The 56,650-nt window shown below is 66.9% G+C and carries 50 protein-coding genes, 4 tRNA genes, 1 other RNA gene and 1 riboswitch (2 of these 56 running past the window's edge); of the genes, 35 read left to right on the forward strand and 20 right to left on the reverse strand.

The annotated features are described in order from the left end of the window. On the forward strand, window positions 1-546 hold the 3' portion of the coding sequence (locus AC1DES_RS10665) for a zinc ribbon domain-containing protein (protein ID WP_476895674.1). The gene continues 192 nt to the left of window position 1, outside the view; 546 of the gene's 738 nt are visible here — the last part of the coding sequence; its start codon lies off the left edge, out of view; its stop codon occupies window positions 544-546. 7 nt (window positions 547-553) lie between these two features. Here the strand turns inward: AC1DES_RS10665 and AC1DES_RS10670 are convergent, their stop codons facing one another. Together AC1DES_RS10670 and AC1DES_RS10675 are read right to left on the reverse strand one after the other, a co-directional pair. After that, the gene (locus AC1DES_RS10670) at window positions 554-1,318 is read right to left on the reverse strand and encodes a YaaA family protein (protein WP_476895675.1); all 765 of its coding nucleotides are present in this window, start codon (window positions 1,316-1,318) and stop codon (window positions 554-556) included. A 191-nt stretch (window positions 1,319-1,509) separates the two neighbouring features. Beyond that, entirely contained in the window at window positions 1,510-2,355 is an 846-nt protein-coding gene (locus AC1DES_RS10675) for a slipin family protein (protein ID WP_476895676.1), read from the reverse strand. Between the two features lie 133 nt (window positions 2,356-2,488). Between AC1DES_RS10675 and rnpB the strand changes: the two genes are divergently transcribed. The 5 genes from rnpB to AC1DES_RS10700 all read left to right on the forward strand — a co-directional run bounded on the left by rnpB (window position 2,489) and on the right by AC1DES_RS10700 (window position 6,271). After that, window positions 2,489-2,882: RNase P RNA component class A (rnpB, locus tag AC1DES_RS10680), an RNA gene on the forward strand. A gap of 265 nt (window positions 2,883-3,147) precedes the next feature. After that, window positions 3,148-4,638 (forward strand): glyceraldehyde-3-phosphate dehydrogenase, encoded by a 1,491-nt coding sequence (locus tag AC1DES_RS10685; protein ID WP_476895677.1) that lies wholly within the window; start codon window positions 3,148-3,150, stop codon window positions 4,636-4,638. Between the two features lie 75 nt (window positions 4,639-4,713). Further along, the gene (locus tag AC1DES_RS10690) at window positions 4,714-4,923 is read left to right on the forward strand and encodes a hypothetical protein (protein ID WP_476895678.1); all 210 of its coding nucleotides are present in this window, start codon (window positions 4,714-4,716) and stop codon (window positions 4,921-4,923) included. A gap of 159 nt (window positions 4,924-5,082) precedes the next feature. Next, the gene (locus AC1DES_RS10695; protein WP_476895679.1) at window positions 5,083-5,910 is read left to right on the forward strand and encodes an HNH endonuclease family protein; all 828 of its coding nucleotides are present in this window, start codon (window positions 5,083-5,085) and stop codon (window positions 5,908-5,910) included. 64 nt (window positions 5,911-5,974) lie between these two features. Then, window positions 5,975-6,271 (forward strand): hypothetical protein, encoded by a 297-nt coding sequence (locus AC1DES_RS10700; RefSeq protein ID WP_476895680.1) that lies wholly within the window; start codon window positions 5,975-5,977, stop codon window positions 6,269-6,271. A gap of 39 nt (window positions 6,272-6,310) precedes the next feature. On the opposite strand, the gene AC1DES_RS10705 is transcribed toward AC1DES_RS10700, so the two are convergent. After that, complete coding sequence (locus tag AC1DES_RS10705) at window positions 6,311-7,285, reverse strand: 1-phosphofructokinase family hexose kinase (RefSeq protein ID WP_476895681.1); 975 nt, start codon at window positions 7,283-7,285, stop codon at window positions 6,311-6,313. 158 nt (window positions 7,286-7,443) lie between these two features. On the opposite strand from AC1DES_RS10705, the gene ppk2 reads away from it, so the two are divergent. Both ppk2 and AC1DES_RS10715 read left to right on the forward strand, forming a co-directional pair. After that, window positions 7,444-8,325: a polyphosphate kinase 2 gene (gene ppk2 / locus AC1DES_RS10710; protein WP_476895682.1), complete on the forward strand. Its 882-nt coding sequence runs from the start codon at window positions 7,444-7,446 to the stop codon at window positions 8,323-8,325. Between the two features lie 78 nt (window positions 8,326-8,403). Then, complete coding sequence (locus AC1DES_RS10715; RefSeq protein WP_476895683.1) at window positions 8,404-9,108, forward strand: alpha/beta fold hydrolase; 705 nt, start codon at window positions 8,404-8,406, stop codon at window positions 9,106-9,108. Window positions 9,109-9,118: 10 nt separating this feature from the next. On the opposite strand, the gene def is transcribed toward AC1DES_RS10715, so the two are convergent. The 4 genes from def to orn form a co-directional block, all read right to left on the reverse strand. Beyond that, a complete protein-coding gene (gene def, locus AC1DES_RS10720) occupies window positions 9,119-9,691 on the reverse strand; it encodes a peptide deformylase (RefSeq protein ID WP_476895684.1) in 573 nt (190 codons plus the stop codon). A 35-nt stretch (window positions 9,692-9,726) separates the two neighbouring features. Beyond that, the gene (locus AC1DES_RS10725; protein ID WP_476895685.1) at window positions 9,727-10,881 is read right to left on the reverse strand and encodes an acyl-CoA dehydrogenase family protein; all 1,155 of its coding nucleotides are present in this window, start codon (window positions 10,879-10,881) and stop codon (window positions 9,727-9,729) included. A 120-nt stretch (window positions 10,882-11,001) separates the two neighbouring features. Beyond that, window positions 11,002-11,074, reverse strand: a tRNA-His gene (locus AC1DES_RS10730). A gap of 165 nt (window positions 11,075-11,239) precedes the next feature. After that, entirely contained in the window at window positions 11,240-11,899 is a 660-nt protein-coding gene (gene orn, locus AC1DES_RS10735; protein ID WP_476895686.1) for an oligoribonuclease, read from the reverse strand. Window positions 11,900-12,057: 158 nt separating this feature from the next. Between orn and mptB the strand changes: the two genes are divergently transcribed. Then, the gene (gene mptB, locus AC1DES_RS10740) at window positions 12,058-13,623 is read left to right on the forward strand and encodes a polyprenol phosphomannose-dependent alpha 1,6 mannosyltransferase MptB (RefSeq protein WP_476895687.1); all 1,566 of its coding nucleotides are present in this window, start codon (window positions 12,058-12,060) and stop codon (window positions 13,621-13,623) included. Window positions 13,624-13,727: 104 nt separating this feature from the next. Here mptB and AC1DES_RS10745 read toward each other — a convergent pair whose 3' ends face one another. Next, window positions 13,728-14,411, reverse strand: a complete 684-nt coding sequence (locus tag AC1DES_RS10745) for a DNA alkylation repair protein (protein ID WP_476895688.1) — start codon at window positions 14,409-14,411, stop codon at window positions 13,728-13,730. A 161-nt stretch (window positions 14,412-14,572) separates the two neighbouring features. Here AC1DES_RS10745 and map point away from each other — a divergent pair, with 161 nt between their 5' ends. Next, window positions 14,573-15,340, forward strand: a complete 768-nt coding sequence (map, locus tag AC1DES_RS10750; RefSeq protein WP_476895689.1) for a type I methionyl aminopeptidase — start codon at window positions 14,573-14,575, stop codon at window positions 15,338-15,340. A 61-nt stretch (window positions 15,341-15,401) separates the two neighbouring features. Here map and AC1DES_RS10755 read toward each other — a convergent pair whose 3' ends face one another. Then, window positions 15,402-15,893, reverse strand: a complete 492-nt coding sequence (locus AC1DES_RS10755; protein WP_476895690.1) for a LapA family protein — start codon at window positions 15,891-15,893, stop codon at window positions 15,402-15,404. Between the two features lie 347 nt (window positions 15,894-16,240). Between AC1DES_RS10755 and AC1DES_RS10760 the strand changes: the two genes are divergently transcribed. Further along, a complete protein-coding gene (locus AC1DES_RS10760) occupies window positions 16,241-17,257 on the forward strand; it encodes a magnesium and cobalt transport protein CorA (protein WP_476895691.1) in 1,017 nt (338 codons plus the stop codon). A gap of 152 nt (window positions 17,258-17,409) precedes the next feature. Here the strand turns inward: AC1DES_RS10760 and AC1DES_RS10765 are convergent. Further along, window positions 17,410-17,482, reverse strand: a tRNA-Arg gene (locus AC1DES_RS10765). Between the two features lie 236 nt (window positions 17,483-17,718). On the opposite strand from AC1DES_RS10765, the gene AC1DES_RS10770 reads away from it, so the two are divergent. The 3 genes from AC1DES_RS10770 to ettA all read left to right on the forward strand — a co-directional run bounded on the left by AC1DES_RS10770 (window position 17,719) and on the right by ettA (window position 20,477). Beyond that, window positions 17,719-18,306, forward strand: coding sequence for a single-stranded DNA-binding protein (locus tag AC1DES_RS10770; protein WP_476895692.1), 588 nt, complete (start codon window positions 17,719-17,721; stop codon window positions 18,304-18,306). Window positions 18,307-18,495: 189 nt separating this feature from the next. Continuing rightward, window positions 18,496-18,762: a hypothetical protein gene (locus AC1DES_RS10775; protein ID WP_476895693.1), complete on the forward strand. Its 267-nt coding sequence runs from the start codon at window positions 18,496-18,498 to the stop codon at window positions 18,760-18,762. Window positions 18,763-18,794: 32 nt separating this feature from the next. Then, window positions 18,795-20,477 carry an energy-dependent translational throttle protein EttA gene (gene ettA, locus AC1DES_RS10780; protein ID WP_476895694.1) on the forward strand — a complete coding sequence of 561 codons (1,683 nt, stop codon included), beginning with the start codon at window positions 18,795-18,797 and terminating at the stop codon, window positions 20,475-20,477. A 76-nt stretch (window positions 20,478-20,553) separates the two neighbouring features. On the opposite strand, the gene AC1DES_RS10785 is transcribed toward ettA, so the two are convergent. After that, a complete protein-coding gene (locus AC1DES_RS10785; RefSeq protein ID WP_476895695.1) occupies window positions 20,554-21,534 on the reverse strand; it encodes an acyl-CoA thioesterase in 981 nt (326 codons plus the stop codon). A gap of 63 nt (window positions 21,535-21,597) precedes the next feature. Between AC1DES_RS10785 and AC1DES_RS10790 the strand changes: the two genes are divergently transcribed. After that, a complete protein-coding gene (locus AC1DES_RS10790) occupies window positions 21,598-22,257 on the forward strand; it encodes a DUF8185 domain-containing protein (RefSeq protein WP_476895696.1) in 660 nt (219 codons plus the stop codon). Window positions 22,258-22,352: 95 nt separating this feature from the next. On the opposite strand, the gene AC1DES_RS10795 is transcribed toward AC1DES_RS10790, so the two are convergent. Beyond that, window positions 22,353-22,796 (reverse strand): GNAT family N-acetyltransferase, encoded by a 444-nt coding sequence (locus AC1DES_RS10795; RefSeq protein WP_476895697.1) that lies wholly within the window; start codon window positions 22,794-22,796, stop codon window positions 22,353-22,355. Between the two features lie 304 nt (window positions 22,797-23,100). On the opposite strand from AC1DES_RS10795, the gene AC1DES_RS10800 reads away from it, so the two are divergent. After that, window positions 23,101-23,808 carry a Pr6Pr family membrane protein gene (locus tag AC1DES_RS10800; protein WP_476895698.1) on the forward strand — a complete coding sequence of 236 codons (708 nt, stop codon included), beginning with the start codon at window positions 23,101-23,103 and terminating at the stop codon, window positions 23,806-23,808. A 94-nt stretch (window positions 23,809-23,902) separates the two neighbouring features. On the opposite strand, the gene AC1DES_RS10805 is transcribed toward AC1DES_RS10800, so the two are convergent. The 4 genes from AC1DES_RS10805 to pepN form a co-directional block, all read right to left on the reverse strand. Then, the gene (locus tag AC1DES_RS10805; protein ID WP_476895699.1) at window positions 23,903-24,361 is read right to left on the reverse strand and encodes a globin; all 459 of its coding nucleotides are present in this window, start codon (window positions 24,359-24,361) and stop codon (window positions 23,903-23,905) included. 2 nt (window positions 24,362-24,363) lie between these two features. Continuing rightward, entirely contained in the window at window positions 24,364-25,029 is a 666-nt protein-coding gene (locus tag AC1DES_RS10810) for a mechanosensitive ion channel family protein (RefSeq protein ID WP_476895700.1), read from the reverse strand. Between the two features lie 149 nt (window positions 25,030-25,178). Then, entirely contained in the window at window positions 25,179-25,664 is a 486-nt protein-coding gene (locus AC1DES_RS10815) for an OsmC family protein (RefSeq protein WP_476895701.1), read from the reverse strand. Between the two features lie 111 nt (window positions 25,665-25,775). Continuing rightward, window positions 25,776-28,331, reverse strand: coding sequence for an aminopeptidase N (gene pepN / locus AC1DES_RS10820; protein ID WP_476895702.1), 2,556 nt, complete (start codon window positions 28,329-28,331; stop codon window positions 25,776-25,778). 161 nt (window positions 28,332-28,492) lie between these two features. Between pepN and AC1DES_RS10825 the strand changes: the two genes are divergently transcribed. The 3 genes from AC1DES_RS10825 (at window position 28,493) to AC1DES_RS10835 (ending at window position 31,058) form a co-directional block, all read left to right on the forward strand. Continuing rightward, window positions 28,493-29,494: a hypothetical protein gene (locus tag AC1DES_RS10825; RefSeq protein ID WP_476895703.1), complete on the forward strand. Its 1,002-nt coding sequence runs from the start codon at window positions 28,493-28,495 to the stop codon at window positions 29,492-29,494. A gap of 125 nt (window positions 29,495-29,619) precedes the next feature. Then, window positions 29,620-30,111 (forward strand): ribose-5-phosphate isomerase, encoded by a 492-nt coding sequence (locus AC1DES_RS10830; protein WP_476895704.1) that lies wholly within the window; start codon window positions 29,620-29,622, stop codon window positions 30,109-30,111. Next, window positions 30,111-31,058: an Fpg/Nei family DNA glycosylase gene (locus AC1DES_RS10835; RefSeq protein WP_476895705.1), complete on the forward strand. Its 948-nt coding sequence runs from the start codon at window positions 30,111-30,113 to the stop codon at window positions 31,056-31,058. The genes AC1DES_RS10830 and AC1DES_RS10835 overlap by 1 nt, the downstream gene beginning before the upstream one ends. Before the next feature lie 170 nt (window positions 31,059-31,228). On the opposite strand, the gene AC1DES_RS10840 is transcribed toward AC1DES_RS10835, so the two are convergent. Next, a tRNA-Gly gene (locus tag AC1DES_RS10840) sits at window positions 31,229-31,302 on the reverse strand. Between the two features lie 131 nt (window positions 31,303-31,433). On the opposite strand from AC1DES_RS10840, the gene AC1DES_RS10845 reads away from it, so the two are divergent. From AC1DES_RS10845 to AC1DES_RS10880, 8 genes are all read left to right on the forward strand, one after another. Then, window positions 31,434-31,508 (forward strand) — tRNA-Pro (locus tag AC1DES_RS10845). Between the two features lie 67 nt (window positions 31,509-31,575). Next, window positions 31,576-32,964, forward strand: a complete 1,389-nt coding sequence (gene tig, locus AC1DES_RS10850; RefSeq protein WP_476895706.1) for a trigger factor — start codon at window positions 31,576-31,578, stop codon at window positions 32,962-32,964. A gap of 265 nt (window positions 32,965-33,229) precedes the next feature. After that, complete coding sequence (locus tag AC1DES_RS10855; protein ID WP_476895756.1) at window positions 33,230-33,868, forward strand: ATP-dependent Clp protease proteolytic subunit; 639 nt, start codon at window positions 33,230-33,232, stop codon at window positions 33,866-33,868. A 38-nt stretch (window positions 33,869-33,906) separates the two neighbouring features. Then, window positions 33,907-34,566, forward strand: a complete 660-nt coding sequence (locus AC1DES_RS10860; protein WP_476895707.1) for an ATP-dependent Clp protease proteolytic subunit — start codon at window positions 33,907-33,909, stop codon at window positions 34,564-34,566. 200 nt (window positions 34,567-34,766) lie between these two features. Next, on the forward strand, window positions 34,767-36,047 hold the full coding sequence (gene clpX, locus AC1DES_RS10865) for an ATP-dependent Clp protease ATP-binding subunit ClpX (protein WP_476895708.1): 1,281 nt from the start codon (window positions 34,767-34,769) through the stop codon (window positions 36,045-36,047). 103 nt (window positions 36,048-36,150) lie between these two features. Further along, complete coding sequence (locus tag AC1DES_RS10870; RefSeq protein ID WP_476895709.1) at window positions 36,151-36,783, forward strand: mycothiol-dependent nitroreductase Rv2466c family protein; 633 nt, start codon at window positions 36,151-36,153, stop codon at window positions 36,781-36,783. A 341-nt stretch (window positions 36,784-37,124) separates the two neighbouring features. After that, window positions 37,125-38,954 (forward strand): glycoside hydrolase family 15 protein, encoded by a 1,830-nt coding sequence (locus tag AC1DES_RS10875; RefSeq protein ID WP_476895710.1) that lies wholly within the window; start codon window positions 37,125-37,127, stop codon window positions 38,952-38,954. Window positions 38,955-39,038: 84 nt separating this feature from the next. Then, window positions 39,039-39,332: a putative quinol monooxygenase gene (locus tag AC1DES_RS10880; protein WP_476895711.1), complete on the forward strand. Its 294-nt coding sequence runs from the start codon at window positions 39,039-39,041 to the stop codon at window positions 39,330-39,332. Window positions 39,333-39,464: 132 nt separating this feature from the next. Here AC1DES_RS10880 and valS read toward each other — a convergent pair whose 3' ends face one another. After that, on the reverse strand, window positions 39,465-42,092 hold the full coding sequence (gene valS, locus AC1DES_RS10885; RefSeq protein ID WP_476895712.1) for a valine--tRNA ligase: 2,628 nt from the start codon (window positions 42,090-42,092) through the stop codon (window positions 39,465-39,467). A gap of 51 nt (window positions 42,093-42,143) precedes the next feature. Here valS and AC1DES_RS10890 point away from each other — a divergent pair, with 51 nt between their 5' ends. Then, a complete protein-coding gene (locus tag AC1DES_RS10890; RefSeq protein WP_476895713.1) occupies window positions 42,144-42,515 on the forward strand; it encodes a DUF488 domain-containing protein in 372 nt (123 codons plus the stop codon). Window positions 42,516-42,581: 66 nt separating this feature from the next. Beyond that, a complete protein-coding gene (locus AC1DES_RS10895) occupies window positions 42,582-43,340 on the forward strand; it encodes an SDR family oxidoreductase (protein ID WP_476895714.1) in 759 nt (252 codons plus the stop codon). A gap of 40 nt (window positions 43,341-43,380) precedes the next feature. Here AC1DES_RS10895 and AC1DES_RS10900 read toward each other — a convergent pair whose 3' ends face one another. Next, a complete protein-coding gene (locus AC1DES_RS10900) occupies window positions 43,381-44,394 on the reverse strand; it encodes an endonuclease/exonuclease/phosphatase family protein (RefSeq protein ID WP_476895715.1) in 1,014 nt (337 codons plus the stop codon). 387 nt (window positions 44,395-44,781) lie between these two features. Here AC1DES_RS10900 and ileS point away from each other — a divergent pair, with 387 nt between their 5' ends. Genes ileS through ndk form a run of 4 tightly spaced genes read left to right on the forward strand, consistent with a single transcriptional unit; the run spans window position 44,782 to window position 50,474 of the window. Continuing rightward, window positions 44,782-48,186: an isoleucine--tRNA ligase gene (gene ileS, locus AC1DES_RS10905; RefSeq protein ID WP_476895716.1), complete on the forward strand. Its 3,405-nt coding sequence runs from the start codon at window positions 44,782-44,784 to the stop codon at window positions 48,184-48,186. Window positions 48,187-48,189: 3 nt separating this feature from the next. Beyond that, complete coding sequence (locus AC1DES_RS10910; RefSeq protein ID WP_476895717.1) at window positions 48,190-49,548, forward strand: bifunctional folylpolyglutamate synthase/dihydrofolate synthase; 1,359 nt, start codon at window positions 48,190-48,192, stop codon at window positions 49,546-49,548. Window positions 49,549-49,551: 3 nt separating this feature from the next. Continuing rightward, on the forward strand, window positions 49,552-50,016 hold the full coding sequence (locus tag AC1DES_RS10915) for a DUF4233 domain-containing protein (RefSeq protein WP_476895718.1): 465 nt from the start codon (window positions 49,552-49,554) through the stop codon (window positions 50,014-50,016). Between the two features lie 38 nt (window positions 50,017-50,054). Then, window positions 50,055-50,474 (forward strand): nucleoside-diphosphate kinase, encoded by a 420-nt coding sequence (gene ndk, locus AC1DES_RS10920; RefSeq protein ID WP_476895719.1) that lies wholly within the window; start codon window positions 50,055-50,057, stop codon window positions 50,472-50,474. A 94-nt stretch (window positions 50,475-50,568) separates the two neighbouring features. On the opposite strand, the gene AC1DES_RS10925 is transcribed toward ndk, so the two are convergent. Next, window positions 50,569-51,240, reverse strand: coding sequence for a vitamin K epoxide reductase family protein (locus tag AC1DES_RS10925; protein ID WP_476895720.1), 672 nt, complete (start codon window positions 51,238-51,240; stop codon window positions 50,569-50,571). A gap of 473 nt (window positions 51,241-51,713) precedes the next feature. Here AC1DES_RS10925 and AC1DES_RS10930 point away from each other — a divergent pair, with 473 nt between their 5' ends. Together AC1DES_RS10930 and AC1DES_RS10935 are read left to right on the forward strand one after the other, a co-directional pair. Then, entirely contained in the window at window positions 51,714-54,920 is a 3,207-nt protein-coding gene (locus AC1DES_RS10930; protein WP_476895721.1) for an Rne/Rng family ribonuclease, read from the forward strand. A 102-nt stretch (window positions 54,921-55,022) separates the two neighbouring features. Continuing rightward, window positions 55,023-55,120: riboswitch (TPP riboswitch) on the forward strand. Beyond that, a protein-coding gene (locus AC1DES_RS10935; protein WP_476895722.1) for a bifunctional hydroxymethylpyrimidine kinase/phosphomethylpyrimidine kinase crosses the window boundary here: on the forward strand, window positions 55,103-56,650 show its 5' portion. 30 nt of this gene lie beyond the right edge of the window; 1,548 of the gene's 1,578 nt are visible here — the first part of the coding sequence; its start codon is at window positions 55,103-55,105; its stop codon lies beyond the right edge, outside the window. (Overlaps the previous riboswitch by 18 nt.)

Here is a 56,650-nt window from a genome sequence, read left to right on the forward strand (position 1 = left end):
GAGCTCAAACGCGCCGAAGCCGACGTCGAGCAGGTGGCCTCCCGGATCGGACGCGACGAGGCCAGGCTGAACAGCGGCACGGGACTGTCCAAGGACCTCGTTGCCCTGCAGCGGGACCTCGTCTCGCTCAACAAGCGCCGCTCTGACCTCGAGGACGTCGAGCTCGAAGTCCTCGAGCGGCTGGACTCCCTCCGCCTCCGCCAGGCCTCCCAACAGCAGATTGTCGATGACATCCAGGGTTCGTTCGGTACCATCCGGGCCGAACTGGACGAGCAGCTGGCCGAAATCGCCGCCGAAGCCGCGGTGGTGCGCGGACGCCGAGCGGAGTTCGCCGCCGGGCTGGACGCGGGAATGCTCGCGATCTACGAAAAGACCCTGGCGAAGCGCGGCGTGGGCGCAGCCCGGCTGTTCCACGGCACCTCGGAAGGCTCCGGCATGCACCTCAGCCCCGGTGACCTGGCCGAAATCACGGCCGCGGCCGAGGACGACATCGTGTTCTGCCCCGACTCCGGCTGCATCCTGGTCCGTTCGGCCGAGTGGGCCTGAGAGGCCACTAGCCGGGCAGGATGATGTTCAGCGTGTGCGGCTTCCGGGCCGTACCCTCGACGAGTTCCGCGGTCCACTTCTCGGCCGCGGCCTTCTGCAGCCGGGCCGGGGTCGCCGGAGCCTTGCCCCGCCGCTGCAGCAGGTGACGCGCCAGTTCACCGCGGGTGTGCTTGGCGAAGTGGCTGACCACCTTGCGCACACCGTTGGCCTCGGTGAAGACGTTGACCGCGACCGTCTGCGCCGGCGGGGGAGTCCAGGCCGCGGCATAGGTGCTGGAGCGGCAGTCCACCAGCAGTTCGCCCGCCGTTACGGCCGCCAGGGCCTCGTTCAGCTGCGGTTTCCAGAAGGACGCCAGCCGTCCGACGTCGGGCAGCGCGGTACCCATGGACAGCCGGTACGCGGGAACTTTGTCGGCGAAGCGGATCGCACCCCAGAGCGCGGAGATGACGAACACGGACACATCGGCCTTCTTCCGCTGCACCGCCGTCAGGGTGTCGTAGCCGAGCGCGTCGTACAGCACACCGGAATAGACCTGGTGGGCGGGCGCCGCCGGTTCGGCGTGCAGCCGTGTATTGCGCTCGACGTCGGCCTTCAGGGACGCGCCGACGCCGAGAAGCGCCAGGGCGTCCTCGTGGGCGCTGACTGTGCCGAGCGCGTCGAGGACCTTGGTCCGGCAGGTGTTGAGCGTCGGGAAGCTCAGGGCGGCCCAGTTGACGGCGTCCCCGCCGGCAGCAGGGGTCTTGCCCTCGGAGGGCGGCAGCAGAATCAGCACCGTACGATCCTACCGGCGACAGCTTTGCGCGGTTTCAGGCAGCCACCCCCCCGGAGCCCGGCGACTTTTCCCTGCCATGCGAGCAGCAGCACACCAAGACCACCCATGGACAGACGTCGAACACGAAGCGGTTGCCGCTCCCCGTGCCGTGCAGGAACACCGCCACGGGGAGCGCCTGCAAGCGGGCCTTTCTACGCCGCCTTGATCGCGGCCGAGGACGCCGGCGAGGACGCCGGCCCCACTGCCTGCGCCATCGCCTGGGCGGCCTGGTTCTCACGGGCGAGGAAAGCGGAGAGCTCCCCGATGGTGCTCATCAGCGGCGCAGGGAAGACGACAGTCGAGTTCTTGTCCACCGCGATTTCCACGAGGGACTGCAGGTTCCGCAATTGCAGGGCCAGCGGGTGGGCCATCATGGTGTCCGAGGCCGCACCAAGGGCGGCAGCGGCAATGGACTCGCCTTCGGCGGCAATGATCTTCGCCCGCTTCTCCCGCTCTGCCTCAGCCTGCCGGGCCATGGCGCGCTTCATGCTCTCTGGCAGCTGGATGTCCTTCAACTCCACAAGGGTGACCTCGACGCCCCACTCCAGCGTCAGTGCGTCCAGGATCTCCCGGATGTCGCTGTTGATCCGCTCGGTTTCGGACAGCGTCTGGTCCAGGCTGTGCCGGCCGACAACCTTCCGCAGCGTGGTCTGGGCGATCTGGTTGATGGCCGCCGCCACGTTCTCAATCGCCACGACGGACTTCACAGCGTCGACCACGCGGTAGTACGCCACCGCGGAGATATCGACGCTCACGTTGTCCTGCGTGATGATGCCCTGCGACTGAATGGGCATCGTCACGATCCGGAGACTGACCAGCTGGAGCCTATCGATCACAGGGACGATGAAGCGCAGGCCCGGCATCCTCACGCCGACAACGCGGCCCAGCCGGAAGAGGACGCCCTTTTCATACTGGCGCACAATCCGGATGGACATCCGCGCCAGCGTCACCACCACAAAAATGACGACGAGCAGAACGACGATGCTGGTGAGGTCCACGCGGATCCCCTCCTGGTCTAACCTGATTCCGGGTGCCGGGCCGGCCCCGATCTTCCTTCAATTCTCCCACCGGGGACAGGAAAAGGATCCCGGTGGGACGGGGCGGAGGGGAGCCCGTAGAATGTACAGCGGATGGGTTGACCAGGCGGCCGCGCGTCACGCAAGTGGCTCGAGGAACGTCCGGGCTCCGCAGGGCAGGGTGGTGGGTAACGCCCACTCGGGGTAACCCGCAGGCCAGTGCCACAGAGAACAGACCGCCCGCGTTCCGGCCGTGTCCGCACGGCCGGGGGAGCAGGTAAGGGTGAAACGGTGGTGTAAGAGACCACCAGCTTCCCGGGCGACCGGGAAGGCTAGGTAAACCCCACCCGGAGCAAGGCCAGACAGGACACGTTTGAGGGCTGCCCGCCCGAGTGTCCGGGTAGGCCGCTGGAGGGCGTCGGCAACGGCGTCCGTAGATGGATGGCCGCTATTCCCGCGCCGGTAACAGCGCGGGAACACAGAACCCGGCGTATCGGTCAACCCATCCATTTTCTTGGGCTTTCCTGTGCTGCGCCCGTGTGAGTGATTTCACGTGTAACCGGGCGCCGGCCGCTGTACTGCCGACCTAGAATGGATAGCGAACGTAGAAGTTCTGCCGCCGGGTCTGCGTTCGCAGCCGGCGGCTTTTTCTTTGCGCAACACAAGGCGCCCGGGGTGGACCGAATCCCCGCCGGCGCCGAGGTGCCGGATATCCTCCGGCGGCCGACTTCCGCATACGACGTCGTATGTGGTTGATTCTAGGAAGGTAGTTCTGTGAGCCAGACATCAGATTCTTGTCTTGATACGTGGATGGGCCGTGAGGCGCTCGCCGAGGCCATGATCCCGGTGATCGGACGGCTGTACCGCGAGAACAACGTGGTGACTTCCATCCACGGACGCAGCCTGATCAACAAGTCCACCATGAACATCCTCAAGGCGCACCGCTTCGCCCGCCGGATGAGCAAGGAAGAACTGCGCCTCGAAGAGACGGCGCCGCTGCTCGATGCCCTGACGAAGCTGGACCTCGGCGCGGCGGCCATCGACGTTGCCCGCCTCACCGAGAAGTACCGCGCCGAAGGCGACGGCGCCAGCCTGGATGAATTCCTCCGCGGCGAACTCGCCGAGATCGTCAGCAAACGCGGCGGGGACGACCGCACCAGCACCGACGTCGTCCTCTACGGTTTCGGACGCATCGGCCGGCTCCTGGCCCGCCTCCTGATCGAAAAGGCTGGCGGCGGCCACGGCCTGCGCCTGCGCGCCATCGTGGTGCGCCGCGGCTCCGACAATGACCTCACCAAGCGCGCGAGCCTCCTGCGCCGCGACTCCGTGCACGGCTCCTTCGAGGGCACCATCAAGGTGGACCTCGAGAACGACACCATCACCGCCAACGGCGTCCAGATCCAGGTCATCTACTCGGACAACCCCGCCACGGTGGACTACACCGCCTACGGAATCCACGACGCCCTCCTCGTCGACAACACGGGTCGCTGGCGCGACGCCGAGGGCCTCTCCCAGCACCTGCAGAGCAAGGGTGTTTCCCGTGTCCTCCTCACGGCCCCCGGCAAGGGCGACCTGAAGAACATCGTGCACGGCATCAACCACGGCACGATCACCGACTCGGACAAGATCGTGACTGCGGCGTCCTGCACGACCAACGCCATCACGCCGGTGCTCAAGGCAATCAACGACCGCTACGGCGTCGTGCACGGCCACGTGGAGACTGTCCACTCCTTCACGAACGACCAGAATTTGATCGACAACTTCCACAAAGGTGACCGCCGTGGACGCTCGGCGGCGCTGAACATGGTCATCACCGAAACCGGTGCCGCCAAGGCTGTCGCCAAGGCCCTGCCCGAACTGCTGGGCAAGCTCACCGGCAGCTCCATCCGGGTCCCCACCCCCGATGTGTCCCTCGCGATCCTGAACCTGAGCCTGGAAAACGGCACCACCAAGGACGAGATCAACGACTACTTGCGCGAAATGTCGCTGCACTCCGAACTCCGCAAGCAGATCGACTATATCGATTCGCCCGAGGTTGTCTCCACGGACTTCGTCGGCTCGCGCCGCGCCGGCATCGTCGACGGGCTGGCGACGATCTCCAACGACAAGAACCTGGTTCTGTACGTCTGGTACGACAACGAGTTCGGCTACAGCTGCCAGGTCGTCCGCGTCATGGAGGAAATGGCCGGCGTGAACCCGCCGTCCTTCCCCGCGAAGGACGCCGCCTCGGTCCTGGAGGCAGCCGGCCTGCCTGTGCAGGTCTGATCCCCGGCCACGACTTATTGCTCTTTCCCGGCCGATGTACTGGAATCGGCCGGGAAAGGGAACCACAATGGAGCAATGGAACAGAACTCGGCTGTGGAGCACGAAACCACCCTGGAACACGCGCTGGACGTCGCGCGTAGCAACGTCAAGGAAGCCAAGCGACTCCTTGACGATGCCGTCGCCAAGCGTCAAGCCGGTGAGCTCGACGACGCCCGGGTGAACCAGCTGCAGGCGCTCATGGACCTCGCTGCGGAAGACCTCCATCGGGTGACCAAGGAGCAGTAGGGCTGGAGCGGGGCTCCGTGCCGCGGCACCGCCCCTCCAGGGTGCGCCTGCCGTGGAACTGTTCCTCCACACTGTGGACAGGGCCCCCTGCGGCGACGCCCGGGCCTAGGCTCGTGGTGTGCAGCAGAAGCTCTCAGCCCGGCCATACCCCTCACCGTCGTGAGCTTGAACTGGACGGACTTCCGCCATGCCCGGCGCCGTTCCCGTCAGGCCTGGGTGATCCTGGCCACGGTGTGCGCGCTGTTCCTGGGCACCTTGGGCTGGTTCTTCACCGCGGGCCAGTTCGCTGCCTCCGAACCTGAGAGCAGCGGCCCCAGCGAGGCTCCCGTGCTGGCAGCGGGCTGGATGATGCCTGTCGCCCCCGTGCAGCCGGTGCCGTCCGGGGCGGCAGCGGCCGTGCTGGACACGCTCGCGGTCAAGGGCCGGGCGGCCAAGGACAACTACGACCGGGATGCCTTCGGCCAGGCATGGCTTGATGTGGACCGCAACGGCTGCGATACGCGCAATGACATCCTCCGGCGCGACCTGACCGGCCCCGAATTCGTGGAGGGTTCCCGGTGCCAGGTTGCCGGCGGAACCCTCCGGGAACCGTACACCGGCCACCCGATCACCTTCCGCCGGGGAGCCGAGAGCAGCAAAGCCGTGCAGATCGACCATGTCGTGGCCCTCGGTGACGCCTGGCAAAAGGGGGCCCAGCTGTTGACAGCGCAGGAACGCGAACATCTCGCGAACGATCCCCTCAACCTGATCGCTGTGGACGGACCCGCCAACCAGGACAAGAGCGCCTCCGACGCCGCCACCTGGCTGCCGCCGAACAAGGCCTTCCGCTGCCATTACGTTGCCCGCCAGATCTCAGTGAAGGCGGCCTACCAGTTGTGGGTCACGCCGGCGGAGAAGGAAGCGATGAAGCGGGTCCTCGGCGCGTGCCCTCAACAGCAGACCATCGTTCCGCACACTGGACCCGTGGCTGAAGCTCCGGCCCGTTGACATGCCAAGTGCGGGGGGTCTAGAACTGGCCTGTCAGATACAGCCCACCATTCTAGGAGCAGAAATGGCTTCCTCGGCCTTCGGAGTTGTGCACTTTTTCCCAGGCGGAACGAAAGAGCAATACGAGGCATCAATTGCCGCCGTGCATCCCGGCGAAGGCCGCTTGCCGGAGGGCCAACTCTTCCACGCCGGAGGCGCATCTGCCGGGGGCTGGACGATCATGGCGGTCCATGATTCGAAAGAGAGCTGGGAGAAGTTCCGCGACGGCATCCTCATGCCCCGAATGCAGGCCGGCATCGAGGGCGGGTTCACCTCCCCGCCGGAGGAGACGGCTATTGACCTCTACAAGGTCCTGCCCTAGCCGACGCGTCCCACGCGCCTCGGCGGCTCACCGCCGAGGCTACTGGCGGCCTTCAGGCGCCAGGGCTTCGAGTTGAGCCTCCAGGCGTTCGACGTCGGCCCGGTGACACAGTTCGGTGGCCGTAGTCGTCACGGTGGCAGTGCCGGCGGCGACAGCCGCCCGGAAGGCCGCTTCAAGACTCCGTCCTTGCGCCAGCCGAAGCACGAAGGCTGCCAGGAAGCTGTCGCCGGCTCCGACGGTACTGCGGACCTGCACCGGGGGCACGGTCAAGCGGAGGGTGCCGGCTTTCGAGGCGAGCACGGCACCCTCGCCACCAAGGGTCAGGGCGACGAGTTCGGCTGAGCCGTCCTCAACCAGGGCGGACGCCGCTTCCAGCTGGCTTTCGTCGCTCTCCAGCGTCAACCCGAGCTGCAGCCCGAGTTCCCGCCGGCTGGGTTTGACCAGGAATACTCCCTCGGCGAGGGCCTCGGCGAGTGACGGTCCTGACGCGTCCACGATGCACCTCGCGTGGTGCCGACGCGCAACGCGGGCGACCCTGGCATAGAAATCATCGGGAACCCCCGGCGGCAGGCTGCCGCTGGCAACCACATAGCCGCCCACCGGGATCGACTCCTCGAGGAGAGCCAGGCAGGCGCGCCACTCGGCCTCGCGCAACTCGGGTCCCTCCAGCACGAAGCGGAACTGGTTGCCAGTGGCCGTCTCGTCGACGGTGAAGTCCTCGCGGGTGCTCCCGCTGATGGGCACCACCAGGGTCGGGATCCGCTCGGCCTCGATGAGCCGGCGGTACGCCTCCCCGGTGGGTCCGCCCGCGGTGTAGATTGCCAGGGTCCGGCCGCCGAGCCGTTGCACCACCCGGGCCACGTTGACCCCGCCGCCGCCCGGGTCGACGCGGCTGGCACTGCACCGGAGTTTGTGGCCGCTGGTGACCAGTTCGGTAGAGGTGCTGATGTCCAGCGCGGGGTTCACAGTTAGCGTGAGGATCGGCTGCATCGCCGGTGATGCTGAGGCTTCCATGGCCCAAGCATAGAAGAGCCCGCCGGGGCCGCCGCCAGGTCGGCCGCCAGAGCCCGCCAGGTCGGCCGCCAGGCCGCACTCTTGTGGGCCCCCATCCCCTCCGCGAGAATGGGCGCGGTAGGAATATCGCCACGCCGGGACGACTGGAACGGGAAACCATGGCACATCGCAAGGGCGGCCAAGGCACGGAACATGCCGGTAGCAAGGGGCATCCGGGACGTGCCGAGCGGCGGCCGGCCAGGCTGAAGCTCAACCTCTATGAGACTGAGCTTTTTCGCCTTCAGGCCGAGTTGGTGGCTCTGCAGGAATGGGTCCGCAGCACCGGAGCTCGGGTGCTCGTGATCTTTGAGGGCCGGGATGCAGCCGGCAAGGGAAGTGCGATCAAACGGGTCACCGAGTACCTGAATCCACGCTTCGCCCGGATCGTGGCGTTGCCGGCGCCCACGGAGCGCGAACGCGGTGAATGGTATTTCCAGCGCTATGTGTCGCATCTCCCCGCCGCCGGCGAAATCGTCCTGATGGACCGGTCCTGGTACAACCGCGCCGGCGTCGAACACGTCATGGGCTTTTGCACCCCTGCCGAGCACAAACGCTTCATGGCGCAGTGCCCGGTCTTTGAACGTCTGCTCATCCAGGACGGCATCCTGCTTTTCAAGTACTGGTTCTCGATCAGCCATGCCGAACAGGAGCGGCGGTTCCGGTCCCGCCTGGATGATCCCATGCGGCAGTGGAAGCTCTCGCCGATGGACCGGGAAGCCATCCTGCGCTGGGAGGATTATTCGCGGGCCAAGGACGACATGTTCGTGCAGACGGACACTGCGGAAGCACCGTGGTACGTCGTGGAGGCCGAAGACAAACGCCGGGCCAGGATCAACCTCATTGCCCATCTGCTCTCCAGCATCGACTACACCGAAGTGCGGACAGAAACGGTAACGCTGCCGGAGCGGCCGAAGGCCGTCAACTACACGCGGCCGCCGCGGGAACTATTCCGCTATGTCCCGGACTACGCGGCGAGCCTGGAAAGGCCGGCCGAAGGATAGCGGCCTTCCGGAATCCACGGTTCGGAATTCACAGTCCGCGGCGTGCCGCAAGGCCGCCGGCCCGGGTAGGGTACCGGCATGGATATCATGCTGGTTCCCGGATTCTGGTTGGACGCTTCCTCGTGGTCGGAGGTGACGCCGCAGCTGGTCGCGGCCGGACACCGCGTCCACCCGCTCACGCTGCCCGGGCTGGAAACGGCCGACGCACCGCGGGCCGGCATCGGCCTGCGCAACCACATCGACGCCGTCGTTGCCGCGATCGATGCCTGTGACGCCCCCGTTGTCCTGGTTGGCCATTCGGGTGGCGGCGCCATCATCCATGGCGCGGTTGATGCCAGACCGGACCGGGTGGCGCGCGCCATCTATGTGGACAGCGGCCCGCTGGGGGAGGGCGGGGTCATCAACGACGACCTCCCGACCGACGGCGACGAAATTCCGCTGCCACCCTGGGAACTCTTCGATGACGAGGACCTCATGGACCTGACCGACGAACTCCGGACAATGTTCCGCGCCCGCGCGATCCCGCAACCGCGGGGCGTGGCGCAGGACAAGCAGCAGCTCCGGGACGAACGCCGCTACGAGGTCCCGGCCACCGTCATCGCCTGCGAATTTCCGTCCTCGATGCTGACGGAAATGATTGCCGGGGGCCACCCGTTCGTGGCGGAACTCGCGCGGATCCGCGACGTCGACTACGTGGACCTGCCCACAGGGCACTGGCCCCAGTTCACCAGGCCCGCAGAGCTGGGCGCAGCCATTCTCGCCGCCGTCGACCGCACAGAATGAATGTCACGCGTCAGTGGCCGAACGGGTCCGGGTCCACGCCCGGCATCCAGGTCAGCCCGGGGATGCCCCAGCCGCTTTTCTTTGCCTGCTTCATGGCCTTGCGTGAGTAACGGTCCATCAGCCGGTTGACGTACAGCTTGCCGTCGAGGTGGTCGTACTCGTGCTGGATCACGCGGGCGAACCAGCCTGTCGCCTCGAAATCCACGGGCCCGCCGTCGCCGTCGAAGCCCTGGACCCGGGCCCATTCGGCCCGTTTAAGCGGATACTGGCCGCCCGGGAAGGACAGGCAGCCTTCTTTTTCCTCGTCCGGATCCGGCAGCGCGCCGGAGATCTTTGAGAGCGTCAGCACCGGGTTGACGACGACGCCGGCCGGCGGGGCGCCGTCGTCGTTGTCATACTTGTAGATGAACAGCCGTTTGCCCACCCCGACCTGGGGCGCGGCGAGACCGACGCCGTTGGCGGCATCGTTGGTTTCGAACATATCGGCGATCAGGGTCCGGAGATCGTCGTCAAAGACTTCGACTTCGGCGGCCCGGCGGTGCAATACGGGCTCGCCCCAGATCAAGATGGGCAGAACGGTCATGTCAGGAAAGTCCCTCTGGTGCTGTGGGGGCGGGGTCAGCCGGCGATGGTGCGGCCGACGACGTCGCGCATGATTTCGTTGGTGCCGCCGAAGATGGTGAGCAGCCGGGCGGCCAGATAGGCCTGGGCTACCGGGTATTCCAGGATGTAACCGTAGCCGCCGTGCAGCTGGAGGCAGCGGTCCGTGACGGACTTGGCACGCTCGGAGGCCCACAGCTTCGCGCGCGCGGCGGACGCGGCGTCGAGCTCTCCGGCGTTGAAGGCGAGAACCGCCTGGTCCACGTAGGCTTCGGTGACCTCGACCTCCGTGAGAATGTCGGCGAGTTCGAAGCGGCTGTTCTGGAAGTCGATGATGCGTTCGCCGAAGGCGTTGCGGTCCTTGGTGTAGCGGACGGTCGCCTCGTAGGTGGCGCGGACGACGGCGGAGCTTGCCACCGCGATCGCCAGCCGGCCCTGGGGGAGCTGCTCGGCCGCGTACTTCAGGCCCTTGCCTTCCTCGCCCACGAGATCGGCGTGGGGGACCCGGACGTTGTCGAAGAACAGTTCCGCCGTGTCTGAGGCCTTGAGGCCCATCTTGTCCAGCTGCCTGCCGGTGTTGTACCCCTCGCCCTTCTCCACCATGAAGAGGGAGAACGAGTCGTGGTTTCCGCGGCCCGTGCCGCCGTCGGTCCTGGCCAGGACCAGGGAAGCGTCGCCGGAGATGCCGTTGCCGATGAACGTCTTCTGGCCGCTGACCAGCCAGCCGTCGCCGTCGCGCACGGCCTTGGTACGGATGCCGCGCAGGTCGGAGCCGGCCCCGGGCTCGGTCCAGGCGACGGAGGTGACCTTTTCGCCGGACACCATGCCCGGCAGCCACCGCGCTTTGAGGTCGTCCGAGCCGTAGGCGAGCAGATGGGGGAGGACCATGTCGTCGTGCAGGTGGAAGGCAAGGCCCACGGCGAGGTGGTTGCTCTTGGCGAACTCCTCGTCGAGAACGGCGCGGAACCGGTAGTCGTCCATGCCCATGCCACCGAACTCTTCAGGAACCGCGAGTCCCAGCAGGCCCTGCTCGCCGGCCGCCGTCCACAGCTCCCGGGACATCATGTGGTCCTTGTCCCACTGGGCGTAGTGCGGGGCGATGGCGCGCGCATTGAACTCGGTGGCCATCTCGCGGAACATCTCGTGGTCTTCTTCAAAGAGTTGGCGCTTCACTGCGGTTCCTTCCAATGACGACGACATTTCACAGACACTGTGTACAGACAACAAAGGCCGCACCGGATAACCGGTGCGGCCTTTGCCAAAGGTCGGACAAACACTGCCGTCCTTCATGAGGGTGAGCGACGGGGGTTGAACCCGCGACCTCCTGGACCACAACCAGGCGCTCTGCCAACTGAGCTACGCCCACCATGTGCCCCGCCATGCCTTCCGGCGGACCGGCTGGCTGCAAAGGCAACGACAAATAGCTTACCTGTTATTCGCAGGTGCTTTTGCCACTTTTGCCGATTTCGGCGAAATTTCCGACAAACGTGGTGCAGATTACTGTCCCGGCGGTGTCGTTCGCGGCCGGCAACTACTCGGCAGGGGCCTCAAGAGCGGCCCCTGCGGGGGCTTCCGCGGCGGCTTCCGGGGCGCCCATGACTTTCTTCGCGATCCGCAGCGCGGTGGAGCTGTCCGGTCCCGGCGCGGGCACGAAAACCGCTTCCCGGTAGTAGCGGAGCTCGTCGATGGAGTCCTTGATGTCCCCGAGGGCGCGGTGGCCGCCCATCTTGGCGGGGGACTGGAAGTAGGCCCGGGCGAACCAGCGGCGGGAGAGCTCCTTGATGGTGCTCACATCGATGACCCGGTAGTGCAGGTGCTCGACGATCTCGGGCATGTCGCGGACCAGGAACACGCGGTCGGTGCCGACCGAGTTGCCGCCCAGCGGGGCCTTCCGGGGGTCCGGTACCCATTTCTTGATGTAGTCGAGCACCGCCGCCTGCGCCTCTGCCATGGTCTTGCCGTGCGGGAGTTCCTCCAGCAGCCCGGACCGGGTGTGCATGTCGCGGACGAAATCGTTCATCTGGGCCAGTGCGGCGTCGTCCGGTTTGATGACGACGTCCACGCCGTCGCCGAGGATGTTGAGTTCCGAGTCCGTCACCAGGGCGGCCACCTCGATGAGGGCGTCGTTCTTGGTGTCCAGGCCGGTCATTTCGCAGTCGATCCAGACGATGCGTTCATTAGATATAGGCACCCGCCCAGCCTACCGTTTCGTCGCGCCAGAGCCGTCCGGTGTTAGGATTTCGGGTACGCCGCGGTCGATTTTTTCGTCATCGTGGCGCGCCCCGGAACGGACCCAACGGCCGGCTGAGGACGGAAATGTGCCCCACAAACAGATTGGACGATTCTGAGATGACGGCGCCTGTGCCTGCGGCGGGGAAAACGGCTGCCGGTACGTCCCGCACCTCCCAAGCGGCGGCTCTCGATGAGGTGGACAACGCCCGGTCCCCAATTTTGGTCGGCTTCCTCGGCTCGTTGTTCATGGCGGTCGGATCGCTTGGCGTCGGCTGGCTGGCCCCGGTCTCCGACCTCCGGCGGCTTCCGCTGTTCATCTGGATGCGTACCGAGGCCGTCGGCGTCGGCCTGTGCATCGTCCTGCTGGCCGTCGGCGGCATGTTGCTGGTCCGGGCATGGCTGCGGCTTGGCCAGAGAGTGCGTGTGTGGGGGGCAGCGGCCCACAAGGCCACACTCCAGGCAGTCGTGGCCTGGGGGCTTCCGCTGATGTTCTCCGTTCCGCTCTTCAGCCGGGACGTGTACGCCTATATCGGGCAGGGCCGCTTGATGGTGGAGGGCTTCAATCCGTACGAAAACGGCATCTCCGCGCTGTCGAACTATTTTCAGCTGGGCGCAGACAAGATGTGGACGGAGGCTCCGGTCCCGTATGGCCAGCTCTTCCTCTGGATAGAGCAGTTCGTCGTCTGGTCTACGCACGTGCACCCGGAAGGCAGCATCATGCTCTTCCGCGTCGCCGCGCTGATCGGAATCGTCCTCTGCGTGATCTATGTGCCCAAGCTCGCCGAACTTCACGGCGTCAACCCGCACCGGGCACTGTGGCTGACCGTCGCCAACCCGCTGTTCCTGACCAACTTCATCGCCAGCGTCCACAACGACTCCCTCATGATCGGCCTCGCCCTCGCCGGCCTCTACTACTGCGCGACGCGGCGGGTCATCTTGGGGATCGTGCTGGTGACATTGTCCATCGCCGTCAAGCCCATCACGATCGTCTTCCTGCCGTTCATCAGCCTGCTGTGGGCAGGGAAGAACGCCGGCTGGCCGCGGAAGGTCCTGTACTGGGGACTTACGGCCGGGATCAGCCTGGCGCTGCTGTATCTCATGAGCCGGGTCAACGGCTTCGGCTTCGGCTGGATCAACGGGCTGTCCGCCCCGGGCAGCATCTGGATCTGGTACGCGCCGGTTGGCCTGCTCGGTCTGGTGATCGCATCCATCTCCAACGCCTTCGGCCTCGACGGCTGGGGGATGGCCAAATGGGTGTACGACGCCGGCAAACTGCTGGCCGTCGGGATTGTCGCCTGGCAGATCTTCCGCGGTGAGCACGACCGCCTCATGCGCCGTCTCACCCTGGCGTTCGCCGCCGTCGTGCTCCTGGCGCCGATGATCCAGTCCTGGTACATCGTCTGGCTTATCCCGCTGTTTGCCGTCACCGGCATCCGTGATGACTGGCAGGTCAAGGCCCTCTACTTCATCGTGTCCTTCTTCATGGTCTACGCGATCTCGGACCAGCTCGACGTCTTCCCCTACCTCCAGACAGCAGACCTCGGCCTGGCCCTGGCACTGGCACGCAATGCCGCCGCCATCATCGCCCTGCTGTTCGCCCTGTACCTGATCTTCCTGGATCCACGGACCAAGCTGCTGTTCAGCAAGTCGGACGAGCCGGTCACCACCCGCCCGGTCATCTGACCCGTCCGCCGGGCCCTTGACGCGTCCGCCGGGCCCTTGACGCGTCCGCCGGGCCCTTGACGCGTCCGCCGGGCCTTGCGATGGCCGCCGGGCCCTGCGACAGCTTAGGCGTGCAGGTTCCTGAGCGCTTCCTTGCGTGAAAGCGGGCTCAGCGCCTGGCCGTGCCGCTGCACGAAGGCCCGTACCCAGTCCGGATCGGTCTTGGCGTATTCACGCAGCGCCCACCCGATGGCCTTCCGGATGAAGAACTCGGAATCGCCCAGGTTCGCCTCGATGACAGCCGCCAGCAGGGCGACGTCGGTGGCGGATTCGGCCCCGAGCTGGGCCGTGATCGAGGCCCGCCGGATCCACAGGTTCCCGTCAGTGCTCCAGCGCCGCAGGACCGGCGTCAGCTCCTCCCGGTGCGCCTGCAGGAGTGCGCCGAGCCGGTGCGCCACCGCGTCAACCAGGTCCCACCACGCCCCGTGGCGGATGATCTCCGCGTAGACGGCCAGCATGCTGGGCTCGCGGGCAACCATCCGAAGGCCGGTGAGGTCGATGGCGGCATACTGTTCCTCGCGGCAGGCGGCGTCCCGCCAGAGCGCAAGAGCCGTCGACCTCAACTCTTCGACGCCCGCGGGAGGCAGCTCTGCGGCGGCAGCTTTGACTATCCTGCGGACCTCGGGAACACGCACGCCCAGGTGCGGCATCTCCGATTTCATGTACGCCTGCGCCCCCGCAGCACGGGAGGGATCAGCCGCTTCCTGGAGACGCGTCCGGATCGCCGCGATGAGTTCGGTGTTGGCCATGCGGCAACTCTAGATGGCAATTTACTCCGGAGGCTTCAGACGGCAACTGCAGACAACAACTTCAGACGGCAACTGCAGACAGGGTGCCGCCGGCTTTAGAGTTGGAGTCGGCTTTAGAGCTCAGCCCGGCGGTCCTCCCGCCGGCGGCGGAAGGAAGACCCATGTCCATGATCAAGAGTCCCGAAGAGATCGTCCTGATGCGCGAGGCGGGCCGGGTGGTGGCGAACGCGCTGGCCCGGGTCCGGGAAGCCGCCGCCGTCGGCGTCTCACTTAAGGAGCTTGACGAAGTGGCCGCGGCGTCCATTTCGGGGGCCGGAGCAACCCCGGCCTTCCTTAACTACCGTCCGCGGTGGGCGTCGGTCCCGTTTCCCGGAGTGATCTGCGCAAGCGTCAACGATGCCGTGGTGCACGGCATCCCGAACGACTACCAGCTCCAGGACGGGGACCTCCTCAGCGTGGACTGCGGAGCCTTCCTGGACGGCTGGTGCGGGGACGCTGCCGTCAGTTTCGTTGTCGGAACGGTGGACCCGGCGGACCAGGCGCTCATCGACGCCACGGACGCGGCACTGGCCCGGGGGATCGACGCCGCCCGGCCCGGGAACAAGATGGGGGACATCGCCTATGCGATCGGCGGGGCAGCCCGCCGGGCCGGCTATGGATTGCTCGCCGACCACGGCGGCCACGGGATCGGGCGCACCATGCACGCTGAGCCACACGTCCCCAACGATGGGCGCCCCGGCCGCGGCATCAAGCTCACGGAGGGCCTGGTGATCGCCATCGAGCCCATGCTGATCCTCGGCGGCAAGGATGACTACTACCACGACGACGACGAATGGACCCTCCGCTCGGCGAACGGTCGCCGGGCGGCGCACAGCGAGCACACTGTGGCCATCACGGCCGACGGGCCTGTGATCCTGACGCTGCCTTAGCGTCCGCCAGCCCGCGAGCGCCGTCGGGCGGACGACGGCGCGTCCCGGCAGCGCGTCGAACCTAGCGCCGGCCGGCGCGCTGCCGATGCGCGGCGAGCCGCAATTGAATGATGCGGGCGGCTCCCGCGATGGCGACCAGCACGCCGCCGCCGACGGCCGCGATGAAGAGTGCAATGCCGAGCGGTACCGATCCCTCGAGGCCAAAGAACTTCACCTGCACATACTCCTGGTTCTGCAGGATGAAGGCGATCAGCAGGATCAGCACCACCAGCGCGCTGGCCACTGCGGCCCAGACCATTCCCGCGCGGGTGACCTGGCGCGCTGCCGGGGCAGGAGCCGGCGGCACGGGTGCCTCCGCACGCGGTGCTTCCACGGGCGGTGCCGTCGTTGCGGCCGCCGGAGCCCCGGAAACAGCGTCCGGGCCAGTTCCCGGGCCTCCAGGGGTTGCGCTCACTGCGTCGGATCCGGACGTTCGGTCAGCGGCCCCCGGATACTGGGCGTTCATGGGGTCGTTCGATTCGTTGGGATCGAATCCGGGAGGAGTCTGGGTCATGGCGGCTGTACCTTTCAGTTGCCGGCAGGGCGCACAGGCTTCCCCTTGTGCACTGCCGGTCCACTCAATCCTAAGTGTGCTGATGTGTTGCGGCTGCGGCTGCGGCAGCGGAGCGCGTTGCAGCAACGTGGTGGCAACGGGCCGGGTTCCTTCCGGCGCGGTCCGGGCAAGCCGTACCATCCCGGCGGCATGGCCTTCGCGGCCGCTGGAGGACGCTGAGCGGCAGCCAATTGTCGCGGCAACTCCGCCGGCCCTCTGGGGAAGGGCGGCTGTTGGCACCGGCCCCCGCACGGTATAACGTCACAGCCAAGGGAAGCCTTGCAGAGCCTTGAAGAGGAGGCACGGCCGTGACCATTGTCGATAACGCCGTATACGTGGACGGTTACCGGACCGCAGATCCGGAAGACCTGGACGAGACGTATTTCCTGCTGCGGCAGCGACAAGGCATGGCCTGGATCGGGCTCTACCGGCCGGACGCGGAGGAGCTGGGGTCGGTTGCCGAAGAATTCGACCTGAGCCATCTGGCCGTGGAGGACGCGCTCGCCGGCCATCAGCGGGCGAAACTGGAACACTACGGCGAAACGTTGTTCCTGGTGCTGCGGCCGGCGCGGTATCTGGACGACGTGGAAAAGGTCGAGTTTGGCGAGATCCACGTTTTCTCGGGTCCCGATTTTGTGATTACTGTCCGCCGTGCCGAGTCACCGAATTTGGCCCGGGTCCGCCGGCGCATGGAAGCCGAGCCGGGGTTCCTGGCCCTGGGGCCCGACGCTGTGCTCTACGCGATAGTGGACCAGGTGGTCGACGAGTATGAGCCGGTCGCCGCCGGTCTGGAGAACGACATCGATGAAATCGAAGATGATCTCTTCGCCGCAGATCCGGGCGTGTCACGCAGGATCTACGAACTTTCGCGCCAGGTCATCATGTTCCAGCGCGCGACGGCGCCTCTTCCGGCCATCCTTCAGTCGCTTATGGCGGGGGCTCCGGACCGGGAGCCCAACCCTGAACTGCAGGACCACTTCCGGGATGTCCTGGATCACACGCTGCGGCTCGGCGAACGGATCACGGCCTTCCGTGCCTTGCTCCAGAACGCGCTGGCCGTCAACGCAGCCCTCGTGGCCCAGCGCCAGAACGACGAAATGCGCCTCCTGACGGAGTCGAGCATCGCGCAGAACGAGGAGGTCAAGCGGATCTCCTCCTGGGCTGCGATCCTGTTCGCCCCGACCCTGATCGCGTCGATCTACGGGATGAACTTCCGCATCATGCCCGAACTCGCCTGGGACTTCGGCTACCCGATGGCCCTGGGCCTCATGGTCGGCATGGGCGTGGTCCTGTATCTGGCGTTCAAACACAACAAGTGGATTTGATCAGCCCCGTGCTGCCGGCGCCCAGGCGGAGGCGGCCGGGTGGTTCCGGAGGCCGGTGCTGCCAGCGCTGTCGGCGAGGCGTCCGGTGGCCGGTGCTGAAGAAGTGCGTGGCCCTGAGTTGTGGACATCCACAACTCAGGGCCACGCTCTTGTGCCCCAGGAGGGAATCGAACCCCCGACCGGCGGATTAGAAGGCCGCTGCTCTATCCCCTGAGCTACTGGGGCACGGTGGCGCGCCGTCCGGCCATTGCCCGGGGACGCCTCAAAAAGTTTACAGTGCCTTCCGGCCGGCGACGGTCAAGCACGGCACGCGGCTGCTCCAGCCCGTCGTCACTTGTCCCCAGCAACCCCTCTGATCCCTGGTTTTCCACATGGCTCGGTTCGGGACTCCCCGCGGGAAGCTCGTCAGGCGAAGCTGGAAATGCCTTCTAGGGCACGACAATTCGAGACAGGACATGAGAATGAGTGACAACATCACGGTCCGTGGCTTCGTAGCCACTGAGATCAGATCGTCGACAACCCCCGGTGGCGTGGCCACGGCATCATTCCGGATGGGCGCTACCGATCGGCGTTTTGACCGTGCGACCAGCACATGGATCGACGGGAACACCAACTGGTTTACCGTCCAGGGATACAGGCAACTGGCTGGCAACGTCGGCTGCAGCATCAAGAAGGGCCAGCGGGTCATCGTCGTCGGGAGGCTGAAGATGCGGACCTGGGAGAAGGACGGCAGGGTTTATCACGTGGCGGAAATCGACGCCGAATCCGTCGGCCACGACCTCATGTGGGGTTCCGCCAACTTCACGCGCACGGCCGGATCCGGCAACCAGGCAGCCGGCGGTCAGCCTTCCGCCCCCAACCTCGGCCCGGATGACGGCCACAAGGACAGCCAGCATGACAGCCCGGACGACACCGAGGACGAGCACAGGATGCCCGAGGGGGCCGACGACGACGACGAGGCGCCACCGCCGGTCATGTTCATCGACGGCACTGGTGTAGAGGAAGAGGAGGTTGATGAGGAAACCGGGGAACTTAAAGGAGCCGCCTGAACCCGGCTCTTAACCCCGGCCCCGGTACACCAGTGAGCCGGCGCCCCCGGTAGACCAGTGAGCCGGCGGCCCCGTGCAGCCCGTGTGAGCGGTGACGACGAGCGGGGTCCGGCGGCCGGAGCCGGGTCCCGGGTCCTTCGCTGCAGAAATTGCCCGGTGCTACGGGCCACGACGAGAGCACGCCGGGCGGTGCCCCTCGCCGTCGCGGCCGGGGCGCACGGTTCCGGTCCCGGTTTCCTGTGCCCCTCAACGCCGCGGCCCCGAAGCTGCTGGTCTACGGGACCGGAGGCCGAAGCCGTCGAAGACGCCGTGCGCGAGGGCGGCAACTGGATTGTTGCGCTGCTGCGGAAGGCCGGGGTTGCCGTGAGCGTTATGCAGGCCCTGGCGCAGGGGCGGCTGTCCTCGCGGGAGTACCGGGCTGAGTTAAGGACCGTGTCCAGTGCCCCCGGAATGTGAGTTATCCCGGCGGAGCCACTAGATTTGTACGCATGGCGGAATTTATCTACACAATGACCAAGGCCCGCAAGGCCGTTGGCGAAAAACTTATCCTCGATGACGTGAGCATGTCCTTCTTCCCGGGGGCCAAGATTGGCGTCGTCGGCCCGAATGGTGCCGGTAAATCCACCATTCTCAAGATCATGGCCGGTCTGGACACCCCGTCCAACGGCGAGGCCAGGCTCAGCCCCGGCTACACGGTGGGCATCCTTCTGCAGGAACCGCCACTGAACGAGGACAAAACCGTCCTGGGCAACGTCCAGGAAGGTGTCGGCGAGATCATCGGCAAGATCCAGCGCTTCAACGAGATCTCCGAGGAAATGGCCAGCCCTGACGCTGATTACGATGTCCTCCTGGAGGAAATGGGCCAGCTGCAGGAAGCGATCGACGCCGCCGATGCCTGGGATCTCGATTCCCAGCTCGAGCAGGCCATGGATGCCCTCCGCTGCCCGCCGCCGGAAGCCGACGTGACCTTGCTCTCCGGTGGTGAGCGCCGCCGCGTGGCACTGTGCAAGCTCCTGCTCCAGAAGCCGGACCTGCTGCTCCTCGACGAGCCCACCAACCACCTCGACGCGGAGAGCGTGCTGTGGCTTGAGCAGCACCTGTCCAGCTACCCCGGCGCGGTCCTCGCCGTCACCCACGACCGGTACTTCCTCGACCACGTGGCCGAGTGGATCGCCGAAGTCGACCGCGGCCACCTCTACCCGTACGAGGGCAACTACTCCACGTACCTGGAGAAGAAACGCGCGCGCCTGGAAGTCCAGGGCAAGAAGGACGCCAAGCAGGCCAAGCGCCTCACCGAGGAACTCGAGTGGGTCCGCTCCAACGCCAAGGGCCGCCAGACCAAGTCGAAGGCCCGTCTGGCCCGCTACGAGGAAATGGCTGCAGAAGCCGACCGCACCCGCAAGCTTGACTTCGAAGAAATCCAGATCCCGCCGGGACCGCGCCTCGGCGGTCTCGTGCTCGAGGCGAAGAACCTCCAGAAGGGTTTCGAGGACCGCACCCTGATCGACGGACTGACTTTCACGCTGCCCCGCAACGGCATCGTGGGCGTCATCGGCCCGAACGGCGTCGGCAAGACCACCCTGTTCAAGACCATCGTCGGGCTGGAGCCCCTCGATGGCGGTGAACTGAAGATCGGCGATTCCGTCAAGATCTCCTACGCCGACCAGAGCCGCGGGGGCATCGACCCCAACAAGACCCTGTGGGAGGTCGTTTCCGACGGTCTCGACTACATCCAGGTCGGCCACGTCGAAATGCCGTCCCGCGCCTACGTTGCCGCCTTCGGCTTCAAGGGACCGGACCAGCAGAAGAAGGCAGGCGTGCTCTCCGGTGGTGAGCGGAACCGCCTCAACCTGGCGCTGACCCTCAAGCAGGGCGGAAACCTGCTGCTCCTTGACGAGCCCACTAACGACCTTGACGTCGAGACGCTCAGCAGCCTCGAAAACGCCCTGCTCGAATTCCCGGGCTGCGCCGTCGTGGTCTCGCACGACCGCTGGTTCCTGGACCGGGTCGCCACCCACATCCTCGCCTACGAAGGCGACGAGGAGAACCCCTCCAAGTGGTACTGGTTCGAGGGCAACTTCGAGTCCTACGAGGAAAACAAGGTCGACCGCCTGGGCCCGGATGCCGCCAAGCCGCACCGCGTGACCCACCGCCGCCTCACCCGCGACTAAGCACCGCAAGACAAAAGGCCGGCTCCCCGCGGGGAGCCGGCCTTTTCTCGTCATCCTGCGGACGCTCGGCCCGGCGTCACCGGTGCTCGGCCTTGCGCATCTGGTGCTGCAAGACCTTGGACTGGACCGCGCCCGCCACTTTGTGCTTGAGGTCGGTCGGAACACGGATCATGCCCTCCTGCGCCACCGTTGCCACATGGCGGCCGTCTTGGCTGAAGATCTTGCCCGTCGCAAGGCCCCTGGCGCCCTGGGCGCTGGGGGATTCCTGGACGTAGAGCAGCCACTCGTCCACCCGGACCGGACGGTGCCACCACATGGCGTGGTCCAGGCTCGCCACGGACATTCCGGGCGTGATCCAGCTCATTCCGTGCTTGCGGAGGATCGACTCGAGCAAGGTGTAGTCGCTCGCGTACGCCAGGGCGGCCCGGTGCAGGTCGGGGTCGTCCGGCATTGGCCCGAAGGTTTTCATCCAGACGGCGTTGCGTGCTTCCTTGCGGCCCTTGGCCGAGACGTACAGCGCCGGGTCGACGTGCCGGATATCGAACGGCCGTTCATAGGCCCAGTGCCGCGCGACCGGGTGATCGAACTTCCCCAGGAGGTCGGCCGTACTGGGCAGGGATTCCGGGGCGGGGATGCCGGTGGGCATCTCGGACTGGTGCTCAATGCCCTCGTCCTCGTCCTGGAAGGACGCGATCATCGACAGGATCGGCATGCCTTCCTGGTAGGCGTGGACCCGGCGGGCCGAGAAGGACCGGCCGTCCCGGAGGCGCTGGACGCCGAAGGTGATGGGCTTGTTGGCGTCTCCCGGGCGAAGGAAATAGCCATGCATGGAATGCACGCTGCGGCCGGGGGCAACGGTGCGGCTGCCCGCGATGAGGGACTGCGCCAGCACCTGTCCGCCGAAGACCCGGTGCCGCGGCTGCTGCTGCGAAGGGCCCATGAAAATGTCCTCGTCCGTCCGGGCGCCTTCCAGCTCGCCGAGGTTCAGGAGTTGGATGAGCGAGGAGGTGGGGTCCTGCGTGGGCAGCCCCTGCAATCCGGCTTCGGCTTCAGTCATGGTTTGACTCTAGACGTCACCCCGGCACCGCTCAAAAGAGGCACAACCGGTAGAGTCCATATTGTGTCTGACGTCCTAACCCAGCCCCTGCGGTTCACCGATCCCCGCGACCTTGCCGACCTGCGCACGTTCGCCACCCGCGCCAAGTCCATTGACGACGGCGCCATCCGGCTGCAGGCGTCCGGTCCCGTGCTCGCCGCCTATGTGTGCGTGCTGCGGCCCCGGCTGCTGGGGGAATCCACGCCCACCATCCTGGGCCTGCGCACCATGGCGCTGGCGCAGCCTGCCGAGACCGATGTGACGGTGCCGCTGTCAGCGGTGCTGGACCGGCTTGCGCGGGCGGGGGAGAACGACGTCGAGCTGCCGCTGCCGCCGGTGAACGTTGCCGAGTCATGGGCCGGTGTGGGGGCGCCGCGGGGCGGGTGGGAGCTGTTCGGCACCCTCCGGGACACCGCGCTGCGGCAGGCCGCGGAGGCCGGCATCGCCGAAGTTGCCGCAGTCATTCCGGACCAGCCCGGTGCCTTGATCGTCAACAACGCCCGCGCCACTGTGTGGGGCCGGGCCCTACCCGGCGCCGGCGGCCTGCCGGCGGGCGCCGCGTTCGCGGCGCTCACCCTGGGTTTCCTGGCTGACGGGGAGCAGCAGCTGTACCGTGCCGGACGGTGGTTCCGGCTCAGCGGCAGCCGCGGGCACGTCCTGGTCCGCACCGGCTCAGGACTCTAGGATCCGTAGTATCGGTGTGCTCCATAGGGGGCAAAGCGTCTCGTCAGCGCCGGTGATCGCCGTGAGTTTGACGGGGGTTCGCGCCGGCGTCCGGATTAAAACCGGAGAATGCTGAGCTCCTTGGCAGGCTGGAAGCCCAGCCGGGCATAGAAGTTGCGCGAGGCAGGAGAGGGCGAAAGCACCATCCTTGCTGCCTGGATGCCCTGCGAGAAACCAATCGCCTCGCGGACGAGCCTGCCTCCGATTCCGGCATTCCGGAACTCGGGCAGCACGTAGACATTCCCCAGATAGACCCAGCGGGAGGGGTCCTTCCCTGGTTTGGGCATCCGCTCAAAGATCAGGAGGTTGAGCATCCCGACCAGTTTGCCGTCCTCTTCGGCGACAAAGAACTTTCGCGGGTTGGCATCCATCCAGCCGCTGTAAGTGTCTTCGAAATCCGCATCGTCCGGCAGCCCCGGCTCCTGCTCCGCGGCCCAGGTCGCTCTGAGCGCTGCAAGTGCGGCCCGGTCATCAGCGCATTCCTCGCGAACTATCAGCATGGGATTACTCTAGGGCGTTGGTGAAGAGCTTCAGGGGGACAACGTGGCCGTGGCGTTCAGCCGGTGGATCGGGCTGGCGGCGAGGATCGTGACGGCGGTTCCGACGCTGAGTATCTCTCGGGAGCCGCCGCCTGTAAGCCGAGGATCAAGAGGAAATAACGGCCGGCGAGGAACGCGCGGACTGCCGCCCGGCGAAGCCCGTAACGCATCGTGCCGGATCCGGAGCTGGGTTCGTCCACGGCCCAGAGGTTGCACCAGCGCTCGTCAGCTGTTATTGACCTGGCGGTCCTGCCACACTGGGCGCATGACTGGGCTGACGATGTTGATTCCTCCGATCGCGCGCCACATTGGTTTCAATGATGCGCTGCATCCGGACCGCATCGTGATCCGTGTGCTCCGCTTCGCGGTGGGCATCTTCGTGCTCGTCGCCCTCGCCCGGAAGACGTTCGACGCGACGCTCCAAGGCAACAACGTCGACGTTGCGCAGCTCTACTCGGAATTTACGGTCCAGTCGAACCTGATCCTCGGACTCGTGCTTCTCGCGTCCGCCACGTGGCCGCGGACGTGGCTGCCACAGTGGTGGGACCACCTGTTCGGCGCGCTGGTCCTCTATCTGGTGATGACGGGAATCATCTACGTGGTCCTCGTGGCCCCGCCGGGCGAGCCGTGGTGGAGCTGGGACATGTACTGGCCCCAGCTCGCGCACCACCGTCTGGCGCCGCTCTTCGTCGCGCTCGACTGGCTGCTCGTAACGCGGACCGTGCGGGGCAACGGGTGGCGTCCCGTCGTGTGGCTCACCTACCCGGTGGCCTTCCTCGTATTCTCGTGGGGGCGCGGAGCGGTAGACGGCTGGTATGTCTACGACTTCCTTGATCCGACGCTCGACGGCGGCTGGCCGGCAGCGCTGACGACGACAGCGCAGGTGCTCGTCGCGTTCCTCGTGATTGCGCTTCTCGTTCATTTCGCCGGCAACTGGCGTTCCGCGCTCGCAGCCGGGCGCGAGCGGCACTAGAAGTCTCGTTTGGCACCCTGCAGGGTAGTCTTGTACACAGAAAGACCCCGGAGACATTCCCCCAAGTGCCTCCGGGGTCTTTCCACGTCCGGCCTCAGGCCCCGGACGGGCTGTTCACCATGGACAGGGCAGCCCGTTCCATGTAGTCCCAGAGCGTTCCCTCGTACAACGGCGGAAGCTCAAGGGCATCCACGGCGGTGCGCATGTGAAGCAGCCAGCGGTCCTTCGCCTCCGGGGTGACGCGGAAGGGCTGGTGGCGCATGCGCAGCCGCGGGTGCCCGCGTTCCTCGCCGTACGTCGTCGGGCCGCCCCAGTACTGTTCAAGGAACATCAGGAAACGCCGCTTGGCCGGGCCGAGGTCCTGTTCCGGGTACATGGGCCGCAGCAGGGGATCCGTCGCGACGCCGTCGTAAAACACATCGATGAGCTTCACGAACGTCTCGTGGCCGCCCACGGCGACGTAGAAGTTATCGGTGTAGCCGGGCTGGCTGAAGGGGTCGTTCTGCATCAGCATCTTGGGCTGGCGGGGCTCGCCGGCGCTGGGGATCGTCACGGTTATTCTCCGGCTTTCTGCTGGGGTGCCGCCCCGGCGTCGGGGCTGTCCGCGGTTTCCTGGACGGGGGCGACGTAGGTGCCCTGGGAGCGGTTGCCCACGCGCAGGATTTCCCCGTTGCGCAGGTACCAGATGGTCCCGTCGTCTGCCCGCACCCGGGTGATCCGCAGGCCCATGGATTCGACCGTGCCGACGACTTCGGACGTTTCGATGACGTCGCCGATCCCGTACTGGTCCTCAATGGTGATGAAGATGCCTGCAAGGAAGTCGCGGATGAGCTGCTGGGCGCCGAAGCCGATCGCCACGCCGAGGATTCCGACGCTGGTCAGCAGCGGGGCAATGTCCACGTTGAGGTTCTTGAACACGTAGATGATGCTGATGACCGCAATCAGCACGCCGACGACGCTGTTGAGCAGCGAGCCGATGGTGTTGGCCCGCTGGACACGCCGTTCATGGTCCAGCGCGCGCAGTGCGGGGGCCACCCAGCGGAAGTGCGGCTTCTTGAAGAACGTGGTCCCGGCCGCGACGCGTTTGGTGATCCCTGCGATGACGAACGACGCCACGAGCCACACGGCCACGCCGACCCCGATGCTGATGAGCAGTCCGGGCACGTTGATGGCCGAAATGTCCGGCGGGGTGATCGTCTCGGTCGAGGACGTACGGTACATCGGCGGGGGTGCTCCTTTGGCTGCTGCGCTTGCCGGCAGGAGTTTTCCGGCCGGCACTCCGGATCTGCATCGCTCCGGGCGCCCGGCATCGGCCGGGCGCAAAATACGTTGTTCACCTTCAAGGTTAGCGCCGCAGCGTTGCCCCGCGTTCAGTCCGCCTGGGGCGCCACGACGGCCACGGGTTCGTGCAGCACCGGGAAGTTGACGCTCCGGGCAATGAAGCACACCTTGTTGGCCTCGACGTGCAGTTCTTCCAGCAGCCCCAGCGACGCCGCGTCGGCAACGGTCACCCGGGGCCGGAGCGTCACGGACTCGAACTGGCCGCTGCCGTCCCGGTTGGTCCGCATCAGGCCCGCTGCCTGGTCCTCGTAGGCTGTCACCACGACGGCGTGCTTCACAGCCACATGCAGGAAAGAGAGCATGTGGCACTGCGAGAGAGCCGCCAGCAGCAGCTGCTCCGGGTTGTAGCGCGCCCGGTCCCCGTGGAACGTCGGATCGGCGGAGCCCTTGAGGACCGGCAGTCCGGGGATCTCGACGTCGTGGTCCCGTGAGTAGCCGCGGTACGACGCCGTACCCGCGCCCCGGTTCCCGGTCCAGCGGACTGTCAGCGCGTAGCGGTGCTCGTCGAGGCTCATGAGTCCACACTAGGGCACGTCCCTGCCCAACTAGCTGGCAGCTAAGGCCGTTATGGGGGTCCAAAACGGCCCCTGCTGCGAGCTAGTTGGGCGGGGCTCCGGTAGGGGCTCCTAGCCGACGTCGGCCTGGCGGGCCCGCAGGGCGCGGGCCACGCCGTCGCGGTTCTCCAGCATCATCCGCCGCAGCGCCGCGCTGTCTTCCGGCAGCGAGGAGAGGAACTCATCCGTACGGTCTACGGTCGCCTGCGTGGTCAGCTGCGCCGGGTAGAGCCCGACGACGATCTGCTGGGCGAGCGCGTGGGTCCGGTTGGCGACGATGCCCGGAACGGCCTCGAAGTACTTCTCCGAGTACGGCTCCAGCAGGGCCGGGTCCAGCACCCGGGTGAAGCCCATGACGGCCGAACCCTGCAGCGCGTTGGAGAGATCGCCCTTGACCACAATCGAATCCCACGCCTCGGCCTTGGCCTCCGGAGTGGGGATGGCTGCCTTGGCGAGGGCGGCGGCGTTCTGGCCGTTGGCGGTGTTGTCGTGCTCGAGCTCGGCATCGATTTGTTCCTGTCCGGCACGGCCGCCGGTGACAAGGGACGCCAGCAGTTCCCAGCGCAGGTCCTGGTCCACGGCCAGCCCGTCCAGCGTCAAGGAGCCGTCCAGCAGGCCGGCCACGGTGTCCAGCTGCCCGGTGCTGCGGGCCAGCAGGGCGTAGGACTTCACGAACTGCAGCTGCGCGTCCGAACCTGCCGCAACGGCGGAGGCGAGCTCCCAGAGCTGGTCGGCCGCGGCCGCCGAGGTGGCTTCCCGGTGCTCTTCGGCCACGTAGAAGGTCAGCGTGGTCGCCAGCTGGCGGAGCTGGACCAGGATCACGGAGGAATCGGATTCCTCGGCAATGTTGGCGAGGATCAGTTCCACATAGCCGCGGGCCGGTGATTCCCCGTCGCGGGCCGCATCCCAGGCGGAGCCCCACACCAGTGTCCGGGGGAGGCTCTGGCTGAAGTCCTTCAGGTGGGCTGTAGCCGTGGCGAGGGACTTCGGGTCCAGGCGGACCTTGGCGTAGGCGAGGTCGTCGTCGTTGAGCAGGATCAGGTCCGGCCGGGCAAGGCCGGCGAGGGCGGGAACCTCGGTGCGCCCGCCGTCGACGTCGAGCTCCTCGCGGTGCACGCGCTCCAGCTTGCCGGCAGCGTTGACGTTATAGAAGCCGACGGCGAGCCGGTGCGGCCGCAGGGTGGGCTCGCTCTCGATCGCCGTCTGCAGGATCGCGAAGGAGGAGATCATGCCGTCCGCGCCGACGGAGACGTCCGGCGTGAGGGTGTTGACGCCGGCGGTCTCCAGCCAGAGCTGCCCCCACTTTTCGAGGTCGCGGCCGCTGGCCTTCTCGAGCTCGGCCATGAGGTCGCTGAGCTCGGTGTTCTGCCAGGCGTGCTTGCTGAAATACTCGCGGACGCCGGACATGAATTCTTCCGGACCCACCCAGGCCACGAGCTGGCGCAGCACCGACGCGCCCTTCGCGTACGTGATGCCGTCGAAGTTCACCTCGACGTCCTGGAGGTCGTTGATCTCGGCGAAGATCGGGTGCGTGGTGGGCAGCTGGTCCTGGCGGTAGGCCCAGGACTTCTCCACGGACGCGAAGGTGGTCCAGGCGTGGTCGAACTTGGTGTTTTCCACGGCGGCCAGATGGGACATGTACTCGGCAAAGGACTCGTTCAGCCAGAGGTCGTTCCACCAGCGCATCGTCACGAGGTCCCCGAACCACATGTGCGCGAGCTCGTGCAGCACAGTGATGGCGCGGCGCTCCACCTGGGCGTCGGTGACCTTGCTGCGGAAGACGTAGCCTTCCAGGATGGTGACGGCCCCGGCATTCTCCATGGCGCCGGCGTTGAACTCCGGCACGAAGAGCTGGTCGTACTTCTCGAACGGGTACGGGCAGCCGAACTGGGCCTCGAAGAACTCGAAGCCCTGGCGGGTGAGTTCGAAGATGTTGTCCGCATCGAGGTATTGCATGAGGGACTTGCGGGCGAAGATGCCCAGGGGAGTGACCCGGCCCGCCGCCGACGTCACCTCGCTGCGGACAGACTGGTAGGGCCCTGCGATCAGCGCAGTGACATACGAGGAGAGCCTCGGCGTGGGCGTGAACTCCCAGACGGAGCGGGCGCCGCCGTCCTCCCCGGGGGTGGCCTCCACCGGCACGGGGGTGGGGGAGTTGGAGACCACGTCCCAGTGCGAGGGGGCAGTGACGGTGAACGTGAAGCTGGCCTTGAGGTCGGGCTGTTCGAAGACGGCGAACATGCGCCGTGAATCGGGGACCTCGAACTGGGTGTACAGGTAGACCTCGCTGTCGACCGGATCCACGAAGCGGTGGAGTCCCTCGCCCGTGTTCATGTACGGAGCGTCGGCCACGACCACGAGCTCGTTGTCGGCCGCCAGATCCGGAAGCGCGATCCGGATTCCGTCGGAAACCTTGGCCGGATCGAGCGCGCGCCCGTTCAGCGTGACACTGTGCACCGCGTGGGTCACGGCGTCGATGAAGGTCGAGGATCCCGGCACGGCGGTGAACTTCACTGCCGTCGTGGAGCCGAAAACATGCTCGCCGCGCGTCAGATCCAGGCTGACCGCATAGGAGTCGACGGCGATCAGTGCGGCGCGCTCGCGGGCTTCGGCGCGCGTCAGGTTCATACCGGGCAAAGTTGGGCCTCCAGAATTGTTCGATAGTGCCGGGCGGCTGCGGCCTCCGGTCGATACTGTGAAATCATTCTTTCACGTCACTGGCTCTTGGCAAGTTGCGCGCGTCACACGCAACCTGATCGCGGCAGGCCGGCCGGGGTAGCGTTGGGACTATGGGAAAGTTCCGGGAAGCCGTCGATGCCAGGGCCCTGCGTTTTGCGATCGGGTTCCCCCTGATGTTAGCCGCCGGGTTCGTGGTCTGTGCCTTCCTCGTCCGGCCTCAGCTGCCCGAGCCGCTGGCCGTCCGCTGGACCGAGGCCGGGGCCGCGGACTTCGCGCCGTTCCCTGCCGTCGTGGGAGCCGGTGCGGGAATGATCGTCCTGGCCGGCTGGGCCGTGCTGCTCCAGGCCGTGCCGCTGTCCCGGCCCGCCGTGATGCGCCGCATCATGATGGGGGCGGGGCTGTCCCTGAGCCTCTTTGTCACCACTGTCCTGGCCGCCGTCCTGGTGGGGCAGCTGGGTTTGCCCGACGCGCGGAATTCCCATGTGGACGCGTCCGTGCTCGCGCTGGGCAGCGGCGCGGCCCTCTCGCTCGGCGTCGTCATGGGCTTTGTCTTCAAGGCCGACGAACGCTGGTCCGTCGACGACGACAGGGCCATCCGGGAGGCCCTGGAACATGAACGGGATCCTGAGCTGGCGAGGGACGTCGTCAGCCTGTGGGTGCATGCCCGCAGCTCGGTGTTCGTCATGATCGGGATTGCGACGCTCCTGCCCGCGGCCCTCCTGGCCATCGCCGTGCCGTGGCTCGCTGCGCTCCTGGTGGCTGTCGCCCTGCTCGCCGCGGCGTTCCTGTTCGCGCGGATCCGGGTTGACCGGAACGGCCTGCGGGTTTTTGCCGCGGGAGTCCTGCGGGTCATGGACGTGCCGGCCGCAGCCATTGACGCCGCGACGCCGTTGGAGGTCAAGGCGGCGGACTATGGGGGCTGGGGGTACCGGAGCCACGGCGGAACCACGGCCCTGCTGGTCGGCAGCGGGCCCGCCGTCGTCGTCGACCGTTCCGACGGGCGGCGGCTGGCGGTGAGCGGCGGGAGCATCGCGTCGGCGGACAACGTGGCCCATGTACTTTCCAGGGTGGCCGCCCGGGCGCGCCGGGACGGCGACGCGCCGCGCGCCTAACGACGGCCGGATGAACGGGCCGGCGCGGGCCGGACCCGGTTGGATGCAGGTGCCCTAGTAGGCTTGGAGCAGTCCCCACCCCGCAGCCCGGCGGCCCGCCGGTGCCCCAACTGAACGGATACGCCGTGACCACACCTGACTTCCCGCGCGTGCACATCGCCACCGACCATGCCGGCATGGAGCTCAGCGCCCACCTCGTCAGCCACCTCAGCGCCAAGGGCTACGACGTCGTGGACCACGGGCCCAGGGTCTACGACGCACTGGATGACTACCCGTCCTTCTGCATCAATGCCGCTCTTGCCGTCGTGGCAGACCAGGAGGCCGGCACGGATGCGCTGGGGATCGTCCTGGGGGGCTCCGGCAACGGCGAACAGATCGCCGCGAACAAGGTCAAGGGCGTGCGGGCCGCGCTGGCCTGGAACCTGTCCACGGCGAAGCTGGCCCGCGAGCACAACGATGCCAACGTCGTCGCCGTCGGCGGCCGCCAGCACAGCGTGGAGGAGGCCACCGCCATCATCGAGGCGTTCCTGGCGGAGCCGTTCAGCCACGACGAGCGCCACGTGCGCCGGATCGGCAAGATTGCCGCCTACGAGCGCACAGGCGAGGTCATCGAGTAGTGCCGGAAGGGCATTCGGTCCACCGGCTGGCACGCCAGTTCGGCGACGTCTTCGCGGGGCAGCGCCTCGCGGTCTCTAGCCCGCAGGGGAGGTTCGCGGCGGGTGCTGCCCTGCTGGACGGGCACGTCCTGGCGGGAGCAACCGCGCACGGGAAGCATCTCTTCCTGGAGTTTGACCACGGGCTGGTGCTGCACGTCCACCTCGGCCTCTACGGCGCCTGGGATTTCGGCGGTGACAGCACGTTCCGCGGTGCCTCGAGCATCGGCGCGCCCCGCAGGGTGGGGGAGCGGGAGGTCTACGACGACGGCGCGGGCCTGCCTGCCTACGCCGGGCCGCCCGACCCCGTGGGTGCCGTGCGCGTGCGTCTCGCTAGCGGCCACGGCTGGGCCGATCTCCGCGGCGCCACGACGTGCGAGGCCATCACCGAGGCTGAAACGGCGGCGGCTATGGTCCGGCTGGGGCCGGATCCACTGTGCGGGCTGCCGGGGAGCCGGGAACGTTTCGTTTCCGGGGTGCGTGCCAAACGGACTCCCGTGGCGGCGCTGCTGATGGACCAGAAGCTCATTGCCGGTGTCGGGAATGTCTACCGTGCCGAGCTCCTGTTCCGGCAGCGCCTGAACCCGTGGCTGCCCGGAAACTCCCTGCCGGAGCGTGCAGCCCGGCTGCTCTGGGATGACACAGTGGCCATGATGTCCGACGGCGTGCGCGACGGCCGGATCATCACCACCCCGGCGCGGTACTGGACGCCGCAGGGGACAGTATCCGATCCTGCTGCTTCCGGCGGCTCGGCTTCCGACGGCTCTGCTGGCGGCCTGCCGGCACCGGAGGACGCGCACTTCGTCTACCGCAGGCACGGCCTGGACTGCCGGGTCTGCGGAACGGCCGTGGCGCTCACGGAGCTTGGGGCGCGGAAGCTGTACTGGTGCCGGCAGTGCCAGCAGGCCTAGGCGACATATCTGCCGCAGACTCCCCGTCCATTGCTCCGTAGCTGCCCTTTTGAACCGCCGGAAGGGCAGTTTTGGAGCAGTCGATGAAGGGGGTTGAAGGAGACGTGCCCCGGGGCATGGAAAAAGCCCCTCCGGAGAGGGGCTTTCTTCGCACCAGCGTATGGCGGACCTGGAGGGGACGACGGGAATCGAACCCGCATCATCAGTTTGGAAGACTGAGGCTTTACCACTAAGCTACGTCCCCGGGAACCTGCCCGAACTTCCGTCAGACTTCCGGTCGGCTGTTGAAGCCGGATACAACTAAACCTAATTCAGTGCCCCAGTGTCAAATGTGCAAATCCCCCCAGGATGACCGTAGACTGTTCTGTGCACTTACGGGGTGTAGCTCAGCTTGGCTAGAGCACCTGCTTTGGGAGCAGGAAGTCGCAGGTTCAAATCCTGTCACCCCGACTCTGTAGGTACCGCCAGACCTTGGCGGCGCAGAACCCCACCCCCTAAAACCAGGAGTACTTAGACTGTGAAGAGCGCTGTCGAGAACCTCACCCCCACGCGGGTCAAGCTCAATGTTGAGGTCCCCTTTGAGGAATTGAAGCCCAGCATCGCAGAGGCATACAAGACTGTTGCTTCGCAGATCCAGGTTCCCGGTTTCCGCAAGGGCAAGGTCCCCTCCAAGCTCATTGACCAGCGCGTTGGCCGCGGCTACGTCCTGGAGACGGCCATTAACGAAGGCCTCAACGGCTGGTACCAGGCTGCTGTGCAGGAAACCGGCATCCGCCCGCTGAGCCGTCCCGAGGTCGAAATCACTGAGGTGCCGGACCCGTCCGCCACCGACGGTGAACTCAAGTTCCACGCCGAGGTTGACGTCCGCCCCGAGATCGAACTGCCTGACTACTCCGGCATCAAGGTTGAGGTTGCCGCTGCCGAGTCCACTGACGCTGACGTCGACAAGGCCCTGGACGAACTCCGCGGCCGCTTCGGCACGCTGAAGTCCGTCGACCGTCCGGCCGCCGACGGCGACTTCCTGACCATCGACATCTCCGCCACCATCGAGGGGGCCGAGGTCGACTCCGCCGCAGGCTTGTCCTACCAGGTCGGCGCAGGCACCATGCTCGAGGGGCTCGACGAGGCCGTCGCCGGCCTTAGCGCCGACGAGGACGCCATCTTCGACACCACCCTCGTGGGCGGCGAGCACGCCGGCGAATCCGCGCAGGTCAAGGTCACCGTCAAGTCCGTCAAGGAGCGCGAGCTCCCCGTCGCCGACGACGACTTCGCCCAGCTGGCCAGCGAATTCGACACCCTGGCCGAACTCCGCGAGGACCTCGCCAAGCAGGCCGTCGAGTCCAAGGTCGTCGAGCAGGGCGTCGAGGCCCGCGACAAGGTCCTGGACAAGCTCGTCGAGCTCGTCGAGGTTCCGGTTCCGGAATCCGTCGTCGAAGAGCAGCTCGAGGCGCACTTCAAGGCCGAGAACACCCACGGTGAAGGCGAGCACGACACCGAGGAGCACCGCGCCGAGGTCAAGGCCAACACCGAGCGTGCCTTCCAGAACGAGATCATCCTTGACGCCATCGCCGAAAAGGAAGAAGTCAACGTCAGCCAGAACGAGCTGATCGACTACATCGTCACCACCGCCAGCCAGTACGGCATGGACCCGAACCAGTTCGCCCAGATCATCGACCAGAGCGGCCAGGTGCCCATGATGGTCTCCGAGGTCCGCCGTCGCAAGGCGCTGGCCGTAGTCCTGGGCCAGGCCGAGGTCACCGACTCCGAGGGCAACAAGGTTGACCTCAGCGAATTCGTCCGCCCCGGCGGCGAAGAGGCTCCTGCCGAGGTTGAGGAAGAAGCTGCCGAGGAAACAGCTGCTGCCGAGTCGGCGAAAAGCGATGACCCGGCAGCAGTGAAGTTCTAGCAACTGCGCCTCAGAATCACCGCGGCAGCCCCCGGATCACCGATCCGGGGGCTGCCGCATTTAAGCCTGGCGGTCCTCCCTCCAGTGCCGGGCGCGCAGGGCGCCGGCAATCGTGCGCCGTCAGCGAACAGCCCGTCAGCTGAGCACAAACGGCCTTCGAAAACCGTTAGTGTCCATATAGGAAAGTTCAGTGATGTCGTCAAGTGGCGTCACCGTTGCCAGCGAGAGGTAAGTACATATGTCACAGCAAGCAGGGGCACCCCGGATGGCTACGGTCGATCCGGCAGCCCAGGATAACTACATTTACAACCGCCTGCTGAAAGAGCGCATCATCTGGCTCGGGTCCGAGGTCCGCGACGAGAACGCCAACGCGATCTGCTCGCAGCTGCTGCTGCTTTCGGCCGAGAACCCTGAAAAGGACATCTACCTCTACATCAACTCACCCGGCGGCTCCGTCACGGCAGGCATGGCCATCTACGACACCATGCAGTTCATCCCGAACGATGTGGTCACCGTGGCAACAGGCCTCGCCGCCTCCATGGGCCAGTTCCTGCTCTCCTCCGGCACCAAGGGCAAGCGCTACGCGACCCCCAACGCCCGCATCCTGATGCACCAGCCCTCCGGCGGCATCGGCGGCACGGCCTCGGACATCAAGATCCAGGCTGAACTGATCCTGCACATGAAAAAAGTCATGGCGGACCTGACTGCTGACCAGACCGGGCAGAGCGTGGAGACCATCCTCAAGGACAACGACCGCGACAAGTGGTTCACGGCCCCGGAAGCCCTGGAATACGGCTTCTTCGACAAGATCGCGGCGCACGCGGGATCCGTGGCAGGCGGCGGCGGGACCAACGCCAACGGCTCCAACGGTGGCTCAGCCGCAGGCGCAGCCACCGAGAACTGACCGGCACGTAGACAGTAATGAATTCAGGAGCGATGAACATGAACTACAATTTCGGATCGACTGCCGGCAACCTGCCGAGCAGCCGCTACGTGCTGCCGCAGTTTGAAGAGCGTACCCCCTACGGCTTCAAGCGCCAGGACCCGTACACCAAGCTGTTCGAGGACCGGATCATCTTCCTGGGCGTCCAGGTGGACGACGCCTCGGCCGATGACGTCATGGCGCAGCTGCTGGTGCTGGAATCCACGGACCCGGACCGCGACATCACCCTCTACATCAACTCCCCGGGCGGTTCCTTCACCGCGATGACCGCGATCTACGACACGATGACGTACATCCGGCCGGAGATCCAGACCGTCTGCCTCGGCCAGGCGGCCAGTGCCGCGGCCGTGCTGCTCGCGGCCGGCACGCCCGGCAAGCGCCTTGCTCTGCCGAACGCGCGTGTGCTGATCCACCAGCCTTCACTGTCCGGCGGCCAGGGCGGGCAGGCCTCCGACCTGGAGATCCAGGCTGCCGAAGTGATGCGGATGCGGTCCTGGCTGGAGGACACCCTGGCCAAGCACTCCGGCCGGACACCGGAGCAGGTCAACAACGACATCGAGCGGGACAAGATCCTCACGGCCGCCGAGGCCATGCAGTACGGCCTGATCGACCAGGTCCTCGATTCCCGCAAGATCAAGTCCCAGGCAATCGCCAAGTAAGAAGCAATCCACGGCGCCGGTGCGGCTCATCCCAAATGGCCGCACCGGCGTCAGCTTTCCACCCAACGGACTCAAAGTGACCTAGAGTGGAACATGTCACGGCTGGCATCTCCCAAGGGACGTCCGTGATTCCAGTAATGAGTGCAGCGCTGCGCAGGAGCTACAGACAGCCAGCGGCAAGATACTAGAGGGGTTCACACATGGCTCGGATTGGCGAGAGCACGGATCTGCTGAAGTGTTCTTTCTGCGGAAAGAGCCAGAAGCAGGTACGCAAGCTCATTGCCGGGCCCGGCGTCTACATCTGCGATGAGTGCATTGAACTCTGCAACGAGATCATTGAAGAAGAACTCGCGGAAGTAGCTGACCTGGGCAGTTTTGAACTGCCCAAGCCCCGCGAGATTTTTGACTTCCTGCAGGAATACGTGATCGGCCAGGAGCCCGCAAAGCGTTCCCTCGCCGTCGCCGTCTACAACCATTACAAGCGCATCCAGGCCGGCCACGCCCCCAAGAGCGGCAGCCTCGCCGAGGGCATCCACCACGACGACGTCGAGATCGCCAAGTCCAACATCCTCCTGATCGGGCCCACCGGCTGCGGCAAGACGTACCTGGCCCAGACCCTGGCCAGACGGCTCAACGTCCCCTTCGCCGTCGCCGACGCCACCGCCCTGACCGAAGCCGGCTACGTGGGCGAGGACGTGGAGAACATCCTCCTCAAGCTCATCCAGGCCGCCGACTATGACGTCAAGAAGGCCGAGCAGGGCATCATCTACATCGACGAGATCGACAAGATCTCGCGCAAGAGCGAGAACCCCTCCATCACCCGGGATGTATCGGGCGAAGGCGTGCAGCAGGCGCTGCTGAAGATCCTCGAAGGCACCGTCGCCTCCGTCCCGCCGCAGGGCGGACGGAAGCACCCGCACCAGGAATTTATCCAGATCGACACCACCAACGTGCTGTTCATCGTCGCCGGGGCCTTTGCGGGCCTCGAGGAGATCATCGGTTCACGATCCGGGCGCAAGGGGATCGGCTTCGGCGCCCCGCTCAACGAGGTCAAGAACACGACGGACTCCTACGGCGACGTTATGCCCGAGGACCTGCTGAAGTTCGGCCTCATCCCCGAATTCATCGGCCGTCTGCCCGTCATCACCACGGTGTCCAACCTCGACCGTGCGGCCCTGATCCAGATCCTTTCCACCCCCAAGAACGCCCTCGTGAAGCAGTACCAGAAGATGTTCCAGCTCGACGGCGTCGAACTGGTCTTCGAGGACGAGGCGCTCAATACCATTGCAGACCAGGCGCTCGAACGAGGCACCGGCGCCCGCGGCCTCCGTGCGATCATGGAGGAAGTCCTGCTTCCCGTCATGTTCGACCTCCCCAGCCGTGACGACATCGCAACTGTCGTGATCACCGAGGACGTAGTCTCCCAGAAGGCCGCGCCGACCATGATCGCGCACGACGTCAAGCGCCGTAAGTCCGCCTGATCCGGAATAAATCCGCGGCCTGCGCCGCTGTGACCTTTAGCGCGCGCGGCCGCCACGCCGGCGCAATGCGACTTTCCCCCCAGACTTCCTTAGGAGATCACCTGTGCCTGAAACCCTGACCACTCAAGCAGAGACCAACAAAGCTGACTTCTGGTTTGACCCGATGTGCCCGTTCGCCTGGGTCACGTCCCGCTGGATCGGCGAAGTCGAAGACGTCCGCGACGTCACCACCGAATGGCACGTCATGAGCCTCGCCGTGCTCAACGACGGCCGCGAGGATCTGCCCGCGCAGTACAAGGAATTCATGGCGAAGGCGTGGGCACCGGTCCGGGTGATCACCGCCGCAGCCGAAAAGCACGGCCCCGAGTACATCAAAGCGCTTTATGACGCCATGGGCACCAAGATCCACAACGAGGGCAACGCCGACGTCGACGAGGTCATTGCCAAGTCGCTGGCCGAGGTCGGCCTCCCCGCCGAGCTCGCCGCAGCCGGCCGGACGGATGAGTTCGACGCCCAGCTGCGCGCGAGCCACGACGCCGGCATCTCCCTCGTCGGCCAGGACGTCGGTACGCCGGTTGTGGCGTTCAACGGAACCGCCTTCTTCGGCCCGGTGCTGACCCGCATCCCGCGGGGCGAGGAGGCCGGACGGCTCTGGGACGCCTCTGTGACGCTCGCGTCCTTCCCCTACTTCTTCGAAATCAAGCGCAGCCGGACCGAAAGCCCCGTCTTCGACTGAGCGTGAGCTTCGGCGCACGAGCCCCGGCAGAACTACCCCCGTGTAGTTCTGCCGGGGCTCTTGTGCATCCGGGTGCCGGGGAGAACAATTGACTTTACCCACTTCGAAAGATGTGGGACGCAGGAACCAAAGATTCAGTGACACTCATCCGACGCAGCCTTCGGCAAAGTCAGATGATGGCTACCAGTGACGAGGTAGGAAGACCTGAAAGTCAGAGGATCTTGCCAGATTGTCTAAGACGTCACGTGACAATCGAAAAGTCGAAGCCCCACCGACGGCTAACGCTGATGGGGCTTCCCCTTTGCCCGAAAACAGGCGTGCCGAGACCCCAGGGTGCAGCGATGACGAGCGAGCCGATTGCGAACTACGCCCTCCTCTCGGACTGCCGGTCGGCCGCGCTGGTCAGTTCCTCCGGTTCCGTGGACTGGCTTTGCTTTCCCCGTTTTGACAGCCCCTCTGCGTTCGCCCGGATCCTTGGCGCGGAGGCGGGGTTCTGGGCAATCAAGCCCCCCGGTCCGGCTGCCGTCTCCCGGCGTTATGTGGAAGCAAGCATGGTGCTCCAGACGCGGTACACGCTGCCGGGCGGGGTCCTCACCGTGACGGACGCGCTGGTCCTCGGCGACGGAACGCGGGGCCACGACCTGGGCGCCGATGCTCCCGGAACGCTCCTGCGGCAGGTGCGGTGCCTGGCGGGGGAAGCCGGGGTGGAGTCGGTCTTTGCGCCGAGGCCCGGCTACGGGGAATTCCCGCCGAGGCTGGCGGTGGATGATGGCGGCCTTCTGGTGCTGGCCGGCGCGGAAGGTGCTGAAGTCCTGGCCCTCTCCGGCCCCGGCGCCCACGACGTCGACGGTCCGGCGGCCCGCGGCACGTTCGCGCTGAAGGCCGGAGACGTCCTTGGCTTCGCGCTTCAACACAGGGACGGCGGAGAGGCCACCCCGCGGTTCTGGACACAGGCCGCGATCGCGCACCGCCTGGAGGACACCCTGCAGGGCTGGATCAGCTGGTCTGAGATCCACCAGAGCTACAAGGGCCCCTGGCAGGAACTGGTCGCCGTCAGCGGCCGGATCCTGCAGGCGCTGACGTTCTACCCCACGGGCGCGATCGTCGCCGCGCCGACGACGTCCCTTCCGGAGGTGGCCGGCGGGACGCGGAACTGGGACTACAGGTACACCTGGGTGCGGGATGCCAGCATGACCCTGCAGGCTCTCTGGGTCGCGGCCTGCCCTGACGAGGCCGGCAAGTTTTTCGGCTTCCTGGCCGCGGCGGCTGCCGACGCGGCGGCCCGGCCGGGCAACGGTGCGGACCTGCAGATCATGTACGGTGTCGGCGGGGAACTGGACCTGAGCGAACGCGTACTGCCCCACCTGCCGGGATGGCGGGGGAGCTCGCCCGTCCGGGTCGGCAACGGCGCCTGGAACCAGCGTCAGCTCGACGTGTACGGGGAGCTGCTGGACGCGGCTGCAACCCTGCCGGAATTTCTCGTGGACATGGCACCCCGCACACGGGAGTTCCTGGCGGAAGCTGCGGATACCGCTGCTGCCCAATGGCACTCCCCGGACCAAGGCATCTGGGAGAGCCGCGGGGAGCCGCGCCATTACCTGCACTCAAAATTGATGTGCTGGGTCGCGGTGGACCGGGCCATCGGACTCGCCGCGCTGCTGGACGCCGAGGAGAAGGTTCCCCGGTGGATGGAAGAACGCGACCGGATCGCGGCCTCGATCCGGCAAAACGGCTGGAGCGCCGAGGCTGGCGCCTACACGCAGGCCTACGGCTCGGCTGACCTCGATGCCTCGGCGCTGCTGCTGGCCATCGTCGGGTTCCTCCCGGCCGATGACGCCCGCATGCTCTCCACCCTGGACGCGGTCGAGGCGCGGCTTACGGACGCCAGGGGTTTGGTCTACCGGTACCGGACGGCTGACGGGTTCCCGGGAGAGGAAGGATCATTCCTCCTGTGCACGTTCTGGCTCGCCCATGCCCTGGCCTTGGCGGGGCGTACGGCGCGGGCACGGGAGGTCTTCGAGCGCGCCGCGGCGTTTGCCACCGATCTGGGCCTGATGTCGGAGGAAGTGGCCCCGGAATCGGGCGAACTGCTGGGGAACTTTCCGCAGGCGTTCAGCCACATCGGCCTCGTCAACGCGGCGTGGGCCATCAGTATCGCAGAGCAGCGGTGATGCCTGCCCTGCGATAATGGGCCGAGCCGGGCGCCCGCCCGGCCATGTACCGCATCGTGAGTCCACCCCCAGCATTGGAGCGTCATGCCTATCACCGCCCACCTTGACCTAAAACTCAAAGAGCAGTCCGTGGCCGGGGCGCCCGCCGCACTCCAGGAGATCCTTTCCGATACCCGTTCATTTGACGGTTGTCTCGGCGTGGACGTGCTCGTCGACAGCAAGGATCCGGCGCACGTTCTCGTCGTCGAACGGTGGGCTTCGCTGGAGCACGACGCCGTGTACCGCGCCTGGCGTGCCGGTGACGGCGGCCGCGGGCTAGGCGACCTCCTCGCCGCACCGCCGGTGCTCACGCATTTCGAGACGGCCGCCCAGCTCTGAAACATCCGGAGCTGGCGTCCGGAACGGGAAGGGGCACTCCACCCGGCCGAAGCCGGGGAGTGCCCCTTCTGTTTGTTCGTGACCGCCGCGTCCCTGACCGCAGTGTTCCTGACCGCTGTCGCGGCTGCGTCGCTAGGCGGGCACGGGCGCCGCGGGCGCCTCGGGCGCGGCCAGGACGACCTCGCTCACGGCAAGTTCGCCGTCGCCGGCCACGAGCGCCAGTTCCCGGGCGTTGGCCGCGGCCTTGAGGTCGGCGAGTCCGGCCTTCAGCTGGGTCGTGAGGGATTCCGAGGCCGTGATAGTCGCGGACAGGACCTCAGTGCGCTGCTTGACTTTGGCCTCGGACTTGGCCTTGCGGATGCCGCTGAGCGCGGTCCCGACAGTGGCCAGGAGGGTCGTATCGCCGTCGATGTCCACGGCCGACGGCCAGTCGGCCCGGTGCACGGAGCCTGTGCGCCACCAGCTCCAGACTTCCTCCGTCGCGAAAGGCAGGAACGGGGCGAAGAGCCGGAGCAGCGTGTCCAGGCTCGTTGCCAGCGCAGCCAGGACGGACGCCTGCTGCGCTTCCCCGGCGGCACCGTACGCGCGGTCCTTGATGAGCTCCACATAGTCGTCCGTGAAGTGCCAGAAGAAGCTCTCGGTGATCTGCAGGGCCCGGGCGTAGTCGTAGTTCCCGAACGCCTTGGTGGCCTGCAGGACGACATCGGAGAGCTGGGCCAGCACTGCGCGGTCCAGGGGGTTGGCCAGCACCGAGAGGTCGGAGGAGACCACGGAATCCTCGGTGGCGCCGAGGTTCAGGACGAACTTCGAGGCGTTGAGCAGCTTGATGGCCAGGCGGCGGCCGATCTTCATCTGCGCGATCTCGTAGGCGGTGTCCGCGCCGAGCTTGGCCGAGGCGGCCCAGTACCGCACGGCGTCCGAGCCGTACTCCTCGAGCACGTCGGTCGGAACCACCACGTTGCCCTTGGACTTGGACATCTTCTTGCGGTCCGGGTCCAGGATCCACCCGGAGATCGCGGCATGCTTCCACGGCGCGGTGTTCTGCAGTGCATCAGCACGCACCGCGGAGGAGAACAGCCAGGTCCGGATGATGTCGTGGCCCTGGGGGCGCAGGTCGAAGGGGTAGACCTTGGCGAAGAGTGCCTCGTCGGTGCTCCAGCCGCCGACAATCTGCGGCGTCAGCGAGGACGTGGCCCAGGTGTCGAGCACATCGGCGTCGCCGGTGAAGCCGCCCGGGATATTGCGCTGGGCTTCCTCGTAGCCGGGCGCCGCGTCCGCGGCAGGGTCCACCGGGAGCTGTGCGTCGGCCGGAACGATGGGGGCGGCGAAGTCCGGGTTCCCGTCGGCGTCCAGCGGGTACCAGACGGGCACCGGCACGCCGAAGAAACGCTGGCGGGAGACCAGCCAGTCACCGTTCAGTCCGGAGATCCAGTTCTCGTAGCGGGACCGCATGAACGCCGGGTGGAAGTCGATCTCGTGGCCGCGGCCGATCAGCCGTTCACGGCGTTCCTGGTCACGTCCGCCGTTGCGGATGTACCACTGGCGCGAGGTCACGACTTCGAGGGGCTTGTCGCCCTTTTCGAAGAAGTTGACGGGGTGCATGATCTTCTTGGGCTCGCCGTCGAGCAGTTCCGCCCCGGCCAGGCGCTCCACCACTGTTTCCTTGGCGCTGAAGACTGTCTTGCCGGCGATTGCCTCAAAGCTGGCGCGGCCTTCTTCGGTGGTGATCCAGTCCGGGGTCTCGCCGATGATGCGGCCGTCACGGCCCACGATCGCGCGTGTCGGCAACTGGAGTTCACGCCACCAGGTGACGTCGGTCAGGTCGCCGAAGGTGCAGACCATGGCGATGCCGGATCCCTTGTCCGCCTTGGCGAGCGGGTGGGCCTTGACCTCCACCTCCACGCCGAAGAGGGGTGAGGTGACTTTCTTGCCGAACAGCGGCTGGTACCGCTCATCGTCGGGGTTTGCCACGAGCGCGGCGCAGGCGGCCAATAGTTCGGGGCGGGTGGTCTCGATGAAAATCTTCTCGCCCTCGGCGGTGAAGAACGGGTAGCGGTAGTACGCGCCCGCGACTTCGCGGTCCTCCAGCTCGGCCTGGGCCACCGCTGTGCGGAAGGTGACATCCCACAGGGTGGGGGCTTCGGCCATGTAGGCGTCGCCGGCGGCGAGGTTGGCCAGGAACGCGCGCTGCGAAACGGCGCGGGAGTTATCGTCGATGGTCCGGTACGTGAGGTCCCAGTCGACGGACAGGCCCAGCGTCTGAAAGAGGTTTTCGAAGACTTTCTCGTCCTCGACGGCGAGTTCCTCGCACAGTTCGATGAAGTTCCGGCGGGAGATGACGTCGAAATCGCGCTGGTTCTTGGCGGGCTCTGCCGGCGGACGGTAGCCGGCGTCGTAGCGGATGGAGGGATCGCAGCGCACGCCGTAGTAGTTCTGGACGCGGCGTTCGGTGGGCAGGCCGTTGTCGTCCCAGCCCATCGGGTAGAAGACGTTCTTGCCGGTCATGCGCTGGTAGCGCGCCAGGACGTCCGTCTGCGTGTAGGAGAACATGTGGCCGACGTGCAGGGAGCCCGACGCCGTGGGCGGTGGGGTGTCGATCGAGTACACCTGCTCGCGGGTGGTGTCAGGGTTGAACTTGTAGGTCCCGTCGTCAAGCCAGCGCCGCGTGAGGGCGTCTTCGAGCCCCTCGAGGGCGGGCTTGTCCGGAACGTTGATGGGGGCAGTGGTGGGCGTGTCTGTACCCTGATTGTCTTCAGCCATGCGCCAATTCTTTCACGTACCGCGACGCTGACCTGCAGTAGCATGCGCACTATGGAGAAATCTGCCGGAACTTTTGCGATCAAGCGCGTCTATGACGAACCCGCGGACGACGACGGCTGGCGGGTTCTGGTGGACCGGCTCTGGCCCCGGGGGGTCAGCAAGGAGCGCGCCCACCTGGAACTGTGGCTCAAGGAAGTTGCGCCGTCACCGCCGCTCCGGACGGAGTTCGCGCACATGCAGGAACGGTTTGCGGACTTCCGCAGCGCCTACGAAGCGGAACTCGAAACCAACCCGGCCGTCGAGACTTTGCGGGAGCTCGCGGCCGACCACGGGAAAGTGACCTTGCTGTTCGGGGCCCGGGACCCGGAGACCAACCACGCCCGGGTCCTGATGGAGTTCCTGCAACGAAGCGGCCGGCACTAGCCAGGCGCACTGACCCAGGCGCTGCGCTGCAGGCAACGGGCCGGGAATTGCGGTTAGGGTGGTCCCATGACTGAGGGAATCCAGAACAAAGCAGCAGTAGTCACAGGCGCCAGCACCGGAATCGGAGAGGCCACCGTGCGCGCGCTGCGCACCGAAGGGTGGACGGTCTTCGCCGTGGCCCGCCGCGAGGACCGCCTTGAGGCGCTCGCGGCCGAAACCGGCGCCGTCGCCATCCCGGCTGACGTGACGGACGACGCCGACGTCGCCCGGCTGCTCGACGAAGTGACCCGCGCCGGCGGCATCGACACCCTCATCAACATCGCCGGCGGTGCCCGCGGTGCGGACAAGATCGGGGGCGCCCGGACCGAGGACTGGGAATGGATGTTCGAGGTCAACGTCCTCGGCACCATGAAGCTCACCCGGGCGTTCCTGCCGATGCTGCGAGCCTGCGGGGAAGGCACCGTCCTGAACCTCACGTCAACGGCCGGGCTGTCCGCCTACGAGGGCGGCGGCGGCTACAACGCTGCGAAGTTCGCCCAGCATGCCCTCACCGGCGCCCTGCGCCTGGAGGAGGCCGAGCACAACCTCCGCGTGATCGAGGTGGCCCCCGGCATGGTCTACACCGAGGAATTCGCGCTGAACCGTCTCGGCGACCAGGAAGCGGCCGCCAACGTGTACGCCGGGGTGGAGAAACCGCTGACGGCCGCCGACGTCGCCGATGTCGTCCGGTACGCCGTCGTGGCGCCGCACCACGTCAACCTGGACCAGATCGTGATCCGCCCGGTGGCGCAGGCCTCCAACTTCAAGGTCATCCGCACAAGCTGACGCGGCCTGCTCCGGGCCGGGCAGGCCGCCACGGCGGGCACTAGGGCGCAGCCGGGACGGCGAGCGTCGCGACGATGGCGGCGTGGTCGGTCCCGGCCACAGGGTGCACCGAATACGCAGCACTCCGGACCTGCGGGCTCGTGATCAAGTGGTCGATGACGATGCCCGGCAGCGCCAGGCCGTCCATGGGCCAGGTAGGAACAAGCCGGGATCCTTCCGCCATTCCGACATCCACGGGTTTCGCACCGCCGGCACCGCCCGCGAGGAGCTGCCGGAACTCGAGGTGGTCGTACGTGGCATTGAAGTCCCCCATCAGCAGCAGGTTCCCGGGGCTGGCCATGAGCCTGCCCAGGGCCGCCAGGTCCCCGCGCCACTGCGCTATCCGCGCACCGACAGGTGCCTGGGTATGCACGTTCGTGACGTCCAGGGATGCGGATTGGCCGCCGGCTTCCACGGCGACGCGGACCGTCGGGATCTGGAACGGTGCATCCGGCAGCGATCCCATCAGCCGGATCGGGTGAGCCGAGTACACGGCGCTCCCGGCTGCACCCTTAACGGGACGGCTGATCCGGTGGGGAAGAAGCGCGGCCAGGCCCTCGGCGGCCAGCCGGTCCTCCAGCGCCTGCGTGTGTTCCTGGACGGCCAGCAGCCCGATACCCTCCTCGCGGACCAGCCGGACAATCCCGGCCGCATCCGCCCTGCCCAGCTTGGCGTTAATGCTCATCACCTTCAGTTCCACCAGGGCGACGCCTTGATCCGGCGGGTCCTGGCTGTGGGCCGGGAACAAAAACCGCTCCTGCGGAAACAGCCAGAACAGCTGCACCGCCAGGAGCGCGGTCGTTGCCGGGGCGAGCCACCTGCGACGGCTCAGCAAACCGGACAGGACGGCCCCTGTGGCAGGCAGGACGAGCCACGGGGTGAAGGACAGCAACTGGACCACCGGCGTGGGCCACGCTGCCGGCACCGCACGGAAAACGGAGAGGGCCGCCACCGGGGCGGCGCTCAGCGAAGCCAGGACGTCCCATGAGAGGACCCGGCCGCGCCGCGGCCTCACCACCGGATGCCGCCGGGAACTGGCAAGATCATGGGATGAGTCTAGGTTGCGGAGCCCTCCGGCACACCAGTTAGACTTGGGACAGCAGCTTTGACCCGGCCATCACCGGTGAGCTTCCGGAAGAACGCCCCGGCGCGGGCGCGGCACAACAGACGTGGTGCGAACGCGGCAGGACCAGTAGAACCGGACGGGTAAGCCCGTCACAGCAGTAATTGAGCGGCTGACGCCGGTGCTCCTCCTTCCCTGAAGGTGGCGGTCCGGTGCCGGTAAGTGAGGTGGTACCGCGGTGCCGGGTGGCGTCGTCCAGCAGTGTTGGACAACAGCGCACGGGCCGTCCTCGCATCCTGAATGAATTGTTTTGTTCACCGCTCAACCCAGGATGTCGAGATGACTTACTACCCCAAGGCCTCAGCCGCACCGACGGGCGCCGGCGCCGCCACCTCCGCGTCCAACGCAGCTTCCAGCGCCGCAGGCGTATCCGCCTCCGTGAAGTTCCCGGAGATCGAGGAGCGCATCCTCAAATACTGGGACGGGGACGGCACCTTCCAGGCGAGCATCGACCAGCGCGATTCCGACCTTCCCGGCGGAAAGCCCGGCAGCAACGAGTTCGTCTTCTACGACGGGCCTCCCTTCGCCAACGGACTCCCGCACTACGGCCACCTGCTGACCGGCTACGCCAAGGACCTCGTGGGCCGCTACCAGACCCAGCGCGGACGCCGGGTGGAGCGCCGGTTCGGCTGGGACACCCACGGGCTGCCGGCCGAGCTGGAGGCCATGAAGCAGCTGGGCATGACGGACAAGACGCAGATCGAAGCCATGGGCATCGACAAGTTCAACGACGCCTGCCGCGCCTCCGTGATGAAGTACGCCGACGAGTGGAAGAGCTACGTCACCCGGCAGGCACGCTGGGTCGACTTCGAGAACGACTACAAGACGCTCAACGTCGAATACATGGAATCCGTGCTGTGGGCATTCAAGCAGCTGCACGAAAAGGGCCTGACGTACAACGGCTACCGCGTGCTCCCGTACTGCTGGAAGGACGAGACGCCGCTGTCCAACCATGAACTGCGCATGGACGACGACGTCTACAAGAACCGCCAGGACCAGACCGTCACGGTCACGTTCCCCATCACCGCAGGGGAGTCGGAGCTGTCCAGGCAGCTCGCAGGCGTCCAGGCGCTCGCCTGGACCACGACGCCGTGGACGCTGCCCACCAACCTGGCGCTCGCCGTCGGGCCCGCCATCACCTACGTTGTCCTGCCGGCAGGCCCGAACGGCGTCAAGGCCGCCTCGGCCGAGGCGCCCGTCACGGGCCGCTTCCTGCTCGCGGAGGACCTGCTCGGCGCCTACGCGAAGGACCTCGGCTACGGAGACGGCACCGAAGGCGCCGCCGCCGCCGAGGCAGCCGTCACCTCCCGCCACACCGGCGCGGAGCTCGAAGGCCTGGAGTATGAGCCGCTGTGGGACTACTTCCATGACGCCGAGAAGTACGGCACTGAGAACGCCTGGCGTTTTCTCGTGGCCGACTACGTCACCACCACCGACGGCACGGGCATCGTCCACCAGGCCCCGGCCTACGGTGAAGACGACCAGAAGGTCTGTGAAGAGGCCGGCATCCCCGTCGTCCTTTCCGTCGACGAAGGCGCGAAGTTCCTGCCGCTGTTCGGCCACGGAGACCTCGTCGGGATCGCCGGTCTGCAGGTGTTCGAAGCCAACAAGCCGATCACCCAGGTGCTGCGCGCCCAGGGCCGGCTGGTCCGCCAGGCGAGCTACGAGCACAGCTACCCGCACTGCTGGCGCTGCCGCAACCCGCTGATCTACCGCGCCGTGTCCTCCTGGTACGTCGAGGTCACCAAGTTCAAGGACCGCATGTCCGAGCTGAACCAGGAGATCAACTGGATCCCGGGCAACGTCAAGGACGGCCAGTTCGGCAAGTGGCTGGCCAACGCCCGCGACTGGTCCATCAGCCGCAACCGCTACTGGGGCAGCCCCATCCCGGTCTGGCAGTCCAGCGACCCGGACTACCCGCGCACCGACGTTTACGGCTCGCTCGCCGAGATCGAGGCCGACTTCGGCCGCCTGCCGCTGAACAAAGCGGGCCAGGTCGACCTCCACCGGCCCTTCATCGACGAGCTCACCCGGCCCAACCCCGACGACCCCCGCACCCCGGAACAGGGCCAGTCCGTCATGCGCCGCGTCGAGGACGTCCTGGACGTCTGGTTCGACTCAGGCTCCATGCCCTACGGCCAGGTGCATTACCCGTTCCAGAACGAGGAATGGTTCGACACCCACAACCCCGCGGACTTCATCGTGGAGTACATCGGCCAGACCCGCGGCTGGTTCTACATGCTGCACATCCTCTCCACCGCGCTGTTCGACCGGCCGGCGTTCCGCAACGTCATCAGCCACGGCATCGTCCTGGGCTCCGACGGGCAGAAGATGTCCAAGAGCCTGCGCAACTACCCGGACGTCTCCGAGGTCCTGGACCGCGACGGCTCCGACGCCATGCGCTGGTTCCTCATGTCCAGCCCGATCCTGCGCGGCGGCAACCTCGTGGTCACCGAGCAGGGCATCCGCGACGGCGTCCGCCAGGTCATCCTGCCGCTGTGGAACGTGTACAGCTTCTTCACGCTCTACACCAATGCCGCAGCTGGCGGGCGAGGGTACGACGCGAAGCTGCGCTACGACGGCTACACGGACACGCTGGACCAGTACCTCATGGCCAACACCGGTGATCTGGTGCGCAACATGACCGCGCAGCTGGACAGCTACGACATCTCCGGCGCGTGCGACGAACTGCGCGGCTACCTGGACATGCTCACCAACTGGTACGTCCGCCGGAGCCGCCAGCGCTTCTTCGACGAGAACGTGGACGCCTTCGACGCGCTCTACACCGCGCTCGAGACCGTGTGCCGCGTGGCCGCGTCGCTGCTGCCGCTGGTCTCCGAGGAGATCTGGCGCGGCCTCACGGGCGGCCGCTCCGTGCACCTGGCCGACTGGCCGGACGCGGACCTGTTCCCGGCGAACGCCGGACTCGTCGAGGCGATGGACCGCGTCCAGCAGATCTGCTCCACCGGATCCTCTCTGCGCAAGGCCGCGAACCTCCGGGTGCGCCTGCCGCTGCAGGAACTCACCGTCGTGGCACCCGGAGCGGACGCGCTGGCAGGCTTTGCCGCCGTCGTCGCCGATGAACTGAACCTGCGCTCGGTGCGCCTGCTCGACGCCGGGAGCGCCTCCCCGGAGGAGTTCGGCATCGAACAGAAGCTCGTGGTCAACGCCCGGGCCGCGGGTCCGCGCCTGGGCAAGAACGTCCAGCAGGCCATCAAGGGCTCCAAGTCCGGCGACTGGTCGGTCCAAACAATCGACGGTGTCGACGGTGTCGTTGTTTCCGGCGGTCTCGAGCTCGAGCCGCAGGAATACACCCTTGAGACCGTGGTTGCGGAAGCGGCGGAAGGCGAGGGCTCACGCGCGGCTGCCGTGCTGCCGGGCGGCGGGTTCGTGGTCCTCAACACCGAGGTCACCCCGGAACTTGAGGCCGAGGGCGCGGCCCGCGACATGGTCCGCGCCATCCAGCAGGCCCGCAAGGATGCCGGGCTCAACGTCAGCGACCGGATCCGCACCACCGTCACGGCGGCGCAGCACATCCTTGAGGCCCTGTTGTCCAACGCAGACCTCGTCAAGACCGAAACCCTGACGGTCCGGCTGGAAACCGTTCCGGCCGACGTCAAGGAACCGCAGGTCAGCGTCGAAAAAATCGCCGCTGAACATGCCGCCGAAAAAGTAGAGGCCTAAGCAATGACCGACGAATTCTCCGTAGAAAGCGTCTACGCCGAGCTGCTGGGCCGGGCGCCGGAAAACAAGATGGAGCCCCGGCTGGCACCCTTGCGCCGGGCCATGGACATCCTGGGGGAGCCGCAGAAGGCCTTCCCGATCATCCACATCACCGGCACCAACGGCAAGACGTCCACGGCGCGCATGATCGAGGCCGGGCTGCGCGCCCACGGGCTCAGCACCGGGCGGTACACGAGCCCGCACCTGTCCAAGGTCACGGAGCGGATCAGCATCGACGGCGCCCCCGTATCGGATGCGACCTTCGTCCGGATCTGGGACGAGATCCGCCCGTACCTGCAGATTGTGGACGCGGAGCTTGAGGCCGAGGACCAGCCCCGGCTGACCTACTTCGAGTGCCTGACTATCCTGGGGTTCGCGATTTTCGCCGACCAGCCGGTGAACGTCGCCGTGATCGAAGTCGGCCTGGGCGGCATCACCGACGCCACCAACGTCGGTGACGGCCAGGTCTCCGTGGTCACCCCCATCTCCCTGGACCACACGGAGCTCCTCGGCGACACCACCGCGGACATCGCCTACGAAAAGGCCGGGATCATCAAGCCCGGCGGCTTCCTCATCAGTGCTGCGCAGCCGATGGATGCTGCCCAGGTGCTGCTCGAAAAGGCCAAGGAGCTGCAGGTCCCGTTCCGCTTCGAGGGCGTGGAGTTCGGCGTCGAGTCCCGCACCGTGGCCGTCGGCGGCCAGGTGGTGGACATCAAGGGCATCGCCGGGCGCTACGAAGACCTGCTGCTGCCCTTGCACGGGGCACACCAGGCCGAGAACGCCGCTGTGGCCATTGCCGCGCTGGAGGCGTTCTTCGGCGGCGAAAAAGCGCTCGATCCAGAGATCCTGCAGGAGGCCTTCGCGTCCGTCAGCTCACCGGGCCGGCTCGAAGTGGTCCGCACGGCGCCCACCATCATTGTGGACGCCGCGCACAACCCTGAAGGCATCCGGGTCTCGGCCGAGGCCATCCATGAGGCCTTCAGCTTCACCAAGCTTGTCGTGGTGGTGGGGGTCCTGAAGGAAAAGGACGCGGAGGAGATCCTCCGCCAGCTCAAGGAGTCCCTGGGCGACCTCGCCGAGGAGTACTGCTTCACGCAGTCCAACTCGCCCCGGGCCGTTCCGGCGGAAGACCTGGCGGAACTCGCCATCGATCTGGGCTTCGGCGAGGACAACATCCACGTCGCGGAGAAACTCGACGACGCCCTCGAATGGGCCGTGGAACGGGCGGAAGCCAACGAGGACCTGGCCGGCGGCGTGCTCGTCACCGGCTCCATAACCCTCGTGGCGGAAGCGCGGATCCTGCTGGGAAAGGCGGATGCCTAAGCCATGCCCAGACTGACCAAAGCCCAGCGCGAGTGGCGCCCGGGCATGCCCAGGAAGCGCCGCTCCACAAAGGTCATGTTCGCTTCCACGGTCCTGCTGCTGGAAGCGTTCGTGGTCCTCTTCGGCACCCTGGCCGTGTTCGGCCTCCGCCGCAGTGAGGTCCCGCCGGTGCTGATCTTCGCCGTGGGGATCGGGCTGGCCCTCGTGCTCGTGTTCACGTGCGCTGTCGTCTCCAAGCCGTGGGGGGTGGGCCTGGGCTGGATCCTGCAGCTCGTGCTGATTCTCTCCGGCATCGTGGAGCCGACCATGTACGTCGTGGGCGCCCTCTTTGCGCTTTCCTGGTGGTACGGCATCCGGACGGGTATCCGGATCGACCGCGAAGCGGCCCAACGCGAACGCGAGCAGGCCGCCTGGGATGCCGCGCACCCCGCCGGCAGCCAGCCTGAAACCGGTGCGCCGAACCCGTAGACTTGTCCCGAACCCCACCCCGACACATTGGAGCAGCTGTGAGCATTGAGCGCACCCTCGTCCTGATCAAGCCCGACGGCGTCGCCCGCAACCTGACCGGCGCCATCCTCGGCCGCATCGAAGCCAAGGGCTACACCCTGGCGGAGCTCAAGAAGGTCCACGCGAGCCGTGAACTGCTGGAGCAGCACTACGAGGAGCACGTCGGCAAGCCGTTCTACGAGCCGTTGGTCGAGTTCATGCTGAGCGGCCCGGTTGTCGCGGCGATCTTCGAGGGGCACCGCGTGATCGAGGGCTTCCGCTCGCTTGCCGGCACCACGGATCCGACGACGGCGGCGCCCGGCACCATCCGCGGTGACTTCGGCCGCGACTGGGGCCTGGCCGTGCAGCAGAACCTGGTCCACGGCTCGGACTCGGTGGAATCCGCCCAGCGTGAAATCAAGATCTGGTTCCAGGACTGACCCGCACCGAGGCGCTAAGGCACCGAGGCGCTAGAAAAGGCCAATGTTCGCGATGAACATTGGCCTTTTCTGTCACCCGGCGGGGTTTGCGCTCCTAGTAGCCGGACGTTCCGATGAAGACCTGGATGAAGGCGAAGAAGATGGTGGCGATCACGGCGACGTACAGCAGAGCCGCGATGATCCAGCCGGAGTCGCCGAGGATCCTCGTCGGTCCTGCGGGCAGGGGAATCACCCCGTGGGAGACGTTGCGGATGGTCACCCAGACGAACAAGGGGATCATGGCGGCCCAGACGATCATGCAGAACGGGCACAGGATGTGGATGGCGTACAGGGCCTGGGACCAGAGCCACACCACGAAGACGAAGCCCAGCGTCACGCCGGCCTGAAGCCCGAGCCAGTACCCCCGGGCAAACTTTGCGCCCGCGAGGATCCCCATGGCAGTGGTGATGATGACCGCGAAGGCCACGATGCCGATGAACATGTTGGGGAAACCGAACACGGAACTCTGCGGCGTCTGCATGACCTGCCCGCACGAAATCCAGGGGTTCACGTCGCAAACCGTGACGTGCTTTGGATCCTTCAGCACTTCCAGCTTCTCGAGCACCAGCGCCCCGGAGGCAAGCCAACCGATCGCGCCGGTGATCAGCAGCAGCCATGCGAACGGGCGGTCGCGGGTCATCGTCGGAAGGCTCCGGTCCGCCGGGGCCGGGCCGGACTGCGGCTCGCGCATGGTTGCACCGCCGGCGGTGCTGGAAATGCTGGGCATGGAATATAGGTCCTTTGGCTCGATGCTTCTGGCCCCGATTGTATCGCCGCAGGCTGGACGCCGCCGTGGAACGGCGCCCGGCCGCCTCCGTCCCGGCAATCCTTGAACTGTCCCCGCCCTGCTTACGCCTGATTCGACGGCTCCTGTGAGACAATGATCGTGGCTGGAACCCGATCCACATCCGGATTCCGGTCCGGCGATTTTGTTTCAAGACCGCCAATGATGAGCAGGGAGCTGCGGATCCTCTGATCTGAGCTGTCCCGCAATGCCATTGGACGGCACCTGGTTGTGGCGTGAACGTCAACGGGTTCCACAAACAATCTCGCCGGCCCTCCAGGGCTGCCGCACCCCACTGCCGGTGCGAACCTGAGGGTATCCAATTGACTTCTGTCAATGCCTGCGGGTGTTGACAAATAATTGCCCCAACGGGTGCCGGATGTGGCGGTACATCGGGGGCAGGAGTGTCGCCACATATGGAAAATGACCAGGTTGTAACGGTTAACGACGAACCGATCGTCCCCGATCAGACAGCAGAAGCAGCTGCTCCGGTAGCGCCCAAGAGGGCCGTCCGGACACGCCGCAAGGTTGTCGCCAAGACAGCCCCCGTTGACCCGGTCGTCGCCGCCGAGGAAGCAACGCTTGCTGCTGAAGCCGCCGCCGCGGCTGAAGCGCCCGTGGAGAACCCGGGCGCCGAATCCGCCCCCGAGGCCAAGAAGGCGCCTGTCCGCCGCACCCGGGCCCGCAAGACGGCCGAAACCGCCGAACCGCTGCCAGCCTTCGCCGAAGAGGCCGGAACTGCACCCGCCGCCGGGGCTGCTGCGGCCGGGACGGGCGCTGTTGACGCTCCCGCCGTCAAGCCGGTCCGACGCCGGGCCAGCCGCGCCAAGGCAGCCGCCCCGGCCGCCGAAGTGCCCGCAGTCGGGGCCCCGGCCGCGGAGGCAGCCGAAGCGCCCGTCGAAACGCGCGAAACTCCCGCCGAAGCAGCCGAGGCAGCCGTCGAAACGCGCGAAACTCCCGCGGAAGTACCGGGCGGGAAGCCCGCCGAAGCGCCGTCTGCCGCCTCCTCGCTGTTCCTCGAGCCCGGCATGGTCACCTCGATGATTTTCCAGGCCCCCGACCTCAGCACCGTTGCGCGCCCGGTTCCGGTTCCGGCCCCCGCCGCGGAGACGGAGGACGCCGATGAGGAAGAGGGCGAGGAAGGCGAGGACGCCGGGTCCCGCCGTCGCCGCCGCAGCCGCGGGCGCCGCGGCCGCACCAGCCGCACCGGCACTGAGTCCGAAGCCGATGAAGAAGGCTCCGCAGAGGAAGCCGGAGAAGAACCGGAGGGACTGCTGGAAGACGGCGTGACCTCGCGCCGCCGTCGGCGCCGCCGCCGCGGTGACCAGGACCTTGAGCTCACCGGCGGGGGAGACGACGATCCGCCCAACACCGTGACCCGCGTCCGTGCGCCCCGCGCGCTGTCGGAGGCGCCGGTCAACAACCGCGTCACGTCCGTCAAGGGATCCACCCGGCTCGAGGCCAAGAAGCAGCGCCGCAGGGAATCACGCGACACCGGCCGCCGCCGCACTGTCATCACCGAGGCCGAGTTCCTGGCCCGCCGCGAATCCGTGGACCGCCAGATGATCGTGCGCCAGCGCGACGACAGAATCCAGATCGGCGTCCTCGAAGACGGCGTCCTCGCCGAGCACTTCGTCTCCAAGACCCAGCAGGATTCCCTGATCGGCAACGTCTACCTGGGCAAGGTCCAGAACGTCCTGCCTTCCATGGAAGCTGCCTTCGTCGACATCGGACGCGGCCGCAACGCCGTGCTGTACGCCGGCGAAGTGAACTGGGAGTCCGTCAACCTCGAAGGCAAGCAGCGCCGGATCGAAAACGCGCTGAAGTCCGGCGACTCAGTCCTGGTCCAGGTCACCAAGGACCCGGTCGGCCACAAGGGCGCCCGGCTTACGAGCCAGATCTCGCTGCCCGGCCGCTACCTCGTCTACGTGCCCGGCGGTTCCATGACGGGCATCTCGCGCAAGCTGCCCGACGTCGAACGCAACCGCCTCAAGCGGATCCTCAAGGACCGCCTGCCGGAAGACGCCGGCGTCATCGTCCGCACCGCGGCCGAAGGTGCCTCCGAAGAAGAGTTGACGCACGACATCAACCGCCTCCGCGCCCAGTGGGAGGGCATCGAGAGCCAGGCCACCTCGACCAAGATGCTGGCCCCGGAGCTGCTCTACGGCGAACCCGACCTGACCATCAAGGTGGTCCGCGACGTCTTCAACGAGGACTTCTCTAAGCTGATCGTCTCCGGCGAGGAGGCCTGGGACACCATCGAGGCCTACGTCACATACGTGGCACCGGACCTCGTGGGCCGGCTCGAGAAGTGGACCAAGGACACGGACATCTTCGCTGCCTGGCGCATCGACGAGCAGATCCACAAGGCCCTTGACCGCAAGGTCTTCCTTCCCTCGGGCGGTTCCCTCGTGATCGACCGCACCGAAGCCATGACCGTGGTGGACGTCAACACCGGAAAGTTCACCGGCAGCGGCGGCAACCTTGAAGAAACCGTCACCAAGAACAACCTGGAGGCGGCGGAGGAAGTCGTCCGGCAGCTGCGGCTGCGCGACATCGGCGGCATCATCGTGATCGACTTCATCGACATGGTGCTGGAATCGAACCGCGACCTCGTGCTGCGCCGCATGGTGGAGTGCCTGGGCCGGGACCGCACCAAGCACCAGGTGGCCGAGGTGACCTCGCTGGGGCTCGTACAGATGACCCGCAAGCGGATGGGCACCGGGCTGCTCGAGGTCTTCGGCGAACAGTGCGAAGCCTGCGCAGGCCGCGGAATTGTCACCCACGACGAGCCCGTCGAGCACCGCCGTGCCAACACCGTCGCCGCCGAACACTACGTTCCCCGTGCCGAGGCCCAGCCCGCAGCGCGGACCGAACGCAAAAGCCGCCGCCGCGGCAAGGGCGGCCAGGGCACCCCGGAAGCAACCCCGTCCGCGCCGGCAGCAGTGCACGCCGAACCGACCGAGGCGGAGCGGCACGCCAAAGCCGAGGCGACCCGTGCAGCCCTGGCGAACATCGCCGCGGCAGCACACGCCGCCCACCTGCACGACGGGGAGGCAGCCGCTGCCAGCGAAGCGGGGGCCCGCCAGGCCGCCGTCGACGCAGTCACAAAGCTTGCCGCCACGGAGGAAGCAGCCGGACGCCCAGGCGCCGTCCTGACCTTCGGCGGGGAGCAGGTTGCCCTGCCCTTCGTCGAACACGCCGAGGAGTCGCAGGTGCCTTCCCTGACGCTCGACCTCCTGACCGAGGCGTTCGCCCACCTCGGCGAAGCCGGGGAAAGCACAGGCGCCGAAGCGCAGCGCCGTCCGGCGAGGGGCCAAGCCGCGGCCCCTGCGGCCGTGGCGACTGTTCCGGAGTCCACGGTTCCCGCGCCGACGGCTCCCGAGCCCGCTGTCGCGGCCGGCACCACGTCCGGCGCCCGCCGCGGACGCCGCAACCGGAGCGCCAGCCGCGCCCAGGGCGCAGCCAACGAGACGTCCGTCCAGCACCGCGAGGCAACGGCATCGGCCGCAGCCGTTTCGGTTCATGAAGCCAAGGCGCCTGCCGCGGGCAGGCCGGCAGCCAAGCCGGCAGCCAGCGAGCCGATCATCCTCGGTGTCGGCGTTCCGGCCTCGGAGCTCTAGCCGGCCCAGCCCGGCGGGACCGCGGGTGCGGCCCGGACCGGCGTAGCAATACGCCGGAACCGGGCCGCACCCGCGGTTATTTAACGGATGAGGCTAGGCTGGAGCACTGACACGGGGTGCCGCGCATTGGGCCGGCTGAGATCCAGACCCGTTGAACCTGTCCGGCTAGCACCGGCGAAGGGATGTCTCTCTTGTCCTCATCATTTCTTCCGTACCCGCCACGCCGGTCCGCGCAAACCCGGCCTCCCCGCGTCCTGGCCATCGCAGGTTCCGACCCGTCCGGCGGCGCGGGGATCCAGGCGGACCTGAAGAGCATCGCCGCGAACGGGGGCTACGGCATGGCGGCGATCACGGCGCTGACCGCGCAGAACACGCGGGGAGTCACGGCCGTCCACGTTCCGCCGGCAGCGTTCCTTGCCCGGCAGCTGGACGCGATCAGCGACGACATCGGCATCGACGCCGTGAAGATCGGCATGCTGGGCGACGCCGCGGTGATTGACGCCGTCCGCAGCTGGCTCGAAAAGGTCAGGCCCGCCGTCGTGGTCCTGGATCCAGTGATGGTGGCGACCAGCGGGGACCGCCTCCTGCAGGAATCCGCCGAAGCCGCGCTCCACGCCTTGCTGCCGCTCGCGGACCTGATCACGCCCAACCTCGCGGAGCTGGCGATCCTTTTGCATGAACCCGTCGCCGGGGACTGGGACGGGGCCCTAAAGCAGGGCAAACGCCTGGCCGCGCTGGCCGGCACCACTGTCCTCGTCAAGGGCGGCCACCTGAAAGACCGGGAGGGCGGGAGCGGCGGCGGCTGCCCGGACGCGCTCGTCAACACCGGAGGACTGCTGGGACAGGAGACCGTCGTGGTGCCGGGGGAGCGCGTCGCCACACGCAACAGCCACGGCACAGGGTGCTCCCTGTCCTCGGCCATGGCCACGGTGCAGGCCCGGGTGGGGGACTGGGAGGCAGCGCTGCGGGAGGTCAAACCGTGGCTGCAGGGTGCGTTGCGGGCTGCAACCGGACTGGACGTCGGCTCCGGCAACGGCCCCGTCCACCACTTCCATCATCTTCAGCACCTCACGGAGGGGCACGGCCGCATCCCGGACCGCGCCCCGGCGGAGGGCGAGTTCGTAGAGGCGCTCCGGAACCAGGCGGCCGGCGATCTGGAGGCAATCCATGCCCTCGACTTCATCCGGGGCCTGGCCGACGGCACGCTGCCCGAGAACGAGTTTGCCTACTACCTTGCGCAGGACGCCATCTACCTCAACGGCTACTCACGGGTCCTGGCCCGTGCCGCGGCGCTCGCGCCCTCGGACGCCGAGCAACTGTTCTGGGCCGGCTCGGCGCAGCAATGCCTCGAGGTGGAATCGGAGCTGCACCGGACCTGGCTCAGCACCCGCTCCGCCGAAGCCACCCTGGGTCCGGTCACGAAGTCCTATGTCGACCACCTGCTGGCCGCCTCGGCATCCGGCAGCTACGCTGTGCTGGTGGCGGCGGCGCTGCCGTGCTTCTGGCTCTACGCCGAGGTGGGGGAGGCCCTGCACGGGCAGTTCCTCGCCGCCGGTTCCCCGGGAAGCCATCCCTATGCCGTGTGGCTCCGCACCTACGCCGACGAAGGATTTGCCGCCGCGACCCGGCAGGCCATCGCGTATACCGACGCGGCAGCCAGGCACGCCTCGGCGTCCGAGAGGGACGCCATGGCACTGGCCTTCCGCCAGTCCTCGCGCTACGAGGTCGCA

The sequence above is a fragment of the Arthrobacter sp. 05T442 genome (assembly GCF_056395945.1).

What these genes read in the sequence shown, in the direction of transcription:
- AC1DES_RS10770 (WP_476895692.1), top strand. Translation starts at nt 17,719, where the DNA reads ATGAGTGACAACATCACGGTCCGTGGCTTCGTAGCCACTGAGATCAGA.
- def (WP_476895684.1), bottom strand. Translation starts at nt 9,691, where the DNA reads ATGACCGTTCTGCCCATCTTGATCTGGGGCGAGCCCGTATTGCACCGC.
- AC1DES_RS10825 (WP_476895703.1), top strand. Translation starts at nt 28,493, where the DNA reads ATGGGAAAGTTCCGGGAAGCCGTCGATGCCAGGGCCCTGCGTTTTGCG.
- clpX (WP_476895708.1), top strand. Translation starts at nt 34,767, where the DNA reads ATGGCTCGGATTGGCGAGAGCACGGATCTGCTGAAGTGTTCTTTCTGC.
- ileS (WP_476895716.1), top strand. Translation starts at nt 44,782, where the DNA reads ATGACTTACTACCCCAAGGCCTCAGCCGCACCGACGGGCGCCGGCGCC.
- map (WP_476895689.1), top strand. Translation starts at nt 14,573, where the DNA reads ATGTCCATGATCAAGAGTCCCGAAGAGATCGTCCTGATGCGCGAGGCG.
- AC1DES_RS10785 (WP_476895695.1), bottom strand. Translation starts at nt 21,534, where the DNA reads ATGACTGAAGCCGAAGCCGGATTGCAGGGGCTGCCCACGCAGGACCCC.
- AC1DES_RS10755 (WP_476895690.1), bottom strand. Translation starts at nt 15,893, where the DNA reads ATGACCCAGACTCCTCCCGGATTCGATCCCAACGAATCGAACGACCCC.
- valS (WP_476895712.1), bottom strand. Translation starts at nt 42,092, where the DNA reads ATGGCTGAAGACAATCAGGGTACAGACACGCCCACCACTGCCCCCATC.
- AC1DES_RS10855 (WP_476895756.1), top strand. Translation starts at nt 33,230, where the DNA reads ATGGCTACGGTCGATCCGGCAGCCCAGGATAACTACATTTACAACCGC.
- AC1DES_RS10700 (WP_476895680.1), top strand. Translation starts at nt 5,975, where the DNA reads ATGGCTTCCTCGGCCTTCGGAGTTGTGCACTTTTTCCCAGGCGGAACG.
- pepN (WP_476895702.1), bottom strand. Translation starts at nt 28,331, where the DNA reads ATGAACCTGACGCGCGCCGAAGCCCGCGAGCGCGCCGCACTGATCGCC.
- AC1DES_RS10745 (WP_476895688.1), bottom strand. Translation starts at nt 14,411, where the DNA reads ATGGCCAACACCGAACTCATCGCGGCGATCCGGACGCGTCTCCAGGAA.
- AC1DES_RS10875 (WP_476895710.1), top strand. Translation starts at nt 37,125, where the DNA reads ATGACGAGCGAGCCGATTGCGAACTACGCCCTCCTCTCGGACTGCCGG.
- AC1DES_RS10895 (WP_476895714.1), top strand. Translation starts at nt 42,582, where the DNA reads ATGACTGAGGGAATCCAGAACAAAGCAGCAGTAGTCACAGGCGCCAGC.
- AC1DES_RS10910 (WP_476895717.1), top strand. Translation starts at nt 48,190, where the DNA reads ATGACCGACGAATTCTCCGTAGAAAGCGTCTACGCCGAGCTGCTGGGC.
- AC1DES_RS10880 (WP_476895711.1), top strand. Translation starts at nt 39,039, where the DNA reads ATGCCTATCACCGCCCACCTTGACCTAAAACTCAAAGAGCAGTCCGTG.
- AC1DES_RS10810 (WP_476895700.1), bottom strand. Translation starts at nt 25,029, where the DNA reads ATGTACCGTACGTCCTCGACCGAGACGATCACCCCGCCGGACATTTCG.
- ettA (WP_476895694.1), top strand. Translation starts at nt 18,795, where the DNA reads ATGGCGGAATTTATCTACACAATGACCAAGGCCCGCAAGGCCGTTGGC.
- AC1DES_RS10860 (WP_476895707.1), top strand. Translation starts at nt 33,907, where the DNA reads ATGAACTACAATTTCGGATCGACTGCCGGCAACCTGCCGAGCAGCCGC.
- ppk2 (WP_476895682.1), top strand. Translation starts at nt 7,444, where the DNA reads ATGGCACATCGCAAGGGCGGCCAAGGCACGGAACATGCCGGTAGCAAG.
- AC1DES_RS10815 (WP_476895701.1), bottom strand. Translation starts at nt 25,664, where the DNA reads ATGAGCCTCGACGAGCACCGCTACGCGCTGACAGTCCGCTGGACCGGG.
- AC1DES_RS10930 (WP_476895721.1), top strand. Translation starts at nt 51,714, where the DNA reads ATGGAAAATGACCAGGTTGTAACGGTTAACGACGAACCGATCGTCCCC.
- AC1DES_RS10690 (WP_476895678.1), top strand. Translation starts at nt 4,714, where the DNA reads ATGGAACAGAACTCGGCTGTGGAGCACGAAACCACCCTGGAACACGCG.
- AC1DES_RS10800 (WP_476895698.1), top strand. Translation starts at nt 23,101, where the DNA reads ATGACTGGGCTGACGATGTTGATTCCTCCGATCGCGCGCCACATTGGT.
- AC1DES_RS10715 (WP_476895683.1), top strand. Translation starts at nt 8,404, where the DNA reads ATGGATATCATGCTGGTTCCCGGATTCTGGTTGGACGCTTCCTCGTGG.
- AC1DES_RS10795 (WP_476895697.1), bottom strand. Translation starts at nt 22,796, where the DNA reads ATGCTGATAGTTCGCGAGGAATGCGCTGATGACCGGGCCGCACTTGCA.
- AC1DES_RS10705 (WP_476895681.1), bottom strand. Translation starts at nt 7,285, where the DNA reads ATGGAAGCCTCAGCATCACCGGCGATGCAGCCGATCCTCACGCTAACT.
- AC1DES_RS10915 (WP_476895718.1), top strand. Translation starts at nt 49,552, where the DNA reads ATGCCCAGACTGACCAAAGCCCAGCGCGAGTGGCGCCCGGGCATGCCC.
- mptB (WP_476895687.1), top strand. Translation starts at nt 12,058, where the DNA reads ATGACGGCGCCTGTGCCTGCGGCGGGGAAAACGGCTGCCGGTACGTCC.
- AC1DES_RS10925 (WP_476895720.1), bottom strand. Translation starts at nt 51,240, where the DNA reads ATGCCCAGCATTTCCAGCACCGCCGGCGGTGCAACCATGCGCGAGCCG.
- AC1DES_RS10890 (WP_476895713.1), top strand. Translation starts at nt 42,144, where the DNA reads ATGGAGAAATCTGCCGGAACTTTTGCGATCAAGCGCGTCTATGACGAA.